Source organism: Cognatishimia sp. 1_MG-2023 (assembly GCF_030548175.1).
Lineage (GTDB): Bacteria > Pseudomonadota > Alphaproteobacteria > Rhodobacterales > Rhodobacteraceae > Cognatishimia.
Window position 1 is genome coordinate 111,502 of the sequence record NZ_JAUORX010000003.1, and the last position, 54,677, is coordinate 166,178.

A 54,677-nucleotide genomic window follows, 5' to 3' on the forward strand; every position below is an offset into this window, starting at 1 on the left:
AATGGAATCAATCAACTCTACTTTATAAGGCTCGCCGCGGTCCTCGTAATATTTGATCGCAACATCGCGGTCCCAGACCTCTGTGCGGACAGGATCGCGTTTGTTGATGATCTCTTTCATCTTCTTTTCGATCAGGCCCAAATCTTCGGGTGTGAACGGCTCTGCGCGGTCAAAGTCATAATACCAACCGTGATCAATCACAGGGCCGATGGTGACTTTGACGTCTGGCCAAATCTCTTGCACGGCACGCGCCATGATGTGTGCGCAGTCATGACGGATCAGCTCAAGCGCTTCGGCGTCATTGTCTTTTAGAGTGTTGATCGCGATTTGTGCGTCAGCCTCGATTGGCCACGCCAAATCCCAATGCTGACCGTCCACGGTTGCAGAGATGGCTTTTTTTGCGAGTGAAGATGCGATGGAGGCTGCGACCTCGGCAGGGGTGACGCCTGCGTCATAGGAACGTGCATTGCCATCGGGGAAAGTTAGGGAAATCTGGGTCATTGCCAGAAGCTCCTCGTCAATTTGGCGCCCACGGAACGCCCGGTTGCGGGTATATGGTTCGTCGCTTTAGTGGCTTTTGTTTAAGAGTGTGTCAACCATGGAAGAGGGGTTTCACCCCTCCGGCTGAAACGAAGTTTCATCCTCCTCCCCAGAGTATTTTAGGAAAGATGAAGCGGAGCGTGGCTTATGGCTTTGACGGTGTCGGGTTTCTCGGGTTTAAGATGAGAAAAAAGAGGGGGCTGATGTGACAGAGTTTCTTGAGACACCACAGGGGCGGCGGATTGCATATCATAAGACAGAAGGCACAGGGCCTTGTGTCGTGTTCTTGGGCGGTTTGAAGTCTGATATGGAAGGCACGAAGGCTGTGCATCTTGAGGCCTGGTGCAAAGCGCAGGGGCGCGCGTTTCTGCGGTTTGATTACTCTGGTCATGGGGAAAGCTCGGGCACCTTTGAGGAAGGTTGCATTGGCGATTGGCACGAAGATTCTGTGTTTTCGGTCAATAGCTTGGTTGAGGGTCCCTATGTTTTGGTCGGCTCGTCCATGGGGGGCTGGCAGGCGCTGTTGTTGGCGCGATTGCAGCCCGAGCGTTTGGCGGGGCTCGTGACCATTGCGGCGGCACCGGATTTTACCGAAGACGGCTATTGGGCGAATTTCTCAGACGGTCAGAAAGAGACACTAGAGAAGGTCGGTCAGGTGGAGCTGCCCAGCGATTATATGGAGCCATACATCATCACAAAGCGGATGATTGAAGATGGTCGTCAGCAGTTGGTGCTGCGCGATGCTTTGGATTTGCCGTGCCCAGTGCGGTTCTTGCAAGGAACCGAAGATACCGCCGTAACAACGGCGACAGCCGTGCGATTGCTGGAACATGCAACTGGCGATGATATGCGACTGACGCTTGTGAAGGGGGCGGATCATCGGTTTTCAGACGAGCAGTGTTTGGCTTTGATCGAGGCCGCCGTGCAAGAGGTCAGCGCCTAGGATCGGCGTGAATTGATTAACGAGGAGCGTGCAAACCGCATGGCTGAACCAATTGTATTTTTACCGGATGTTCTTTGCGATGCGCGGCTGTTTGGGCCGCAGCTGGCCGAGCTGTCGTCCGACTATGGCGTGATGACCATGCCCTTGGGAGAGGGCGAGCGGATTTCTGATTTGGCTGAGAAGGTACTAGCCTTGGGGCCAAAGCGGATGGCTCTGGTTGGTACGGGGCTTGGTGGATTGGTGGCGATGGAGATCATGCGCCGTGCGCCAGCTAGCTTGTCGCGTTTGGCTTTGATCGCGACCTCGCCTTTGCAGGAAAGCCCGTTTGCGTCCATCGACTACGAGCCCATGTTGATTGCGGCGCGGACTGGGCGGTTGGCCGAAATTGTCCCGACGTTGACGGGTGTATCGGCTGAGGATGGAGAACTGTTGGCACTATTGCAAGACATGGCGCAGGCGGTTGGGGTTGAACGGTTCGTCGCCCAAGTGCGCGCCTTGCAGCGGCGGCGCGATATGCAGGCGGTTTTGCGTAAATGCGCGTGCCCGGCCGTTGTGATTTGCGGGGCTGATGACACGCTGACACCGCCAAAGCGGCATCAGATCATGGCCGAGTTTATTCCGGATGCAGAATTTTGCGTGATAGAAGGCGCGGCACATGTGCCAACATTACAAGCGCCTGCTCAGGTCACGGCGGCGCTGCGCCAATGGATGGCGCAGCCGCTTGTTTTGCGCAGCTGACGCGGGGCTTTAGGCCGCCGCGTTTTTGTTAGCTGGTTTTTTCGACGTCTTGCTGTTGGATTTGATGAAATCCAGCACAAGCGGGCGGATGTTATTGCGCCAGCTTTTGCCCGCGAAGATTCCGTAGTGACCAGCGTCTGGTTCAAGGTGGCTGGCTTTTTTGCTATCCGGTAGCCCGGTTAACAGATCAAGCGCTGCAACACATTGACCAGGTGCAGAAATATCGTCTTTTGCGCCCTCAACTGTTTTTACAGCAACATCGGTGATCTTACCAATATCCACTTTGCGGCCATTGACCGTAAATTCGTTTTTCGCGATCTCACCGTTTTTAAAGATACGTTCGACCGTCGATAGATAGAATTCGGCAGGCATATCCATGACAGCCAGATATTCGTCATAGAACCGGTTGTGTGCATCATGATCAGATGCTTCGCCTTTGGCGACGCGGGTGATTTGATCGACAAAGGCCTTTGAGTGGCGTTCTGCGTTCATCGACATAAAGGACGACAATTGCAGCAAGCCTGGGTAAACCATGCGGCCTACACCGTCATATTTAAAGCCGACCTGTTGGATCATCGTTTCTTCGAGCTGACCCATTGTCACGCTATGACCAAAATCGGTGACGTCGGTTGGTGACGCACTTGGGTCAATTGGACCACCGATCAAAGTCAATGTGCACGGCTGTGCGTCTGGATCTTCTTCGGCAAGGTACGCTGTGGCAGCCAATGTTAGCGGCGCTGGCTGGCAAACTGCAATAACATGAGTGTCAGGCCCAAGATGACGCATAAAGTCGACCAGATAGAGCGTGTAATCTTCGACGTCGAATTTTCCAGAGCTTACCGGGATGTCGCGCGCGTTATGCCAATCGGTCACATAGACTTCACAATCAGGCAATAACGAGATTACAGTAGATCGTAGCAGAGTCGCGTAGTGCCCAGACATTGGCGCGACAAGCATCACTTGCTTGCGGCGGCGTTTGCGTCCAAGCACCGAGAAATGAATGAGGTCACCAAAATCACGTTCTACAACGGTTTCAATCTGAACAACGTGATCTTTGCCATCTTCGCAGGTGAAAGAGTGAATTCCCCAATCTGGCTTGGTGACCATACGCGCAAACGTGCGTTCAGTTACTTCGCCCCAGGCGCTCATCCATTGGAGAGCGGGATTGGGTATCATCGAGAACATAGGATAGGACGCCATCGCGAGCGTAGAGGCCCCCAACCATTGGTTGGTGTTGCGAATTGTTTCCATCAGGTCGTACGTGGCCATGTAGCGCATTGGCGTCTCCCTAGTATTCCCGCTATCGTGCGGGATAAGATTGCCGGTTTTGAGACCAACAGTATGCAATTGCTGCACAGCAGCGACGATAAGGTGTGAAGATTGATATGACAACTGACGAGGATGCCGCAGTCGCGGAAAACGACGAACTCAGTGAAAATCTTACAAAAGTAGAGGAACTTTCTCAGCGTTTGGTTGAGTTGTTGGCGAAACATAAGCCCGTTCGACGAGAGTTGGCCGCACCGAATCAGGATGTCTTTACCGGGGCCGCATCTGCATATTGGTCAGAAATGATACAAAACCCGGGCAAAATCCTCGAACAACAAATGGAATTTTGGGGAAAGTCCGTTAAGCATTTTGTCGAGGCCCAGCATGTGCTCGCGCAGGGCAAGCTAGAAGCCCCCGAAGATCCAACCCCCTTTGATCGTCGCTTTGCGCATCCGATGTGGAAGTCCAATCCATACTTTAATTTTGTGAAGCAACAATATCTTATGAATGCCGAAGCCATTCATAAGGGTGTTGAGTCCATTGATGGATTACAAGGCAAAGAACGTGCGCGTCTAAAGTACTTTGCTGAACAGATCGTTGAAATGATGGCGCCGACGAACTTTCTGGCGACCAATCCAGATGCGTTGGAAAAAGCGATAGAAACCGAGGGGCGCTCTTTGGTCTCTGGTTTGGAAAACCTCATTCGTGACCTCGAAGCCAACAATGGCGAGCTAATCGTGCGTCTGGCTGATGAAACGGCGTTTGAATTGGGCGCGAATATCGCGACCACACCCGGAAAAGTTGTTTACCGAAATCGGATGATGGAATTGATCCAATACAGCCCATCTACCGATGAGGTTCATGAAATCCCTCTGGTCATCTTTCCGCCGTGGATTAACAAGTTTTATATCCTCGACCTCAAGGAAAAGAATAGCTTGATCAAATGGCTCGTCGATCAGGGCTATACCGTCTTTATCGTCAGCTGGATGAACCCAGACCGATCCCATTCAGATATCGGGATGGAACAGTACATAGAAGAGGGCTACCTGACCGCGATCGAAGAGGTCAAAAAACTAACCAAACAAAAGCAAGTGAATGCGGTAGGCTATTGTATTGCCGGTACGACATTAAATTTGACGCTGTCGTTGATGAAGAAACGCGGTGACAAATCTGTTAAATCCGCGACCTTCTTTACGACATTGACCGATTTTGTGGATCAGGGTGAATTTACTCCGTTTCTACAGGACGATTTCGTTGATGGAATCGAAGCTGAAGCAAATGAAGAGGGCATGCTGCGCTCTTTTATTATGCAGCGCACGTTTAGCTTTCTACGGTCCAACGACTTGGTCTACGGACCTGCCATTCGCAGCTATATGATGGGCGAGGCGCCACCGGCCTTTGATCTGTTGTATTGGAATGGCGACGGATCGGGCCTGCCGGGCAAGATGGTTGTGCAGTATTTGCGCAAGCTGTGTCAGGCCAATACCTTTGTGAATGAAGGGTACGAGCTGTTGGGCGAGACGTTGCACATCAAAGATGTGACTGTGCCGATTTGTTCTGTCACCTGCGAAACCGATCATATCGCACGTTGGAAAGACTGCTATCGCGGGTTCCAACAGGCGGGAAGTAAGAACAAGACGTTTATCGTATCGCAGTCAGGGCACATCGCTGGCATCGTGAATCCACCGTCCAAAAAGAAGTATGGCCATTACACCAACAAAGACCTCAAGCAGGATGCAGAGGGCTGGATGGAAAGCGCGACATTCACAGATGGCTCATGGTGGCCGCGTTGGGATAAGTGGCTGACACCCATGTCTGGCAAGATGGTTCCGGCGCGTGAACCGGGTGATTCGGAGCATCCTGTGTTGGAAGATGCCCCCGGAACCTATGTGAAGGTGCCTGCAACTCGTTGATATTTCTGTAAAAGGTAAGGATTTGCTGCATTGCAGCATATTTTTCTTGAAATGCCGCACCGCAGCATGCATATTGTTTTCAGATACAGACGCGGGACTGGCCCGCTTCATCGATAAGGAATTTGGAAATGGCTAAGGCACAAGACATCAACGCCGTCCTGAAAGACATGATGGGCGCATTCCCTGTGGACACTTCTGCGTTGGACGACGCATTCAAAAACACTGCTGCTTTGAACGAAAAGCTGGCAACTGTTGCGTTGGACGCAGCTGAGAAATCTTCTGAGATTTCCAGCAAATGGACAAAAGACACTCTGGCGAAAATGGCAGACATGTCTAAAGCAAAAGCAGATCCTGCTGACTACGCAAAAGCGATGACAGATTTCGCGTCTGCTCAAGCTGAAGTTGCTGCAGAAAACATGGCGGCATTCGCTGAAGTCGCGAAAAAAGTTCAAACTTCTACAGTTGAACTGATGATGTCTGCTTCTAAAGAAGCAACCGAAGGTGCAACTGCCGCGGTTAAAAAAGCGACTGACGAAGTGACTGCTGCTGCTAAGAAAGCAACATCTAAATAAGTCGAAAGACATTGGGCCTAGGCCCTAAATGATAAGGGCGAGCCTCGTGCTCGCCCTTTCTTTTTGTTCTGCACTCGCATAAGCTTTGCTGCAACGCTGCATTTAGAGGAGAAATGCCCAGTGGCAGATACTGATAAGCCTCTCTTAATTAAACGTTATGCGAGCCGTCGGCTCTATAACACTGAGACCAGTGACTATGTGACGTTAGACGACATCGCGACGTTTATCCGAGATGGTCGAGAGGTGCAGATTGTTGATCTGAAAACCGGCGACGATCTAACGCGTCAGTACCTACTTCAAATCATCGCAGAGCACGAAAGCCGCGGTGAGAATATGCTTCCGGTGAATGTTTTGAACGATCTCGTGCGTTCGTACACATCTCAGGCGACCAGCATCGTGCCGCAGTTCTTAGCGCAAAGCTTTGAGATGTTGCGTGAAGGTCAGACCAAGATGATGGAAAACATGTCCACCATGAATCCGATCAATCCGATGGGAACCATGCAAGCGCAGCAAGAAGCCTTTCTAAAGGCGATGACCGGCGGCATGGCGAATTGGAAAAGCAACGCGACCACCGAAGCAGAGACCAAACCCGCCGAGGAAGAAGGCGAAGGGTTGGACGACATAAAGCAGCAATTGGCTGAATTGCAGGCGAAGTTATCAAAGCTGTCCTAAGCAAATGCTTCATCTAGAATAAAAAACGCGGCCCCATTTCGGAGGCCGCGTTTTTCTTTTCATTTCTAGCGTTTATGCGACTGACGAGGGCGCCATCACATCGTTAACCGCAGCCAAAAGCGTTTCAGAAATTGCATCCAAATCAGGTGTTTTTAGACGCGCGGGCAGGCGCACATCGCATGCCTTCATCAGCATCGCACGTGTTTGCGGCAGCTCTGGAAGGTTAGGGATGAATTGCCAGTTCCAAAAGGCGCGGGCATTGTCCTGAGACGCGCCAAAGACTTGCACCTTGATGCCGCGTGCCTGCGCAGCCCTTTGAAAGGCCTCGATTTTATCGTCATCCATATCAACCAGATTGAACTGGATGCTATCCGGTGCGCGTTCTTCAGGGGCCAGCTTGTCTGGCACTTGCACCCATTGGCTTTGGTTCAATTGACCAGCAACATAATCGTGGTTGGCACGTCCATCGCGCACGCGGCGCGCGACTTCGCCAAGCTGCGGGCGAATGATTGCGGCCGACAAGTTACCTAAGCGTAAGTTATATAAGGGTAATTTGTTCTGCCAGCGGGAAAACGCATCGGCCAGTTCGGTGGTGTTATCACCGGTTGGGCCTTTGTGTTTCTGCCAGTTGTGCTCATAGGCACCAGACATGATGACCATGCGGGCGATTAGGTCGGCGTCGTCGGTGACTAGGATGCCGCCTTCGCCTGCGTTAACTAGTTTGTAAGATTGGAAGGAAAAACAGCCAATTTTACCAATAGTACCGATGTTACGGCCATGCCAGGTTGTGCCTAGGCTGTGGGCGGCATCTTCGACGACTGGGATGTTGCGCGCATCACATAGCGCCATGATTGCATCCATGTCGGACGTATGGCCGCGCATGTGGCTGATGATAACGGCCTGAACCTCGTCCAGCTTGGCCTCAAAGTCTGCGATGTCGATGCGGTAATTGTCCGAAACTTCGCACAAAACCGGCAGTAAATCCGCGTGGATGACAGAGGAGGGAACGGCGGCAAACGTAAAGCCGGGGATCAGTACTTTGGAGTCTCGTGGCAGACCTAAGGCTTTGAGAGATAAGAATAAAGCAGCAGAACATGAACTCACTGCCAGTGCATATTTGCTACCCAATAAGGCGGCGTATTCCGCTTCGAGCAGGGCAACCGGCGCGTCCTCTGGAGCTGTGTAGCGAAAGAGATCACCGGTTTGTAAAAGGCGATCAATCTCTGGACGGGCAGATTCTGGGATGGGCTCGGCGGAATAGACGTCTGGTAGAGTCATAGATTTGGCTTTGCTTAAGTTATTCTTCCAGAAACTTAAAACTACAGCGCAAATAACACGAGTCAAAACTTGAACGGCGGTTCAATTTTCATGGGCTATTGCAGGGATGTCACGCGCTGCGAGACATGCGTAGGAAATCCGCGATTTGGTCAGTGATAACCTCGTTTGCGGTTGGCTCTGCGAGGTTCTCAAACACCTCGTCCAACTGCTCTTGGGGCACCTTTCCGGGGCCCGCAAACCGCATCAAGCCCTCGATCGCATCAGGGCCGAATTCTGGGTGGAATTGAAAGGTCAACGCGCGGTCGCCATAGGCGATGGCTGCATTGGTGCAGGTGGCGTTTGAAGCAATCACACGGGCACCTTCTGGCACCTCGATTACTTGGTCCTGATGCCATGCATTTAGCGGCAATTCTAGGCCACCAAAATCATATTCTTGCCGCCCGACGTTCCAACCACCTTTGAACTTTTCTACTTTTCCACCAAGGGCTTGCGCGATCAGTTGGTGGCCAAAACAGATACCAACGATAGGGCGACCAACGGTCACGGCTTCGCGCACGAAATTCTCTAGCGGAGGGATCCATTCGTGGTCTTCATAGACGCCGTGCTTTGATCCTGTCAGCACCCAGCCGTCGCAGTCTGTGGCGCTGGCTGGAATGTTATTTTCGAACACGCGATAGACTTCAAAAGTGAAGTCTTGGCCGGACAGCATTGCCTTAAAAACATTGTCTACGTCTCCGGTCACGTCGAGCATTTCTGGTGCAAAGGAACCAGCCTGTAGAATGCCAATTTTCATCTGTGTTCTGCGTCCATCTTTTGGTGTCAAAATTCCGAGTCGGCAGAGTTTGCCATAAGCGTTGATCCGCCGCCAGATTGGAAATGTTGCGCAATAGTGCGCCGTTGCACAAGCAACCCTGCCGTTCGGCGCAATAACGATCGGCTAATGTGAAATTCGTGCGTTTCACGGGTTGAAACGTACGATTCCTTTTTGAATGTGGGAGGGAAAGCAAAAGTCACGCTGCTGACATAAAGCGGCAGCAAGGATAGCTGACAGAAACTGGCACCAGTCCAAGGTACATCAACGCAGCAAATCACTGCTTAGCGAATGGACAGCTACATTATGAAAATGAATTACTTTGTCGTCGGAACAAACGACATGGATGCCGCGACCAAATTCTACGATTCACTGTTTGAGGACACGGGGCTTATGAAGGTGCCGGCGTCGGATCGGATGACCTACTGGCTGTGCGATGATTTCGCCTTTGCGGTTGCATTGCCGTTTGATGGGCAACCGGCGACCAATGGCAATGGCACGATGGTTGGGTTTGCGTTTGATACCCAGGAGGATGTGATCAGGATGCATAAAAAGGCGATTGCCTTGGGCGGCACCTGCGAAGGGGAGCCAAGCCAAAAGGGACCGAAGTTTTCGGGCTACGTGCGCGACTTGGATCAGAACAAAATCTGTATCTCTGATTAGCGGATCAGGTTTGGTCGGATGCGCAGGCGTTTGCGTTGGGTCTGGGGCAGGTGGCGGTTCAGGTATTTGTTGGCGATGCCAAAGACGCCGATCACAGCCAAGGTGAGCAGGATGAAAAAGCCTGCCAAGATTGGATAGGGGATGAATGGGTTGAACGTTTTGTCTGCAAAGTAGCTGGCATAATACAGCGCGTCGCCCCGTTGGCTAAGCGCTGGAAATCCAGAGAAGAACACCAACGTCGTTGCGTGGAACAGAAAGATCGCCTCGTTCGTGTAGGCGGGCCATGCGAGGCGCATCATTGTTGGAAAGGTGATGCGCCGGAATCGTGACCAGCCAGACATGCCGTAGGCATCAGCGGCTTCGATGTCGCCCTTGGGGATCGACAGCAGCGCGCCATAGAAAATCTCTGCCGAGTAAGCCGCCGTGTTGCAGAACAGGACAACCAACGCCCCAGCATAGGCCGAGCTAAAGGGGGCAAAGATGGGGGACACGCTTTTGAGGCTGACAAAGGCGAAATAGGCAAAGAAGATTTGGATAAACAGCGGGCTGCCGCGAAAGATAAAGATGAACCATCGTGCCAGTTGGTTCGGCAATGTGCGGTTGCTGTATTTGCCAACCGCCAAGGCGACGGCAAAGAAGAAACCGGTGATCAGGGCAATCACACCGAAATAGATATTCCAGATCATGCCAGAGCCGATCAGGGTGAACTGCTCGCACAGGGTAAAGTCACTGCGGGGCAATAGGCGTTCGCCGTAGCCGATGGAGCGAAGGCCGTAGGCTTGAAGTGTTTCAAAACAGCTCATGCGGCGGCCTTTCGTTGGGCTTCGCCACCGGATGTGGCTTGGCCTTTGGTCAGGCGCGCCATGATCCGATCCAGCGTCATTTCAGAGACTTTGGTAAAGGCGAGGTAGAAAATCAGCAGCGCAAAGAAATACCACATGCGCCAATCGCCGTGCGGGTAGTCAGTGAAGCGGGCGTTTTTGGTGCCACCCAGTTCGCGGGCCCAATATACGATGTCTTCGACGCCCAGAAGGAACAGCAAAGGCGTGGCTTTGATCAGCACCATCCACAGGTTGGACAGGCCGGGCAGGGCATAGACCCACATTTGCGGCACAAGGATGCGCCAGAACGCTTGGCGGCGGGTCATGCCATACGCCTCTGCGGTTTCGATCTGGCCCTTGGGGACGGCGCGCATCGCTCCGAATAGGATGTTGGCCGCAAAGGCACCAAAGACGATGGAAAACGTCAGGACGGCTAGGAAGAACCCATAGGTTTCGTGGACCCATTGCGGTGCGTTGCTAAGGGGCAGTTTGGCGGCGTCACAGACGACAAAGTCGATGCCTTGGCGAATGGGTTGGTCCCAATCGGGGCATTTGATTTTGTGGCGGAGCCATTCAAAGCCTTGGTCTAAGGCAATGACAAAGAACAGGAAAAACGCAATGTCCGGCACGCCGCGCACGATGTTGGTGTAGCCTTTGCCAAACCAGCGTAGGGGCGCGATGCGGGATCGTGACGCCGTGGCGGCACCAAAGCCGAATGTCAGAGCAACTGGGGCGGTGATTGCCAATAGCGCCAGGACCACGAACACGGAGGTATAGAGGTTCATGTGTTTTCCTGTTGTTAAATAACAGGAAAGCCATTGAAATCCGTCAAGGGTGCTGGGGTCGGTGCAATAGGAAAACATCGCGGGCCTTAAATTGGGAATGACCCGCGCCGAAGCGCGGGCCATAGATCAGATTACCACTGAGAGGACACTTGCCATTTGGCAATCAGCTCGTTCAACGAGCCGTCGTCTTTCATGGTTTGGATCGCTGCGTCGAACTTGCCGCGTAGCTCTGCATCGGATTCACGCAGGCCCATGCCAACGCCGCCGCCGAGGGCTTCGATGCGCTCTAGTTTCACCAGGCCGTCAGTGCCAGCGACTGTGTCGATGAACGAGCTATCCGCCAGAACGGCATCCGCTTCGCCATTGCGAACGGCTGCGACTGTTTCTTCTGGTGTTGCGAATTCGATCAAGGTCCAACCCTGTTCCGCCACAAAGCCCGCCTGAATGGTGGAAGCCTGCGCCGCAACGATCGCGCTGCTTAGGTCAACGTCGGCGTTTAGCGCAACGTATGCAGAGGGATCTGGTGGTGTGTACGCTTGGGTGAAGTCGATGACCGCTTCGCGCTCGTCTGTGATGGACATGCCCGCGATGATCACATCGTAGTTGCCCGACACTAGGTTAGGAATGATGGAGTCCCAGTCATTCTTGACCCATTCGCAGGTCAGTTCTGCGCGTTTGCAAAGTTCATCGCCAAGATCGCGCTCAAAGCCATCGATCTCGCCTTTGTCGTTTACAAAGTTCCATGGCTCATAGGCGCCTTCGGTACCCAGACGAACAACAGAGTGTCCATCAGCCATTGCAAAGCTGGCGGTGAGTGCAAGCAGCGCCGTGCTAAGTGTAAGTTTTTTCATGGTTTTCGCTCCCATAAAGTTTGAAATTAGGCGGATACAGTCGAAGATAAGAACTGTTTCAACCTGTCGGATTTGGGCGCTTTGAACAGGTGTTCGGGCGCGCCTTCTTCTTCAATCAGCCCCTGGTGCAAGAACACCACGTGGCTAGATATGTCTGCGGCCATTTTCATGTCGTGTGTCACGATCAGCATGGTCCGGCCCTCTGCGGCGAGGGATTTGATAACTTTGATAACTTCTTGTTCCAGCTCTGGATCAAGCGCGGATGTGGGTTCGTCAAACAACAGCGCCTCTGGTTCCATACACAGACCGCGCGCGATGGCGGCGCGTTGTTGTTGGCCCCCAGAAAGCTGTGCTGGGTACACATCGCATTTGTCGCCAATACCAACCTTGTCGAGGTACTCGCGGGCTTTCATTTCGACTTCGTGTTTGTCGCGACCCAGAACCGTGACGGGTGCTTCCATGACGTTTTGTAGGATTGTCATGTGCGACCACAGGTTAAATTGCTGAAAGACCATCGACAGGTTGGTGCGAATGCGCAGCACTTGCTTGGGATCGGCTGGCACACGGTTTAGACCTGTGCCTTTCCATTTCACGGGCTCGCCTTTGAAAAGGATTTCGCCCTGCTGGCTGTCCTCTAGCAGGTTGCAGCACCGTAGGATGGTGGACTTGCCAGAACCAGAACTGCCAATCAGCGAAACGACGTCGCCTTTATGCGCTTTGATGTCGACGCCTTTGATAACTTCAAGGTCGCCATACGCTTTGTGCAGGCCATTGATTTCCAGCACCGGCAGTGTGTCGGTCAAAGCAGCATTTCCCCAGTTGATGTCTTAGTCTATTTTTTTATTGCTGACCAATTGGGACGAAAAGCCGGAGGATTGCAACTCGCAAAACGGAAGAAAGCGGTGTGAATCGTCCGAATTGCGCTAGGCTACTGGAATTTTGTTCAAAGTTTAGCAACGAAACAAGATACTGCAGGATTCTTACGACTGGCCAGTCACACGCTGCCGCGCGAGGGCGCTGTCACGGTCATTGATGCCTAATAGATTGGCCGCAAGACGCACAATGGCGTCCTCTTCGGCATCCCGTTCCCCATCGGCCAAGACGACCTGCCACAGGGATTCTATCACACCAATGCGCTCTTCATGGGCCACCGCATCCTTGATCGCGCGTGTGAACCGCACGGTGTCTGGTGCTTCGGTTTCCAAGGTCTCTGCCTCTTTGCGCAGGGCTGTCGCCTCGAATGGGGACAGGCCATAGCGGCTGGCAACAATGCGATCAATTCGTTCGATTTCCGCCGGGGCATAGTCCCCATCCGCACGGGCAATGCGCACCAAAAGGGCGGTCAACGCAAGACGCGCATCTGTGTCAGACAAAGGGGCCGGGGCGGGTGCGGTCAGGCGCTTTAGGAAATCAGCAAACATAAGCGATAGATCGGGCTTCTGACGCGAAAGGTCAAGCGGTGGAGGGAAATGGTGTGGCCAAGTGAAACAAGCGATCCTATGGTCATAGCATTATCTGAATGTGAATTGATCCATATGCCTTTGAAAACTGTGCTCTTTAGCCTTGCGATTTTGTTGATTGTTTTGAGCCAAGTGGCGTTTTCTGCCGAGGTTGCCATTACCTTGGACGACCTGCCGTACGTCAACCCGTCCCAAAATTCGCCAGATGAGGGGCTGGCCATTGTGAAAGCTGTGAATGGGGCGCTTTCCCTGCACGGCATTACCGCGATAGGTTTTGTTGTTGGTGGGCAGATTTCCCGGAAAACCAAACCAGCTTTGCAGGCCTTTATTGATGACGGCCATCAGGTTGGGAACCACAGTTGGACCCATCCTGACTATGGAACATTGACTGTCAAAGAATTCCGCAAAGAGGTTCACAAGACGGATCGCGCCTTGCGAGGATGGATGGGGGACACCAAGTTCTTTCGGTTCCCTTATTTGCGTGAAGGGGAGACGCCAGAGGCAAAAGCCGCTGCCGAGAGCGTGTTGGCCGCATTGGGGTATGTGAATGCACCTGTTTCAATCGACAATGATGAGTGGCGATACAATTCAGAATACGTAATGGCCTTGGCCGCAGGAGATGCCGCGCGCGCAAAGGCGATAGGGGCGGAGTATGTGGAACATATTCAGGAACGCACGGTTCATTTTCAAACCCTCGCGCAGGACGCTTTGGGCCACGATGTAAAACACATCCTTTTGCTGCATATGAACAAGATCAATGCGGATTATCTTGGCGATCTGCTGGATTGGTATGCGGGCGAGGGGTGGTCCTTTATCTCTCTCAAAGAGGCGATGTCGGATCCCCTATATTCCGCACCAGACCTATATGCGGGCCCGCGCGGGCTGTCGCAAATTGAGCGCGTTGTCGGATTGAAAAGCAACTAAGCGCCTTCTAAGGCGCCGGGCTGTCCTTTGGGTCGATTCCCATGACGCGTTCGATTTCGTGAAGTGCGGCGTCTTCTTCGGGGGTGTCGCGGCCATCGGCTAGGATGACTTTCCACATGGCGTTTACCATTTCCAAACGGTGGGCGTAGTCGACGTGTTCGCGGATGATCAGGCCGAAATCGGGGGTGCCGGGGGCTTGGGCCTCTAGCTTTTCGCAGGTGGCGCGCATTTTGGCGGCCTCTACGGCGTTGATTTCGAATGATTTTGAAAGGATGGAGTCAATCTCGCTGATCTCTGTCACGTGGTATTCACGGTCAGATTTGGCAACGCGCACCAACAAGGCGCCAAGTGCCAGTTGTTCGTCTGGCTCTGGCAATGGTTGCTGCGTTTTTGGTGTGCCTTTTAGGCGTGCGATCAATCCGTCCCACATGTGCTGTCTCCCCCGTTCGCTGGGGGACAATGTGAAAGAGTGGGCTGCGGAACACAATGGGGGGCTACGGGGAATTTGCATAAATTCGCCCCATTGTTGTACCTGTGTTTACATAGTTTTTTAGGAAACAGAGACCAAAGTTATCTGGGTGAGTCTGAATGCCGTTTTTGTACGTTTATAGTCCAAGCGATTTTGTGGGTGGATTGCCAGATGAGCAGGGCGCACAGGCGCAGGGGTCTGGTCCATTCACGCTGACATTGGTCCCGGGCGCGACGCCGACGTTGATCGAAGTGAATGACAACGACGCGGTTTTCGACGAAGTTGATGGGAACCAAACGCTTGCGGGTGGTGTGAACATCGATGGCGCCTCTTATGGCGCAGGAACCAGCATTCATTCGGCTTACGACCTTATTAATTCTGGTTCAGGCCATAAGGTCACCTCGCTTCATTTTGGCGGCGATGGCTATGAACAAGGTGCCGTTCACGGGTTGGTTTCAACCGAGCCATTGGTGGCCGGGCAAAGCTATACCTTTGATGTAGAACGCACGTCGCATCGCCAAGACAATGACTATGACGATTTTGTTGCCTGCTTTGCGGCTGGCAGCCGGATACGGACCAAACGGGGTGATATTGCGGTGCAGGATTTGCTGCCGGGGGATATGATCGCGACAGCGGATGAGACCTATCAACCGCTTCGTTTGCGGCTTAGCCGCCATGTTTCAGCGCAAGAGCTAGAGAGTTCACCAAAGCTGTGTCCTGTACGCATCACGGCAGGTTCGTTGGGGCAGGGATTGCCGACCCGTGATTTGGTGGTGTCCCCCCAGCATCGGATGTTGGCAAATGGTCCTTTGTGCGAGCGGATGTTTGGGCAATCTGATGTGCTGCTATCCGCGCGCAAGTTGACCGAGCTGCCGGGGATTTATGTTGATCCGGATGTAGAGAACGTGACCTATTTCCATTTGGTCTTTGATGATCACCAAGTGGTCTATGCCGAGGGCGCGCCATCCGAAAGTTTTTATTGTGGGGCGCAGGCCATTGATGGTTTGCATTCAGAGGCGCGTGACGAATTGTTGACGCTGTTCCCTGAGCTGGCCCAAGCTGAAGCGTCGCCATCTATGGCACGCCTATCGCCGCGGTCCCGTGGGCAGCGCGTGCTGGTCCAACGGTTGCGCAAAAACGACCGTACGGTACTAGAGGCCGGGATTTAAGCGCCGATCAAGCGCTTAGAGACCTCTGTTTTATGCAGTGGTAATGACAAGGTCGCATCCATTCGCAATCCTCGCGAGGTCACGTGATAGCCGCGATATTTGGTTAGGCCCAAAGTGCGGGTGTTGGATGTTAGGACTTCCAGCTTAACGTCCTCGTGGCCACGTTTGACCAACTCATTTTCCATCTCTTCAAGCAGGCGGCGGCCGATGCCTTGTCCTTCGTCTGCTTTGTTGACCCAAAGGTCCGTCACGATGTTTTCGCCGTTTGCAGCAGCGGCAAAACCAAGGACGTGATCGTCCTTTTCGGCAATCAAAATATTGTCCGGCTGAGTAACGGCAAAGTTTTCAAATACATCTGCGGTTACCCGGTTTTGCACCTCTTCGGGTAGGTTATTGGCATTCCCACGTTTCCAAGCCGCATGGCCGATGGCCGCAAGTGTTTTGGCGTCGGACGCGCGCGCCCAGCGAATTGTTACCTCTGTCATATGTCCTCCCATACGGTGGGCAGCCACCGTGCACAGCGCTATAGCACATTTTTGAGACTCGCGCGACGTGTGGGGCCAGCATACGAAAAACGCCGCTGAAAAGCGGCGTTTTTGTAGGAGGAATTTAGCGTAAACTTTAAACGAGGCGCGAATTGTCTTTTGCGGCGCGGATAAAGTCTTTGAACAGCGGATGCGGATCAAATGGTTTGGATTTCAGTTCTGGATGGAACTGAACGCCGATGAACCATGGGTGATCTTCCCATTCTACGATTTCTGGCAATTTGCCATCTGGGCTCATGCCAGAAAACTTAAGACCGGCTTTTTCAAGCTGTTCACGGTATTTCGTGTCAACTTCGTAACGGTGACGGTGACGTTCGTCGATGGCGGTTGTGCCATAGACTTTCGCAACGTTGGAGCCTTCGGCCAAAGTGGCGTTATAGGCGCCAAGGCGCATGGTGCCGCCTTTGTCGTCATCTGCTTTGCGCTTGACCTTAGCGTTGCCCTGCACCCATTCCTTGAGGTGGTAAACAACTGGTTCGAAACGCTTTTTACCTGCTTCGTGATCGAATTCTTCGGAGCCCGCATCCGCAACGCCAGCAACGTTACGCGCCGCTTCGATCACGGCCATTTGCATGCCAAGGCAGATGCCAAGATAAGGCACTTTGTGTTCGCGCGCGAATTGCGCGGCTTTGATTTTACCTTCGGTGCCGCGCTCGCCAAAGCCGCCAGGCACGAGGATGGCGTCATAGCCTTCCAAATGCGGAGCAGCTTCGCCTTTGTCAAAGACCTCGGCGTCGACCCAATTGACGTTCACTTTGACACGGTTGTGCATGCCGCCGTGGATCAGGGCCTCTTTGATGGATTTATACGCATCTTCGAGCTGGGTGTATTTGCCAACGATTGCAACGTTCACTTCACCATCGGTGTTGTGAATGCGGTCTTGGACGTCGTTCCAGCGCGCCAGGTTTGGTTTTGGGGCAGGGGCGATGCCAAAGGCATCCAGCACAGCCTGATCCAGACCTTCGTGGTGATAGGCCAGCGGCGCTTCGTAGATCGATTTCAGATCGTAAGCGGCCACAACGGCCTCTTTGCGCACGTTACAGAACAGAGCGATCTTTTCGCGCTCTTTGGCTGGGATAGGCTGCTCGGAGCGGCACACAAGGATGTCAGGCGCGATACCGATGGATTGCAGCTCTTTCACCGAGTGCTGGGTTGGCTTTGTCTTTAGCTCGCCAGAGGCCGCTAGGTAAGGCAGCAGTGTCAGATGCATGAACAAGCACTGGCCGCGTGGTTTGTCGTGGCTGAACTGGCGGATGGCTTCGAAGAATGGCAGGCCTTCGATGTCACCAACCGTACCGCCAATTTCACAAAGCATGAAATCAACTTCGTCTTCGCCGATGGAAATGAATTCTTTGATTTCGTTTGTGACGTGGGGAACCACCTGAATGGTTTTGCCCAGATAATCACCGCGGCGCTCGCGTTCTAGAACGTTGGAATAGACGCGACCGGATGACACGGAATCGGTCATGCGGGCAGGGACGCCGGTGAAGCGTTCGTAGTGACCAAGATCCAGATCGGTTTCCGCGCCATCATCGGTGACAAACACCTCGCCGTGCTCAAACGGGCTCATGGTGCCCGGATCAACGTTGAGATAGGGGTCAAGTTTGCGCAGACGCACCGTGTAACCACGCGCCTGAAGCAGTGAGCCCAAAGCCGCAGATGCAAGGCCTTTGCCCAGCGACGAAACAACACCACCTGTGATGAAAATGAACCTTGCCATAGGTTTGGCGACCCCCGTGATTGCCATGACGTCGCAGCGAAATGCGCGACGAAAAATTCAAAAAATGCGAGTACCGCCGGCATGATTTTTGCCGATGCATCACGGGACTCAAGATATAAAGGATTCGCTCGCGTTTGGCAATACGACCGCAAGATGCTGTTGCGGTCGCGCTCTAAAACTCAAGCTATAGTGGTTGGCCTCTTGGATGAGGCTACCGAATGTGCGGTTTAGTTTGCTTTTGGAACAAGCGGTGCATCATCACCTTCTGCCGGTGGCAGAAGTGAATCAGCTGCAGGCACTGTAGTGTCGGCTGGTGTCAGCTCGGTGCCCAATGTGTCGATCACAGAGGTGCCCGCGGCGTTTGACGCAGCAATGACTGTCAGTGCGATGGATGTGCAGATAAAGCCCGCAGCAAGGATCCAGGTCACTTTGCCCAGTGCTGTTGCTGCTGAACGGCCGGCAACTGCGCCGCCGCCACCGCCGCCACCCATGCCAAGGCCTCCGCCTTCGGATCGTTGCATAAGCACGATGCCAATGAGGGCCAGCGCCAAAAGGAGGTGGATAATAAGGACGACGTTTTCCATGGTGGCCTGTTCTTTACGAGCGTTCGGATACTTCAGCCGGGTATCTATGCATTTTCGCAGCCTAGGGCAAGGCGCTTTCTTGTGAAGATGGATTAGGGGCCTTGCCCCTCGGGCCGAAACTTTGTTTCGACCCTCACCCCAGAGTATTTTGGGAAAGATGAAGTTTGTATGGACTCGAATTGTCTTTCGGTGTTGGCTCTGCCTATGCCACATGATCATCCACATACAGTGCTGCCTGCGGACCCGGTTCTACGGGTGAAGGCGCTTGAGACGCTATTGGTGAAAAAGGGGCTGGTTGATCCAGCTGCTTTGCAAGCCATCATAGACACGTATGAGCATAAGATTGGCCCGCAAAACGGCGCGCGGGTTGTGGCCAAGATGTGGAGCGATCCGGCGTTTCGGGCTGCGATGGTCGACGATCCCATGCCGCTGCTGAGCGAGCTTGGCTATTACGGTCGACAGGGCGAGCACATGGTAGTCGTAGAGAACACGCCAGATGTGCACAATATCGTCGTTTGCACGCTATGTTCTTGTTATCCTTGGCCTTTGCTGGGAATTCCGCCGGGTTGGTATAAATCCGATGCCTATCGTTCGCGCGTTGTGCGAGAGCCGCGCAAGGTCTTGGCAGAGTTTGGTGTGACCTTGCCAGAGAGCACTTCGGTGCGCGTTTGGGATTCCACTGCTGAGGTGCGCTATTTGGTGGTGCCAGAGCGGCCAGAGGGGACGGATGGGTTTTCAGAAAACGCATTGGCGGCACTTGTGACGCGGGATTCGATGGTGGGTGTTGGCCTTGCCAAGGAGCCAAACACATGAGCCGCGTGCACGATATGGGTGGTCGATTTGGCGATGGGCCGGTGCGGGCGGAAGATGATTCCGTCTTTGCTCAAGAGTGGCACAAAACCGCGCTGGCGTTGAATTTGGCCGTGGGGGCCTTGGGGCAATGGAATATCGACAAGTCCCGCCATGCGCGGGAATGTTTGGTGCCCAAAGATTACGCGCGGTTTTCCTACTATGAAAAATGGATGGCGGGCCTTGCGGATTTAATGGTGGCCGAAGGGGTTGTCACGGCTGACGAACTGGCGGGCGGTGCGATTGAGCCATCGGAATTGGCGGAGCGTTGCTTAAAGGCGGATAAGGTTGCGGCGGCCTTGGCCTCGGGTGGCCCGGCGGATCGGGTATCCGAGATTGATCAGGTTTTTGCTATTGGTGATTTGGTGCAGGCCCGCAAGCCTGCGCGCAATCAGATGGTCGAGGGGGGGCATACACGCCTTCCCAGTTATGCGGCCGGGGCCGTAGGGCGCGTGGTGCTTTATCACGGCACACATGTGTTTCCTGACGCCAATGCGCACGGATTGGGCGAACGGCCCGAGCCGCTTTATGCCGTGGCCTTTTCTGCGGCCGCACTTTGGGGCACGGCAGAATCAGCCGGGGACGAAGTGATTATGGATCTGTGGCAAAGCTATCTGGTGCCAGTATGAAGAGGCCAGTATGAGCAAACCCGATCCCACATTCGAGGCCCCGTGGCACGCCGAAGTGTTCGCCATGACCGTACATTTGCAGGAAAGCGGATTGTTTTCGTGGGCCGATTGGACCCAATGCTTTGGCGCGACGCTTGCGGTGCATGGCTTGGACAAAGAATTGGACGGTGGCGATGATTATTTCATCGCTTGGGTTGAGGCATTGGAAAAGATGCTGGCCAACATCGGTCTGGCGGATGCGTCGATCTTGGGATCGCTCAAGGATGCTTGGGCTGATGCCTATTTGAAAACACCGCATGGGCAGCCGGTAAAGATTGAAGACGATTGATTATTCATCCACGTCGTCAATATCAGCCTGACCTGTCAACATACGGCGCACAAGGCTCCAGCTAAGACCAATGCCCAACACACATGACAGCGAAAAGATGCCCAGCCATGTGTTCAGGCTGCGGTTGGTCAGCGCCAAGATGCCCCAATCATACAGAACCCACAGCAACGCTGCGACAACCGCAAGAATCAGGAACATGCCAAAGCCACCAATGGATCGCAGGGTGGCGCGTAGGTAGATGATATAACCGATGGTCAGGATCAAACCCATCAGCACGGTGACGGGTAGCTCGGTGGCATAGTTATTCATGCTCCAGCGGACATAGTTGAAATCCGTCGGATTGAATGTGACTGCCAATAGCAGAAAGGCGAATATCCAGCGCAGGAAAAAGCCCATCCGGTCCCCCATCGTTTTTTACTAGCAATTGCGCAATATCAGGGGGCGTGTCTAGAGGGGACGGTGCGTATCTTTGGCTTTGTCACTGGAATTCAACGGCGCAGACACCCTGTGGGTTGTGCCACTTTTAATGCAGCACCGCTAAAGGGATACGGATTTTTCCAAGGCCTTGGCCCAAGAGAATATCCTAAAACTTCGGAATTCGGGGTTATAATAGGGGTCTTGTTGGACGATATCGACCACGTCTTCAAAATCGCAGCCTTTGACAATCCACATACCACCGCTATAGGGCGCGCCGGGCATAGGGCGCAGACCACCGGCGATTTTGATGCGGTTCTCGTTCTTCTTAAGGAACTCAAGATGCGCAGAGCCAAATTCGCGGCGATGGGCCATCATTTCTGGGGCATCTTCGAACAATACAACCCAATAGGCGTTTGGCATTGGTTAACTCCCCTTCACTGAGTCTGCAGCCTATGCGGTCGTGACGCGATGCAAAGGGCCAGTTTGACGGGCGCGATCAGCCCAGTTCGCACAGAATAGCATGTATTAGATGACGCAGAAGTGCGATTTGCGGTTTCCCATACGAGAGTCTGTCGCTACAAGGGCGCGGGTTTGACATCTGAATTTAAGGACCGAACATGGCCAATGTTGTCGTCGTAGGCGCCCAGTGGGGCGATGAGGGTAAAGGTAAGATTGTGGACTGGCTCAGCGAACGCGCTGATGTCATCGCGCGATTCCAAGGTGGGCACAACGCTGGCCACACGCTCGTCATCGACGGCAAAGTGTACAAGCTGCACGCGCTGCCATCTGGTGTTGTGCGCGGCGGCAAGCTGTCTGTCATTGGTAACGGCGTTGTTCTAGACCCGTGGCACCTGATGAAAGAAATCGCGACCGTGCGTGAGCAGGGCGTTGATATCTCACCAGAGACTTTGATGATCGCGGAAAACACACCGCTGATCCTGCCGATCCACGGCGAGTTGGATCGCGCCCGTGAAGAAGCTGCAAGCAAGGGCACCAAGATCGGCACAACCGGTCGCGGCATTGGCCCAGCATATGAAGATAAAGTTGGCCGTCGCGCTGTACGTGTCGCTGACCTCGCAGACGAAGCAACTTTGGAAGCGCGTGTTGATCGCGCGTTGCAGCACCACGATCCACTGCGCAAAGGTCTGGGCATCGAAGCCGTTGACCGTGATGCCTTGGTTGCGAAGCTTAAAGAAATTGCTGCCGAAATCCTGCCGTTCGCAGCACCTGTCTGGAAAGTTCTGGCCGAAAAGCGCAAGTCCGGTAAGCGGATCTTGTTCGAAGGCGCGCAGGGCGCATTGCTGGACATCGACTTTGGCACATACCCATTTGTGACATCCTCTAACGTGATTGCCGGCCAAGCGGCGACAGGTGTCGGCGTTGGTCCGGGCTCTATCGATTACGTTCTGGGCATCGTCAAAGCCTACACAACACGTGTGGGCGAAGGCCCATTCCCAACAGAACTCGACGATGCCGATGGCAACCGTCTGGGTGAGCGCGGCCATGAATTCGGCACAACAACCGGCCGGAAACGCCGCTGTGGTTGGTTTGATGCCTGCCTTGTGCGTCAAACATGCGCCACATCAGGTATCACCGGTATCTCTCTGACAAAGCTGGATGTTTTGGACGGCTTTGAAACGCTGAAAATCTGCACCGGCTACGAGCTGGACGGCGAGCGTTTGGATTACCTGCCAACAGCCGCCGATCAACAGGCGCGTTGCACACCGATCTACGAAGAGATGCCAGGCTGGAGCGAATCCACCGAAGGCGCGCGCAGCTGGAACGACCTGCCAGCGAATGCGATCAAATACGTCAAACGCGTCGAAGAACTGATTGAATGCCCAGTGGCCTTGCTGTCCACCTCGCCAGAGCGGGACGATACCATTCTGGTCACCGACCCGTTCGCGGATTGATCTGATGGCTTTGTCCTACAAAGCCCGTCGCAGATGGGCCGCCTTTATCCTACTGGTGGGGCTGCCGATCTACATCATCCTAGCAACCGTGCTGGCCACCGCCGTGGTCGCATGGTTCGAACGCCCGGTGTTCCTGCTGCAACTGGCGATTTACATCGGATTGGGTGTGCTTTGGATTGTCCCATTCAAAGGTATTTTCCTAGGGGTCGGCCAAGCCGACCCGGATGCGCCGCCGGAAGATGATAATTACAAATAAATAAAAACCGCGACCGAAGGGTGGCGGTTTTTTTGTTTTTGGGTGGGAGGTCCGCTATGTGGACGAACCCGCCGTTACCCTTAAGCAACTCAATGGCTGCCGCTTAGGGTAGCCAGCCCATTTCTCAGTGTCGCAAGCCTTTCGAGGACAGCACTGCGCTTTTCGTCAAGTTCCGCTCTGAGTCGTTCTATATGTTCAAGCTTTTCGGTCAACTTCTCTATGCCGCCCTCACATGGGCCGGCTCCTTCGTCTGACAGACAAGCACTCATGGCGCGGATTTCTCGGGTCGAGAAACCCGTCGCGATAAAGTCGCGGATACGGCCTGCGCGTCGCAGGTCTGCCTCCTTGTAGCTGCGGTAGCCGTTCAGCGTTCGGCCAACCTCCAGCAAGCCTTCGTTTTCATAGTGGCGCAACATACGCTGCGTGATCCCCAGCCGTTCGGCCGCTTCTTTCGCCTGCATTTTCGTCATCCTCTACAAAGCCTGACCAACATGTAAATCGGGCAGATGTTTATCAAGAGGAACCGGGTGGTCAGAATTTACCACCCGGTTCACATGAGATTAGGATCGCAAAGACCAGCCGCCATCAACGGTCAAAACCTGCCCAGTTAGCCATTCGTTTTCCGAACTGCCAAGGCGCAGAATCCATGGGGCGATGTCTGCGGTCACACCGCGACGGCCCAGCGGCACCTGTGCGGCCTCTTGCGCTTCAATCTGTTCGGCCATCTCTGCGGGCAGGCCCATCATGCCTGTCAACGCGTTGGTTTTCACAGGTCCGGGCGCAACAGCATTAACCCGAATGCCGTCACCCGCCAATTCGACAGCCCAAGATTTTGTCAGATGCTCCAAAGCGGCTTTGGTGGCGGCGTAATGCGCCAACATCGGTGCTGCGTTTTGGGACACAGCGGTTCCAATATTCACGATTGCGCCTTTGCTTTCACGCAAAGCAGCACGTGCGGTCTTTACCAATAGCGAAGGCGCGACAATGTTCACCGCAGACATATTTGCAATAACCTCAGCATCATAGGCATCTACGGGCGAGGGCTGACCAGCACCGGCATTGTTGATGATCAAATCAATGCGCCCCCATTCAGACATAGCAGTGTCAACGATCTGCGCTGCGCCAGTCATGTCGGAACTGTCCATTTGCAGCGCTTTGATATTGTCATTTGTGGCAGCGACTTCCGCCAGTTTGTCTGCATTGCGCCCTGTGATCAGAACGTTTGCACCGCGTTCTGCAAGCTCGGTCGCGGTCGCTTGACCAATGCCAGAGCTGCCACCAGTAACAATTGCGACTTTGCCGTGCCATGCATCATCATTTTTCATTTCGCTTAGTCTCCTATCTGCGAATCTTTCGAGGTTGATAGGGGGCAGGCTTAGAGCTTTGACACTAACGTCAGGGTCAAAGACTTTTTGTCGTTTGTGGGGAGTTCTGTTGCGCACCAGATTGCGGCTTCGCGATGTGGCCAAGATTGTTTGCGTAGAAGCCTAGACCGTAAACAAAAAAGCCGCCGCAAGATGCGACGGCTTTTCTATTACTTTTCCAACCCTTAGCCCGCTGCGCGGTCGCCGGGTTTGAAGTTGATGCTTTCGGAAACGGTGAAGCGTCCGCCAGCGATCTTTTCGATTTTCTTGTCACGCAGTAGCTGACCAAAGCTGCGCAGGCCTGCTTCGCGTTCAAAGCGTTCGTCGCCCACTTGATACGCCAAGCGCATCAACATCGGACGAGAGAAACGATTGCGGCCTTCGACGAAGGTCAGATAAGACGCCGCTGCTTCTAGAACGTCTGGAAGCTGTGTCGCGCCCATGTTTTCTGCGAATTCAACGAAATCTGATGCGCCTTCGTTGGCTTCCACAGCAGTGACGTCTTCAACAGACACACGACGCGGACGTACCGCTGATTGATCATGCTCAGCAGGGCCATCAATACGCTGTGCGGCCACCAATTTCAGCGGTGTCGCGCCACGGTCTTTCCTGTCGCCATCTGTGTGACCCGGACGAACGGCATCGGCAAGATCATCACGGTATGCGCCGGACTGATCCGGTTTTTCCATTGATGCGCCTGCGTCTTTTTCCGCTTTCGTTGCTGCAACGGCTGCACGCAAATGTGCGATGGCGCTGCGACGGCGGTTGCCTTCAGGCTCGTCTAGTTTGGTGTTGGCTTCGTCGATCAAACGATCCATCGCTGCTTCTTCTGGCACTTGCTCTTCCAATGCGGCACGACGGGCGCGGCGCGGGCGAACAGGTTTCACAGGCTTGGCATCTTCTGGGATCGGTGATGCGGCTGGTTCCATTTCTGGCTCAACATCCGCCAAAGCCGCCATCAGGTCAGCCTCGACATCATCTGTAGGCGTATTAACAGGCGCAGCTTTCGTGACAGGCGCGTCTTCTACAGCTTCTGGCGCGTCATCTTCTTCAAGCAGGCCATCGGCAATTGCATCTTCAAACTCTGTGCGCTTCATACGAATGACGCGGGCACGTGGTTTTGGTGCGACAGCAACAGGCTCGTCGATTTCAACATCAGCGTCGTCAAAATCATCTTCGTCAATTTCAACGGCCAGGCTGTCTTCGAAAGAGCCGGTGTCAAACGTGTCGTCGATGGCCTCTGCGGTGACTTCAGTGATCTCTTCTTCGACCTCTTGAGTGGCCTCCATCATCATGTCATCGGCATGCTGATCTTCGATAAAATCGTCTTCGTCGTTGTCTTGTGTTTCAACACGAGACACAACAGCACGGATGCGGCGCAGCTTGGCGGCGATGCTGTCTTCGACATCATTCTGAACAGGTTCAGCAATTTCTAGCGTGTCATCTGCTGCGGAAAGTGAATCATATGCGTCACCAAAGAGGTTATCAGTATCCTCTTCTTCGTCGTCATAATCGTCTTCGATCGCGGCTTCTACAACAGGCGCTTCTTCAACGACTGGTTCAGCCATTGGGGCAACCACCTCTTCGGCGATGACTTCAGACTCAGCAACAGGAGCCTCAGCTTCGATTGGTGCTTCGATCTCTGCAACGTCTTCTTGAACAGGGGCTTCTGCGGGGGCAGCTACCTCTGCGGCGGCTGGGGCCGCGCTTAAGACAATGGAACCCGATTCAAGACGGGTCTCAACGCGGCGCTCAATCTCGCGTTCAGCGATACGGCTCAGCATTTCTGCGTCTGGGGTTGGTGGCTCTGCACCAAAGTACCGGTCGTCTGCGGCCAGATCACGGAAATATTCCGCAATTGCTTTCATGGTGTCGAAAGACTCGTCGAAACCCTCTAGGGTACACGAGAATGTCCCATACGATACCGTCAGAACTTTGTTATTGGTAACCATTGGATTCGGTTCCTTTGCACTACTCAAGCCCTGTTTACCATGTGGAGGGTGGCCAAACGTGACCGATTCTGTGCCATTGAGCGTATCATTTTGGGGCTAAAATGAGGCAGACTTCCTTAAGAGTTGCTTCAAAATAGGGGAAAGCAGTGATTGTTCGCAATACTGAAATCGTAACGCTAGTAGGTGCCGGCATGGCCACCAAGGCGGAAATCACGCGCTGTTTGGCGATCGGTCCACGGCTGGTTGCGGCAGATGGCGGTGCGGCGCATTGCCTGAACGCAGACCTTTTACCCGACGCCGTGATCGGAGACATGGACAGCCTAGAGACCGCCATCGCCCGCGGCATCCCCGAAAACCGGGTGCATACGATAGCGGAACAAGACAGCACCGACTTTGACAAAGCGCTGCGTAACATCGAGGCACCTTTGGTCCTAGGCGTCGGCTTCACCGGCGCGCGGATGGACCACCAACTGGCTTGCTATAACGTGCTGGTACGACGCCCAGAACGGCGGTGCATCCTGCTCAGTGACACAGACATCGCCTTTCTTGCGCCCCCGCGATTGGCAATGCCCCTTGCCGAAGGCACGCGCGTGTCGCTCTTTCCCATGGGCTTGGTCGAAGGCGCATCTGATGGCCTGCGTTGGCCCATCAGCGGTTTAACCTTCACTCCAGATGGCCGCATTGGCACATCAAACGAGGCGACAGGCCCATTAGACCTGACCATGACTGCGCCCAAAATGCTGGTGATCTTGCCTAAGGCTGAGCTGGAGAATGCGGCGTCGGCACTGCGCGCAACGACCGGTGCGTGGCCCGCTCTCTAAAGATAATGTACAGCCCAGCGGCCATGGTGATGCATATTCCTAGCGCCGCCAATCCGTTGGGCAAATCGCCAAACACGATAAATCCCACCAAGGTGGTGATCGGGATCTCTATATAGGTCAGCGGTGCCAAAGTCGCTGATGGCGCAAACCGCAAGGACCATGTCATCAATAGATGCGCGACGGTTCCCAAGGCACCCGCCGCCAGCATTAACCAAAATGCCTGACCCTGCGGGATGGCAAAGGCGACACCGTCCCACCCCAAAGTGCCACCGATCAACAGGATCGGCAGCAGAACCGCGCTGGCCATGCCGCCGCTGATCATCTGAATGGCAATCGGGTCCATCTCTTGGGCGATCTGCCGACCCACCAGCATAAACAAAGCAAAGGCCATCGCGGCCCCAAGCGGCCAAAGGGCGGCCATACCAACAACTGCGAAACTGGGTTGAATCACCAGCAGTGTTCCCGAAAACCCGACGGCGCAGGCGATGATGCGATGTTTGCCAACAACCTCGTTCAGGAACAGCTTTCCAAGCATCAATTGGATAAAGGGCATCACAAAGGCAATGGCGATAGCATCAGCCAACGGCAAATACCGCAGCGCCATAAAGACCGATCCAAGCCCCACAAAATGAAACAGCGACCGCAACAGGATCAATCCCAATTGCCGTGGCGTGGGACGCAAGGGCTGCTTAGATCCCAACACAATCGGCGCCAAAAACGCGGCCTGCAGGAAAAAGCGATAAAACGAAAACAGCATCACCGGGATCAGCGGACCCAACAGCTTTACAATCGCATCCCCGATGGGGGCGATCATGCTAAAGCCAAGCATCAATAGAATGCCAAGATAGGTGCGGTCCTGTGTCATAAGCGGACGCTAGGCGCGTGCTGCTATATTGGCAAGGCCACTAACTCGTGAAACTGGCGCGATACTCGGTTGGCGACATCTGCATTTGCTGCCGAAACGCCGCGTTAAAGCCGGATAGGGATCCGTAGCCTACGGACATCGCAATCTCGGTGACCTGCGCGTCAGTGGTCGCCAGCGCCTCGACTGCATTCATAATTCGAATTTGCCGCAAGACTTCGCGCCAAGTCATGCCCATCTCATCCGCAAACCTACGCGCCAGGGCGCGGGGGGATTGGTTCGTCTGTTTGGCAATCACTTCAAACGTAGGGGCGGCGGGAGCCAGCTCTTCTGTTAGGGCCACTGCCTTGCGCAATGCCTCTGATTTGGGCGAGGGCAAGACGCATTTGCTTGGCGTCATGGCCAAACGCTGCACAACATCGGCCAATGTCCTGAATATACGCTCAGAAAAGGGCGAAAGCGGCCCGCTTTCAGCCCCCCAATCCCGACACTCTCGCACCAGCTCGCGGGCAAGGGGCGACATGTCAAACACCGTCAGCACGTTTTCCGGCTCTTCCATAAACTGTGTTGAAAACAGAACCGAGGCAGAGGTCAGCCGCGACAAGACTGTAATGTTGATCGGATGATCCGCCTTGATCAAGGCAGCCCGCGCCGGTGGCAATGTCCACCTTTGGCCCCCAGCTTCTAACCGCAACGTGCCTTCAAGCGCATATAGCAGATAATGACGATCCACTTGAAACTGCGATGCGGGTGCAGGTTCAAAGCTGCGATGAAAACAATAAGCGTCTGGCTGCATGGTTTTAGTTTAGGGCCTCGATCAAACTTGCGTCAAACCGTTTACTCACAGGCGGGGCCGTCATGACGGGGCGCAGGGTCTGACCAACTTTGGCAAATGCATCCGACTCTGTGTAGGCAGCAAAAGCCTCGGCGCTGTCCCATTCATGCAAAACACCCAATCTGGTGTGGTTTGTAGGATCAACAAACGGGATAAAGGCAATGCACCCTTGCATCCTGCGCACGGCGTCGCATTCGTCTAACAAGGTTTGCAAGGCTGCGGCGCGATCTGTGGCGGCGACTTGGAACATAACGTGAGCAATAAGCATATGAGTGCTTTCTAATGTTGAGGTTTCTGAAAGATGTAGCCAAGGCTGGTACGCTTTGGTGGGCCAGAGCGAAACGCATGGGTTCGGATCACCTGCAACCCCGCACGTTCGGCAAAATGACAGACAGTTTCGGCGCTGTACCAGCGATGACGGAACCGCAGCCAAATTGGCCAATTGCACCAATGTGGTTTCGAGACGACCATGAACAATTGCCCACCCGGTTTCAGCCGTAGGGCAAGGCCGCGCATGGCCTCGAAAGGATCGGCGAAATGTTCGATAACATGCGAGGCCAAGATGGCGTCATACTGCGCGTCGCATGACAAATCATCCAATCCGCACTTTAAAAGCGTAGGGGCATACCCAGCTTCTGCAAATTGCGCGGCAGCATGGTTTAGCATCGCGGCACTGGGATCAAGCAACGTCAAATCCGTGCTCCCCCCGGCCGCAACCCAAGACAGCGCGAAATCCCCGCTACCGGTTCCAACATCTAGGACGGGTCCAGACGTTATCGCAGACCGTTTCAGGAAGCCGATATAAGCATCCGTATATCCAAGACGGCGGGCCTTTTTGCTCCATGTCGGCGCAGCGTGTTCGTATCGGGTCAAAGTGTTCATGAGGCGAGGGTAGAGCGGACCACAGCGGCGGGCTTCCGTCGGTGTGCCAAGTTTGGCCGCCTATCTGCCAAATCGCCCAGAACCGGAAAATGAATCGTACGTTTCAACCCGTGAATCGTACGAATTTCCACATTAACCAGATGTTCGGTATCCGTGCGCAGGACGCGCAACCGTTTCGTCGCGAAACCTCAGGCGGCCAGCCAATCCTCGGCGGCTTTTACGTCATCAAGCGGGAAACTCTTAATCTCGATCCCCGGAAAAATGGCGCCCTCAATCTCGGCGGCGGTGCGTATCCAGCTTGCGTCGCTTAGGACCGCGCATTTGTCGAACTTGCCAAGTAGGCCAAAAAGCTTGGACAATCGCGTGAACTCTACACCAATCGCGCCAATCGTTGGCATGGTGAAGTCTTTGATCTTATAAAGCATTTTTCCATTTTTGATGTCTTCGGATTGCTCAATCAGCTCATCCAATCCAAGACGCATATCGTCCGTATTCAATGTGCCAAACAGTTCTATATCAAGGCGGTCTGGACTTTGTTTCGTGATGTTAAACACGGTGATCCCTCCGTTTTCTGATGAGGTCACTCTAACAGAAAACGCATCAATCGTATTGATACGGATCAATAAAAAAGGGCCAGCATGAAAGCTGGCCCTCAGGATGACACTTGGTCTGGAATGCCCAAGCGTCGGGGAATGCTTAGCGGTTCATACGGTTTTCGATCAGATCATCCACAACAGACGGATCGGCTAAGGTGGATGTATCGCCCAACGCGCCATAATCGTTTTCCGCAATCTTACGCAGAATACGACGCATGATTTTGCCAGAACGAGTCTTTGGCAAACCCGGTGCCCATTGGATCAAATCAGGTGAAGCAATCGGCCCAATTTCGCTGCGAACCCAAGTACGTAGCTCTTTGCGCAACTCTTCGGTTGGTTCTTCGCCCGACATCAAAGTCACGTAGCAATAGATGCCTTGCCCTTTAATATCATGAGGATACCCAACTACCGCCGCCTCAGCGACCTGCGCATGTGCCACCAACGCGCTTTCGACTTCGGCGGTGCCCATACGGTGCCCAGAGACGTTGATCACGTCATCGACACGACCCGTAATCCAGTAATCGCCGTCTTCGTCACGACGACAACCGTCACCGGTAAAGTAGTAGCCTTTGTAGTCAGAGAAGTAGGTCTTCTCAAACCGCTCATGGTCACCCCAAACAGTCCGCATCTGACCGGGCCAACTGTCTTTGATGCACAAAACACCTTCGACGCCATTGCCAGAGATTTCCGCACCAGAAGCAGGTTCCAACACAACAGGCTCAATACCAAAGAACGGCTTCATCGCAGAACCCGGCTTCATCGCATGCGCGCCGGGCAGGGGAGTCATGAGGTGACCACCCGTTTCCGTTTGCCACCAGGTATCAACAATCGGACAACGCCCGCCGCCAACGACGTCGTTGTACCAATTCCACGCTTCGGGGTTGATCGGCTCGCCTACGGTTCCAAGGATACGCAGACTGGATAGATCTGCGTCTTTGACGAAATGATCGCCTTGCCCCATCAACGCACGGATCGCGGTCGGAGCGGTGTAGAATTGGTTGACCTTGTGCTTTTCACAGACCTGCCAGAACCGGCTGGCGTCTGGATAGGTTGGGGTGCCTTCAAACATCACAGTCGTCGCGCCATTGGCCAATGGACCATAGACAATATAGCTGTGGCCCGTGACCCAACCGACATCCGCCGTACACCAAAAGATGTCGCCGTCTTTGTAATCAAAGGTCGTTTCGTGGGTCAGCGAGGCATAAACCAAATAGCCGCCCGTTGTGTGAACCACACCTTTTGGCATTCCGGTGGATCCAGAGGTGTAGAGGATAAACAGCGGATCTTCGGCGTTCATTTCCTCGGGCGCGCAATCGGTGGATGCTTCTGCCGCTTTTGCGTTGTAATCCACATCGCGCGCATCGTTCCAAGCGGTTTCGCCACCGGTGCGTTTGACCACCAGGCACTTCACGCTATCCGCGCAGTTTTCCAACGCGATGTCCGCATTTGTTTTCAATGGCGTCGGTTTGCCGCCGCGTGGGGCGAAGTCGGCTGTGACAACGACTTTGGCTTCAGACCCATTGACCCGAGCGGCTAGTGCGTCTGGTGAAAACCCTGCGAAAACAATCGAATGGATCGCGCCAATACGCGTGCAGGCCAACATGGCATAGGCCGCTTCGGGGATCATCGGCATGTACAGAACAACACGGTCGCCTTTGCCTACACCCAAGTCTTTTAATACATTGGCCATGCGGCAGGTGTTGGCGTGCAGCTCCTTGTAGCTGATGTGTTTTGCGCCCTCTTCAGGGGAGTCTGGCTCCCAGATGATGGCGGTTTGGTCGCCGCGCGTCGCAAGGTGGCGATCAATACAGTTAGCAGAGACGTTCAAGGTGCCGTCGGCATACCAATTGATGTTCACATTGCCAAAATCATAGCTGACGTCTTTGACCTGTGTGAACGGTTTGATCCAATCCACGCGCTTGCCTTGCTCGCGCCAGAACCCTTCGGGGTCGGCCAGCGAAGCGGCATACATCTCTTGGTATTTGGCTGCATCAACATGCGCCGCGGCTGCAAGTTCAGCCGAAGGGGGGTAAGTTGGAGATGTCATTGTTTGGTCCTATGTCTTATTTTGCGGCGCACTCAATAGGCCTGCGCCGCTCCTCCCAATTAGATAGCCAGATACTCTGCGCGGAGTTCCGCGTTTTCAAGCACTTCTTGGGCTGTTCCATCGAATACAATGCCACCAGTATCCAAGATCACCGCACGATCCGCCAGTTCCAATGCGCGAATGGCGTTCTGTTCAACGATGATCGTGGTGATACCTTGCTCTTTGATGATGCGCAGTGTCTTTTCGATTTCGTCAACGATCACCGGTGCAAGACCTTCGTAAGGTTCATCCAGCAGCAACACTTTGATGTCGCGCGCCAGTGCTCGGGCGATGGCTAGCATTTGCTGCTCACCGCCCGAGAGTGTGACCCCCTCCTGTTTCCGGCGTTCCCCTAGCCGGGGGAAAAGGTCATATAGCCGCTCGATGGACCACCCAATCGGCGGCGCGATTTGCGCCAGTTGCAAGTTCTCTTCGACAGTTAAACCGGGAATGATAGACCGATCTTCGGGGACGAGGGCGATGCCCTCTGCTGACGCTTCGTGACTGCGCATTTTGTGCAGCGGTTTGTGATCTAGCCAGATTTCACCATGGGTGACTTGAGGTGCATCCATGCGGGCGATAGAGCGCAGGGTCGATGTTTTGCCCGCACCGTTACGGCCCAAAAGGGCAAGGATTTCGCCCTCGTGGACATTAAAGCTGATGTTTTGAACGATATAGCTTTCGCCGTAATAGCTTTCCATATTCCAGACGGACAGAAAGGCGGGGCTGGATTTCGTGTTGCCTTGGGATTGCAACAGATCGCTTTGGATATTCATTTTATTGTCCTCCACCTTACGCTGCCTCGCCTAAGTACGCTTCGCGCACTTTCGGATGGCCTTTGATGTTCTCTGGTGTGTCTTCGACAAGCGGGGTCCCCTGCGCCAACACGGTGATGCGCTCTGCCAGGGAAAAGACCACATGCATGTCGTGTTCGATGATGGCGATGGTGATGTCCCGCTCGTCTTTGATCTGTTTGAGCAGATCAATGGTGTTGTTGGTATCCGCCCGCGCCATGCCGGCTGTGGGTTCATCCAATAGCAACAGCCGCGGTTCCTGCGCCAAACACATGCCAATTTCGAGCCGCCGTTTATCACCGCGCGACATAGAGGCCGCGTGCATATGGCGTTTCTCTGCCATGTTCATATCAACCAGCATTTTTTCTGCTGTTTCAACGATGTCCCGCTCTGCCATCATGTTTTCGATAGCATGCATACGGAAAGCACCGTCGCGTTTGGCAAAGACCGGGATCATCATGTTTTCCATGACAGTCAGATCGCCAAAGATCTCAGGTGTTTGGAAAACACGTGAAATGCCCATTTGGTTGATTTCATGCGGGCTGCGGCCCAGCACGGATTGCCCATCAAACATGACGGACCCGGTGTCTGGTACCAGCTTGCCCACTAAACAGTTGAGCAGGGTGGATTTACCGGCCCCATTCGGGCCGATAATGGCGTGTACCGAGTTTTCGGCGACGCTTAGGTTTACGTTGCCAAGCGCTTGAAGCCCGCCGAACCGTTTGCCTACGTCTTTGACGTCTAGAATACCCATCTGTCTGTCTCCTTATTCTGCAGGTTCGGTTTTAGGGGCTTTGTCGTCGGCTTTGTTCTTGCCGCCGGACACCCATTTTTTGATGCGTTGGCCACCTTCGACCAGACCGCCAGGTAGGAAGATCACAACCAACATGAACAGAATGCCCAAGGTCAGGTGCCAGCCTTTGCCGATGAACGGGTGGATCAGGAAAACAACCGCGTCTTCGATGCCATCCGGCAGAAAGCTGAACCAGCTGTGCAGGATGCTGTCGTTGATCTTGGAAAAGATGTTTTCAAAGTACTTGATAAAGCCCGCGCCCAAGACTGGACCAATCAAAGTGCCCGCACCGCCAAGGATGGTCATTAGAACAACTTCGCCAGAGGCCGTCCATTGCATCCGTTCCGCACCGGCGAGAGGGTCCATTGAGGCCATCAAGCCACCAGCCAAACCTGCGTACATGCCAGAGATGACAAAGGCGGCGAGTGTGTATGGCTTTGGGTTCAAGCCCGTGTAGTTCAAACGCGTTTGGTTTGATTTCACCGCACGCAACATCATGCCAAACGGGCTGCGGAAGATGCGTAGGGATAGGTAGAAGGCAGCCAATAGGATGATGCCACACAGGTAGTAGCCTGCGTTGAACTGAAAGGTCCAAGGGCCAACAATCATCTCATAAGTCGACCGCATTTCCAGACCGAACAGGCTGGTGACCGGGATGCCGCCATCTGCTGTGGCTGACACGCCCAAGATACGCGGATCATCCAGCGTTAGCTGCAAACCGGTTTCGCCATTGGTGATCGGCGTTAGAACCGAATAGGCGAGGTTAAAGCTCATCTGTGCGAAAGCGAGCGTCAGGATCGAAAAGTAGATACCCGAACGACGCAGACTGACGAAACCAATCAATAGAGCAAAGAGACCCGAGATGACGACCGACAGTAGGATGGCTGGGATCACGTTCATGCTCAGCAGTTTGAACATCCAGACCGCGGAGTATGATCCGACACCCAGAAAGGCCGCGTGGCCAAAGCTGAGGTAGCCGGTCAAGCCAAACAGAATGTTAAATCCAACCGCAAAGATGCCAAAGATTACAAAGCGCTGCATCAGGTCAGGATAACCCGCGTTGAACTGCGCCATGGCGCTGCCGGTTGGGAAAGGGTTGAGGATAAATGGCGCGAATAGAACAAGCACCGCCACGATGATCATGAGTGTTTTGTCGTGTTTTTGTAGGTTCAACATGGCTTAGTCCTCCATCACGCCTTTGCGGCCCATGAGGCCTCGGGGGCGTGTGAGTAGAATGATGATGGCCACCAGATAGATGATGATTTGGTCGATGCCGGGGATCAGGGATTTGACCTCGTTCATAGAGGCAAAGCTTTCCAAGATACCCAGCAAGAAGCCCGCCAAGACAGCGCCGGGCAGGGAGCCCATGCCGCCCACAACCACAACCACAAAGCTAAGAACCAAGAAGTCCATGCCCATATGGTAATTCGGCGAGTTGATAGGCGCGTACATGACACCGGCGAGGCCAGCCACCGCGGCGGCGATGCCGAACATGATGGTAAAGCGTTTGTCGATGTTGATGCCCAATAGGCCCACGGTTTCACGGTCTGCCATGCCAGCACGGACAACCATCCCAAAGGTGGTGAATTGCAAGAAGGCAAAGACGCCGCCAATGATCAGGGCCGAGAAGCCAAAGTACACAAGACGCCAGTAGGGGTAGATGATCGCGTTTGGATCAAAGCCCAGTAGGACGCCAAAGTCATAGCTGCCCTTAAAGACTTCTGGTGCGCCTGTTGGAATAGGGTTCGCGCCGTAGAAGTATTTGATGATCTCTTGCAGAACGATCGCAAGACCGAAGGTCACAAGGATCTGGTCCGCATGGGGGCGTTTGTAGAAATGTTTGATCAACCCGCGTTCCATGATGAAGCCGATGGCAATCATGATTGGGATTGAGAAAAGGATCGCCAAGGGAACGGCCCAGTCGATGATCGTGGCACCGACTTCGGGGCCGAACCAGCTTTCGACATAAGGGGTTTTGATCTTGGCAGGATTGCCAAGGAAATCCAGCTTGGTCTCATCCACCGTCTCAAAGCTGAGGTTCAGGATTTTGCTGAGTGTGACTGCGCAGAAGGCACCGATCATAAACAGCGCGCCGTGGGCAAAGTTAACCACTCCGAGCGTGCCGAAAATCAGCGTTAGCCCCAGCGCGATCAGCGCGTAGGCAGAGCCTTTGTCGAGGCCGTTTAGAATTTGAAGAATAATTGCGTCCATGATCCCCACCGTGGGTTGGGTTGCGGCGTCCTCTGGCTATAGGGACCAGAAGACGCCATTAGGAGCGGGCTGATGCTTGTCGGAATATCAACCCGCGCCTGACTTATGCGCCTGGGTTACAAGACCCGAGCTGACCACCTGCAAACATTGGGTGATCTGGCGCGTATGTCACTTGTTCTGCTGGTGTGACTTCGACGATTTCCAGCAAGTCGAACTCGGATGTTGGGTTCTCTTTACCCTTCACAACAAGCACGTCTTTGAAGCACTGGTGATCTTCGGCACGGTAAAGTGTTTTACCATTGCCCAAGCCATCGAACTCAAAGCCTTCAAGCGCTTCGGCAACCGCACATGGGTTATGAGAGCCTGCGCGCTCACATGCATCTGCATACAGAAGTGTCTGACAATAAACGGTATGTGCCGCCTGAGATGGTGGGAAGCCGTATTTGGTACCGAATGACTTAACGAATGCTTTTGAGCCTTCGTCGGTCAGGGACCAGTGCCAGTTTGTGGAACCAAAGATACCCTTAACGTTCGCACCCGCACCGCGCGCCATTAGGCGAGAGTACAGAGGCACAACGATTTCAAAGTTCTTACCGTTCACAACCTTTTCACGCAGGCCAAACTGAACCGCGTTGGTCAGTGAGTTCACCATGTTCCCGCCGTAGTGGTTCAGAACCAGAACGTCGGCACCAGAGTTAAGAACCGGCGCGATATAGGACGAGAAGTCAGTCGCAGCCAATGGCGTACGGACTTTGTTCACAGTGTTCCAACCCAGCGCTTCTGTCGATGCTGCGATGGATTCTTCTTGTGTCCAACCCCATGTGTAGTCAGCGGTCAGGTGATAGGCAGTACGGTCTTTACCGTACATCTTTTCAAGCACTGGGGCCAAAGCGGCACCAGACATGTAACCGTTAAAGAAGTGACGGAAACCGTTCGCTTTTTTGTCTTTACCAGTTGTATCGTTAGAGTGGGTAAGACCCGCCATAAAGATAACGCCGGCCTCTTGGCAAAGGCCCTGAACCGCAATCGCCACACCGGAAGACGAGCCGCCAGTGATCATCACTGCGCCGTCTTTTTCGATCATGGATTTCGCAGAGGCCCGTGCGGCGTCTGATTTTGTTTGAGTGTCACCGGTGACGAATTCAACCTTGCGACCCAAGATGCCGTTACCTTGCAACGACTTAGAGCTAAAGGTGTTCATCATGCCGCCGTCGCCGCCGCCATTCAGGTGCTCTACCGCTAGCTCGTAGGCGCGCAGTTCGTCAGCGCCTTCGTCAGCGTAGGGGCCAGTTTGTGGCACGTTAAAGCCCAGCGTTACTGTCGAGCCGGATGGCGCGTTGGTGTAAGCTGCGGCAGAACTTGCCGTAAAGATCGTCGGCAACGCAAGGCCGGCACCAGCAACGGCACCAGATTTCAGCACGCCACGACGGGTCAGTGTCGATTTAGACATTCTTATTATCCTCCCATTTGAATGGTACGCTGGACGGCTCCTCTTCCGACCGGCGCAAGCATTTACATGCAAGACCATTATCCAGTGGAGTCAGAAAATTTCTCAACAACTGCTTTTAATTAAACAATTTTTTTGTAAAGAAACTCACGGAATTACGTGCTATGTTGTAAAGGAATTTTGTTGCGGCGCAGAATGCCGTTGAAAACACTGCGAAATACCGGAGACAGGATATGATCAGGGATAGCCTTGTTGGCAGCCGTATTCGCGAGCGTCGAGTGATGGCTGGGCTAAAGCAGGCAGAGCTTGCGGCAACTGTTAATATATCGGCCTCTTACTTAAATCTGATTGAGCACAATAAGCGCAGAATCGGCGGTAAGCTTTTGGTCGATTTGGCGGGCGCGCTGGGCGTGGAACCGTCATTGCTAAGTGAAGGGGCCGAAGCCGCGTTAATCGCGACCTTGCGCGAAGCGGCCGCAGATGCGCCCAAGGCTGAACCAGAGCTGGACCGTACGGATGAATTTGCAGGCCGGTTTCCCGGTTGGGCGCGGTTGGTGGCGGAGCGACATCAGCAGGTACAATCGTTGGAGCGGACCGTGGAGGCTTTGAGTGATCGGTTCGCGCATGATCCGCATTTGGCAACATCCATGCACGAGCTGCTTTCGATGGTCACGGCGATCCGGTCGACTGCGGGCATCTTGCATGAAAGCAAAGACATTGAGCCAGAGTGGCAAGGGCGGTTTCATCGGAATCTAAACGAAGACAGTCAGCGGCTTGCCGATAGTGCGCAATCCTTGGTGGATTTTCTGGACACCACACAGCAAGACACGACACGAGGCACGTCGCCCCAAGATGAAATGGACGCTTTTCTGAAAGAACAGTCCTATCACTTTCCAGCACTTGAACAGTCCGGTGGTTGGCCAGACCAAATTATTGACGCAACAACTACTTTGAAAAGCACTGCGGCGCGCAGCATGGCGCGACACCTTCTTGCCACCTATCAACGTGATGCGCAGGCCATGCCAAAACATGTGTTTCTGGAGGCCATAAAAGACATCGGCGTGCGGCCAGATGCTTTGGCACAGCGTTTTGGCGTCTCATTGCCCGCAGCGATGCGTCGGTGTGCGGCGATGCCCGCAGAGGACATGCCCATGGCTGTTGGTTTGGTCGTCAGCGATGGCGCGGGTGCTTTGCTGGTGCGTCACGAGGTCGAAGGATTTCCAGTTCCACGTTTCAGCGCGGCTTGCGCCAAATGGCCGCTATTTCATGCGCTGACCCGGCCCATGCAACCGGTTCGGGCCACCGTCGAAATGGCCGGGCGGGATGGGCTACAGTTTGATTGCCTTGCTGTTGCAGAGCCTGTCGGCCCAGTTAGCTTTGAAAAAGATCCGCTTTATCAAGCCTCTATGTTGATCTTGCCAAACGACGAAAAGTCTAATGAACCAAGGCTGATTGGATCAACCTGCCGCATCTGTCCGCGCCGTAAATGCCAAGGTCGCAGTGTGCATTCGATCCTAACAGACGGAATTTAGCTTGGTTTTTTTACATGCCTTGTTAAGAATATGATAACGCGAACTATGCCGACGGGGAGGGAAGCATGAGTAAGCGAGTTCTTCTGATAGAAGATGAACCGAACATAATTGAAGCCATCAGCTTCATCCTATCGCGTGACGGGTGGGATGTTTGCACGCATTCTAATGGGCATGATGCCGTGGATGCGGTGCTGCGCCGTGCGCCGGATGTCTTGATACTGGACGTCATGCTACCGGGGCGCAGTGGGTATGACATTTTGACCGAGCTGCGCGCCAATTCAGAAACACAGGCATTGCCGGTTCTGATGCTAACAGCCCGTGGTCAGACCAAAGATCGCGAAATGGCAGAGCGGGCAGGGGCGAGCCGCTTTATGACCAAGCCGTTTTCAAACTGCGAAGTCTTGCAGGCCGTCAAAGAATTGGTGGCGTCTTGAACACCCGCCGCTCCCTCGTCTTTCTAGAGCGGCAAACCTATCGCCGCCGTCGCTTGATTGACTGGATTCGATTTCTGCCGATTATTGGGCTGATGCTGTGGATGGTGCCATTGCTTTGGCCGATTGAGGGCGACAAGCAAGTCTCATCAGCGAATGCGATTATTTACATCTTCGCCATTTGGTTTGCGTTGGTCTTTCTAAAAGCACTATCAGCGCAGGCGCTGCGTCATACGGCCGATCAGACAGATCATGCCGCAGGGGGTGATCCCAAGCAGGAGACATCCTGATGGGCAGTTTGAACGCGCTTATCGCCGTTAGTCTGATTTATGTGACGTTCCTTTTTGCTGTCGCGTTTGCCGCTGAACGCGCCGCGATACGGGGGCGCGGGGGCTGGCTACAATTGCCGCTGGTCTACACGCTATCCCTGTCAATCTATTGTACCGCTTGGACTTTTTACGGAGCAGTCGGGTATGCCGCCCGTTCAGGGTTAGAATATCTGACGATCTATATCGGCCCATCATTGGTGTTGTTTAGCTGGTGGTGGGGCCTGCGGAAGCTGGTCAGAATTGGACGCAGTCAGCGGATCACGTCTATCGCGGATATGATTTCGTCGCGGTATGGTAAGTCAAACCTGCTGGCGATTGGCGTGACAATCTTGGCTGTCATTGGCACCACGCCCTATATCGCACTGCAACTGCAATCGGTCACCACAAGCTTTGCCGTTTTTGCGGGCACAGGCACCAATTCGATTGACCTGTCCGCCACAGCACTTTGGGTCGCAGCGGGTCTTGCGATTTTCACGATCCTGTTCGGTACACGGAACCTTGACGCAAACGAGCGTCACTATGGTGTGGTTATGGCCATCGCGGTTGAAGCGGTTGTGAAGCTGTTTGCGTTGTTGGCTGTTGGGGTCTTTGTCGTTTGGGGGATTGCGGATGGTCCGGCTGACATTCTTGCCCGGATCGAGACTTCTGATATGGCAAAATGGCAGATCAATGGGGGGCGCTGGGCTGGGTTGATATTCCTCTCTGCTGCGGCTGTTTTATGCCTGCCACGTATGTTTCAAGTGATGGTTGTCGAAAATGACAACGAAGATCACCTGCGCACCGCCAGCTGGGCCTTTCCGGCCTATCTGATGGTGATGAGCCTGTTTGTTGTGCCCATCGCCGTTGTCGGCCTTGATCTGCTGCCCGAGGGATCAAATCCGGACCTCTTTGTTCTGACGCTACCGCTTGCCACAGGCAACGAAGGCTTGGCGATGTTGTCGTTTCTAGGCGGCTTTAGTTCGGCGACCTCTATGGTGATTGTCGCGGCGATTGCGCTGTCGACGATGGTGTCAAACCATGTGGTCATGCCAATTTGGTTGTCAGCAACGGGGGGTGGGCGTGCCTCTGTGTCTGGCGATGTTCGGAATGTTGTGATCCTATCGCGCCGGTTGTCGATCATTGCGGTTTTGGTGTTGGGCTACCTTTATTATCGCCTATCGGGGGGCGGCACGGCGCTTGCGTCGATTGGTTTGATTTCCTTCACAGGTGTCGCGCAGTTCTTGCCGGTCTTGTTGGGCGGTATCTTTTGGCGGGGTGCGACGCGGAACGGGGCCTTTGTGGGTCTGACCGTTGGCTTTGTGTTGTGGGCGTATTGTCTGTTGCTGCCCAGCTTTGGGCCAGGTGTTTTACTGCCAGCCTCTGTTATTGAAAACGGTCCGCTCGGTATTACCTGGCTCATGCCCCAAGCGCTGTTTGGCATCCAAGGGTTAGATCCGCTGATCCACGCTGTGCTTTGGTCGATCTCTTTGAATGCACTTAGCTTTTTCGCGGTGTCACTGGTTGGATTTCCGTCGCCCTTGGAACGCCTTCAAGGCGCGCAATTTGTTAATATCTTTGAACACTCCTCAAGCGCCCCAAGCTGGGCTGGGGGTGTCGCCAAATCCGAAGATTTGATGATTATGGCGCAGCGTATCCTTGGCGCCCGCGAGGCGCAGCGGTTGTTTGAGGCTGAAGCAGAACGGCAGGGAATAACTGGTCTGTTGCCCGAACCGAGTGCTGACTTCCTGCAAGTTTTAGAGCGCGAGTTGTCCGGCTCTGTCGGGGCAGCAACGGCTCATGCGATGATTGGTCAGATCGTGGGCGGGGCCTCTGTTTCCGTTCAGGATTTAATGGCCGTGGCCAATGAGACGGCGCAGATGATGGAGTACTCCAGCAAGCTGGAGGCGCAATCAGAAGAGCTTTCGCGCACTGCACGTCAATTGCGGCGTGCCAATGATAAGCTGCTGCAGGTCTCTGAGCAAAAGGATGAATTTCTAAGCCAAATTAGCCATGAGTTGCGCACGCCCATGACCTCGATCCGAGCGTTTTCCGAAATTTTGCGAGATAGCGAACGGCTGAGCAATCGCGAAAAGCGCAAATATAGTGGCATCATTCATGACGAGGCTGTGCGGCTTACACGTCTGCTAGATGACTTGCTGGATCTTAGCGTATTGGAAAATGGGCAGGTCAGTTTGAATACACAATCTGCGCCGCTCAGCGCCGTATTGGATAGCGCGTTGGATGCTGCGTTAAGCGGCGAGGACACACCGCTGGATGTGCGTAGATCGCGGCGCGAGGAAGAGATAGAAATTAACACGGATATTGACCGGCTTAGTCAGGTTTTCATCAATTTAATTCGAAATGCGCAGAAATACTGTGATGCGGATCAGCCTGAACTGACCATCACCAGCCATATGATTGACGAGGCGATTATCATCGACTTTATCGACAATGGCACAGCAATTCCTGAAGACGCCCAAGAGATGGTTTTTGATAAGTTTTCACGGGTTAGCCCACAAAAAGCAGGTGGGGCAGGGCTTGGTTTGGCCATTTGCCGTGAGGTGATGCACCGTTTAGGTGGCGAGATTACTTACTTGCCCGGACAAGGCGGCAGCGCGTTTCGCATCACGGTGCCGCGTCGTGCAAGACTTGCTGCACAATAGCAGAATGTCGCGCGCATAAAGATATTCGTAACCGTCTGAGTCTTATGGTCGTCTTGCGCCAGGAAAAATTCGGCGGGGACCATGGGCGAAATACAAAGACAAACATTGTTGCGCAAATCTAATGATGCAACACGCGGAACAGGATCGGCGATTGAACGTGGCTTGCCGCTGGTTTTCTCACGCGCTGCCGAGGATCAGTTCGCCTTGCCACTTTTGGTGAGTTCCGTTCGCATGTCCGCGTATCGCATGGATGATCTGCAATCCAACCTGGATGAGGTTGGGCTGTTTCTATTGCTCGAAGGACCAGAAGGCGCGACGGGCGCTGCTATTGTTAGTTTTGAATGCATGCGTGCATTGCTAGAGCATCTGACAATGGGTCGTGTTCTGGGAAAGGCTGTTGATGCAACACGCACGCCAACGGCGGTGGACGCGGCGCTGATGTCTTCAGTCTTGGATGGGATGTTGGGTGCTTGTGATCGGGCGTTTGGCGCGCTTGAGTCGTCTGATTGGGGCGCGGGCCATCATTTCGGAAGCATGGTTGAGGATCGGCGCACGCTGGTTCTGTCTTTGGCGGGTAACGGTTTTAGCATCTATGACATTGAATTATCGCTTGGCGAGATTGGCCAAAAAGGCCGGATGCAATTGGTATTACCCAACGACAAAGTTGCTGCAGTTGATGAGTTTAGCGATGAGGCCCGCGAGGCGAAAGCACAGCTGTTTCGTGAAAACGTCATGCTGGCTCCAGCTGAGATGCGCGCGGTTTTACACCGGATTACAATGCCTTATGACAAATTCAAATCTCTTGCCCCGGGGGATTTGTTAGAGGTTCCGAAGATGGCCTTGCAGGAAACGTCGCTGGAAATTCACTGTGGGGATGTCATGGCGAGCGGCGCGCTTGGGCAAATGAATGGTCAACGTGCTGTGAGATTGGTTTTGCCAGATATCACCGCAGAGCCAGAGGCATTACCAGCTAAGAAGCCCAAACCAAAAGAGGAAAAGCTACCCGCTGTTCACGCTGAACCAGCACCTCTGCAAGTGACGCAAGCAACCGAAAGTCAGGTGGATGAGTTTGACCTAGGCCTCGACGACCTAGATCAATTGACGCAATTGCCTTAGCTCTGGCCGCCCGATTTCTGAGCGAGATATTCGACCTGTGGGCGCAGCGCATCCAGCTGATACCCACCCTGTGCGGCCGCTAGAAACAGATCATCCGTCGGCACGCTGCCGGCATGCCCCAATATCCACGCGACAGTGGACCGCGTGCCAGACGCACAATAGGCCAATACTTTGCCCGGTGACTCTTCAAGCACCTGACGTTGTAGGCCAAGCCGTTCTTCGGTCATAGAATCATGGGTCAGCGGATTGATCACAAACTTTAACCCAGCCGCCTCAGCCGCCGCTTGCATCGTTGCCGCCTGATGAGACGGTGGAATTTCAACGTCGGGGCGGTTGCAGATAAGGCATGTGAAACCAAACTCAACGAGCGACGGTATGTCCTCCACAGAAATCTGCGGGGAGACACAATAGCGGGGGGTGATCTCGCGAATATCCATAGGTGCTGCTTACTCGGCTGGAATGCGTCTGTCCAGTTCGCCGCGCACCATTGGTGCGGCCCACATGCCTAGGATCATTGCTGCAAAGAACACCAGATGCGGCCAACCCCCGTAACTTAACGATGCCACGGCAGGCCCAGGGCATAGCCCGGCCAATCCCCAACCCATGCCAAAGAGGACGGAACCAACCACCAAATTTCGGCCTAATTTCTGATCCGGCTTAGCTGGGAATTCACCCCCAACAATCGGTTTGCGCCCCTCTGTCAGACGCCAAGCAATGGCCATGGGGATAATCGCGCCGCCCATCACAAAGGCCAGCGTTGGGTCCCAATTTCCAAAAATATCCAGCCATCCTTGCACCTTGGCTGTGTCGGTCATGCCTGACACACGCAATCCCATGCCAAACAATCCGCCCGCCAAAAGTGCGAAAATCAAACGCTGCATTAGATCACTCCTAGAATGTGACGGAATAGGATGACGGTCAGACCGCCCGCTAAGATGTAGAAAACAGTTGCCACAATTCCACGTAGGTTCATCCGCGAAATGCCGCAAACGCCGTGCCCCGAAGTGCAGCCATTTGCGATCCGTGTGCCAACGCCAACCAGCAATCCACCCGCAACAAGCACGGCAATATTAGTCGGCGCATGTGTATCAATTGGCCCAAAGAGCGGTGTCATCAAAAGCGGCAACAGAAAAACACCTGCCAGAAACACCAACCGTTCACGGGCTGTGTTTCGACCCGACCCATCTACCAAACCACCCAGAATGCCGCTGGCACCCATAATACGGCCATTGGCTAGCAGAAACACTGCGCCACCCATGCCAATCATCAACCCGCCAAGCAGGCCATATATCCAATCTGTCTGCATTCTTTGCCTCAGTTAGAGTTTATTCAGTGGAACCTTTAGATAGACATCCCCATCTGCATCTGGTTCCGGCATGTTGCCTGCGCGCATGTTTACTTGCAGGGATGGGATGATCAGCTTGGGCTTTGACAATGTCGCATCCCGCGCATCGCGCATCGCAATAAAGCGCTCTTTTGAAGCATCGCCACCAATATGAACATTGCTGGCTTTCTCTTCGGCCACCGTGGTTTCCCATGCAAATTGATCGCGCCCCGGAGCTTTGTAGTCGTGGCCAACGAAAACCCGTGTTTCGTCGGGCAGGGACAGAATACGTTGGATCGACTGGAACAGCAGCTCGGATGACCCACCCGGAAAATCACAGCGGGCCGTGCCGAAATCGGGCATAAACAACGTGTCACCAACAAAGGCGCAATCACCGATCACAAATGTCATACAGGCAGGGGTGTGGCCCGGCGTATGCATGATGTCACAGCGCATTTGCCCGATCATCAAGCTGTCGCCATCCACAAACAGCCGGTCGAATTGGCTGCCATCCCGTTGAAACTCTGTGCCTTCGTTGAACACTTTGCCGAATGTGTCTTGAACCACTGTGATCCGGTCGCCAATGCCGATTTGACCACCCAGCTTTTCCTGCAAATAGGGCGCCGCAGATAGGTGATCTGCATGCACATGCGTTTCCAGGAGCCATTCAACCGTAAGCCCCGAGTCACGCACAAAGGCAATCACCGCATCAGCGGATTTGGTATCCGTGTTGCCCGACGCATAGTCAAAATCCAGCACGCTATCGATCACCGCGCAGGCGCTGCCGTTTGGGTCCGCTACGACGTAGGACACTGTATTGGTCGCTTCATCAAAAAATGCCGTCACATTCGGGGTCATGGGCCTCTCCTTTGTTGAATACATATTTCATTTATTGAATATGTAAAGGGGAACAGAGCAACTTTGCGCCAGATCAAGGCGCTTCGTCAGAAAGTCGTGGAAATGTTACGTCACAAGTGTAAGGTTTGAAGTTAACATAATGATAGCTTTCGGCCGATTAAGAGTCCAAGCTTAAACTTTAAGCGCCTGATCTTAGGGAGGTCAGGTTTTCCAGAAGGGGGGCATATTACACTTGTAATTTAAAAAACCGTTTCACAGCATAAGCGTGCTGGATTCGCGCTTAAGTTGAATTCGCTTAGGGGAGGATAAGCAATTGAACGTATCAGAACTCGTTGAAAAGGCTCAAGGAATAGCAACACTCATTCCAGAGACCGATGGCCCAGATAGATTTGCTCTACATGACCAATTACATCGTACGCTAGAAACGATCCGGCGACAGGGTGGCACAGTTCCAAGACCGCTTTCGCGATTAGATATGGAACTGGTGGACGAGGCCGTAGAGGCGTCATTCGACAATATGCCAGTGTGACCAATCACTTAGATGCTTGCCAGATGGCTCCGGGTCCGTACTAATAGGAACAATTAAGGTTTTTGATTGGTTCGGAGGGGACAGTGGCGACATTGGTCAACTGCAGGCGTCACGGCGCTGTTGAGATTTTGAACATTAGCCACGGGCGCGACAACGCGGTGTCGCGCCTTCTTTGTACGCAACTCACTGCTGCACTTCAGGCCGCGATCGCGGAGCCCGAGGTTGCGGTTATTTTGCTTTCCGCATCTGGCGAACATTTTTCGCGCGGAATTGATTTAAATTGGCTCGACGAAGATCCAAGCCGCCAAGCGCTGCTTGATCTGTGTGACCAAATCGAAAACAGCCCCAAACCTGTCATTGCCGCACTTCAGGGTGACGTGCTGGGCGCTGGGTTCGAACTTGCGCTTGCGGCGCATTATCGTTTGGCAGCCCCTGATCTGCGTATTGGGTTCCCCGGCATCACCATTGGCCTGCCGCCCATCTGTGGCGGCACACAGCGGTTGCCCCGTCTGATTGGGGCAGAGGCGACGTTGCATTTAATGCTAAGCGGTCGCGCTGTGTCTGGTGCAGCGCTTGGGCCTGTCTTTGATGCGGAAATTACGGGTGATTTTGCGTCAGGCGCAGAACGCTTTGCGGTTAGCTTGGCCGAGCAAGACACAACACCCTTGCCCAGTGCGGACCGTCGTGAGGGGTTTGCTGATCCTTTCGCCTATCAAGACGCGGTCGCCAATTTGAAAACCATGGCCCAAAGCAAAGGCCAAGCAGGCTTGGATATTCTTCGATGCGTCGAAGCCGCGCCGCTCTTGCCATTCGAAGCCGGATTAGACCTTGAACACGAGGCGTTCAATGCCTGCCTGCGTCGTGATCGTCCGGCGGCATTGCGTCATGTTTTAATAGCCGAACGACACCTTGCACACGTGGGCGAGCAACTGGCGCAAAACTATGCCAAACTTGGCCATGTCGCGATTCTGGGCGAAACCGCCGTGGGCATTGGCCTTGCTGCGGATTGCCTATTGCACGCAATTACGGTGACCTTTGTGTCGCCAGCGACAACAGATATTGCTGATACTCACGACAAAATCCAAATGGTCTTAGAGCAAGAGTTTCAGCGCCGTCGGATCACTGATGTCGAAATCGAAGACCTGATCGACAATCTAGAAGTCTCGCGCGATGTGGCGGATTGTGCAGGCGCCGATCTGGTGATCGAAACCACCTACGGCAATCGCGATGCCAAGTTAAAGATGTTCAGCGAATTGGGTCATATTCTGCCGGGCCACGCGGTATTAGCCAGCACCAGCACCTTGGTTGATCTCGCCGAATGTGCCGAGGCCGCAGGCCGTGCACAGCAAGTCATCGGCCTGCACATTCCGTCTCCGGCGCAGGTCAAACCCGCCGTCGAGCTTGTCGCAGGGGCAGAGGCCAGTAGCTTTGCCGTAGCCGCAGGTGCACGATTTGCCGGTCAGCTTGGCAAAACCGTGATCCCAGTCCGCAACTGTCCCGGCCTTGCCGCGGGCACCATTCTGGTCGCCTTGTGGCAAATGGCGGACCAGCTGCTGCGCGAGGGCGCCGATTTTGCGGCTATTGATGCCGCCATGCGCGACTACGGTTTCCCGATGGGTCCGTTCCAAGCGCTCGACCTGCGCGGCATTCCCGCCGCATTGGCGCTTGCTCTGCGTGTTACCGATGGCAGCGATCCGCAGTTGCCCGTGCTGACCAGCCTGTCTGAGGCAGGGTTTTTAGGCAAAGACAGCGGGGCAGGGTTCTACAATTACGAACCGGGTCAACGCAGCCGCCCTGCCAATGACATGGCCAACGAGGCCATTGCAGCGTTACGCGACGCAGGTGCGCGGGATATTCCAGATGCAGAAATCCAACTGCGGCTTGCAGCTGCTATGGCCAACGCAGGGGCAAAGCTGGTGCGTGATAAGGTGGTTGAACGCCCCGCAGACATTGATGTGTTGATGATCAAGGGCTACGGCTTTCCACGTCATCGCGGTGGCCCGCTTAAGGCCGCTGATCTGACCGGGCTTTTATCACTGCGCAACGTGTTAAACGGACAAACCGATTTGCTTGCCCCTGATCCACTGCTGCTGGATCTCATCAAAAACGGCAAACAATTCGCCAGTTTGAATGATGTGGTTAGCTAAAGAAAATACCCAGCATCACAACCATCAGGCCGATCACGGATAGAAACAAGGAACCAAGGTTCAGCGGCATGACCTTTTGGATCGCGTCACGCATCTCTTCGTCAGGCAAACCCTGTTTGCGCAGCTTAAAGACTTTGACGACTGACAGCATCAAGCCTGCCAAACCCACAACCGAAATAAATGTGCCAACCCAGATGAGCCATCCCATAGCCACACGCCCTTTTTCCTTTGGTGTGCTGTCGCCTAAAGGATTGCATTGCCGCTCGCAAGTCTTTGATGGCGATTGCCGGCTTGCAGGGAATTAATCGCGTCGTTAGGGTGCCCGCAAAAGAGAGACAGGAGCAAAGAATGTCCGACGACGTCACAGAGGCAAGTTACCGGGTTACAGCCGACGAGCTGCGCCAGTTCATTGAACGCATTGAGCGTCTTGAGCAGGAAAAGAAAGACATCATGGATCACCAAAAAGAGGTGATGGCCGAAGCCAAGGGGCGCGGCTATGACACCAAGGTGATGCGAAAGCTGATCGCGCTGCGCAAACGCGACGAGAATGACATTGCCGAAGAAGAGGCGGTTCTCGAAATGTACAAAGAAGCGCTTGGCATGTCCTAAACCTTGGAGTTCCCAAGGTGTCAGCCAGCGAAAAGCCCCGGACATCCGGGGCTTTTGTCGTTTCTGCAGGGACGCGCTTCGTAAATCTCCATTAAGGGATAGCTGCTTTAAGGGGGCTATCATCTGCGGCAGGGCCTTATATATAGACGTCTTGCATCCATAATCTGCTTCGTATACTACGGCATACAACGCAGTTGAGCTTTGGCCAGACAGAGGTGTCTTAGACCCAAAGCTTGAATTCAATCTGGCAGCTAACCGTTGGAAACATCATGAGCTTGTACACTGACTACCTAAATGAAATTGCTACCCGTAAAGAGCAAGATTTGAAACCAAAGCCCATCGATGACGGCGCGCTGGTAAAAGAACTTATCGCTCAGATCAAAGACACTGGTAACGAGCACCGCGACGACTCTTTGAACTTCTTTATTTACAACACGCTGCCCGGCACCACGAGCGCGGCTGTTGAAAAGGCGCAGTTCCTGAAAGAGATCATCCTAGGCACAGAAACCGTCGCCGAAATCACGCCAACTTTCGCGTTTGAACTGCTGTCCCACATGAAGGGTGGCCCATCCGTTGATGCACTTCTCGAACTGGCACTGGGTGATGACGCATCTGTTGCAAAACAAGCGGCAGAGGTTCTGAAAACGCAGTTCTTCCTATACGAAGCAGACACCGATCGTCTGGCCGCAGCCCATGCTGCTGGCAACGCCATCGCAACAGAGATCCTGGAAAGCTACGCCAAGGCAGAGTTCTTTACTAAGCTGCCTGAGATCGACGAAGAGATCAAAGTCGTTACTTATATCGCTGCCGAAGGCGACATCTCGACTGACCTTTTGTCACCGGGCAACCAAGCGCACTCGCGTTCTGACCGTGAATTGCACGGCAAATGCATGATTTCCCCAGAAGCGCAGGCCGAAATCCAAGAACTGCAAAAAGCAAACCCAGACGCACGCGTCATGCTGATCGCGGAAAAAGGCACCATGGGTGTTGGCTCTTCCCGTATGTCCGGCGTGAACAACGTGGCTCTGTGGACCGGTAAGCAAGCCAGCCCATATGTTCCATTTGTGAACTTCGCCCCAATCGTTGCGGGCACAAACGGCATTTCCCCGATCTTTTTGACCACCGTTGGCGTGACCGGCGGCATCGGTCTTGACCTGAAAAACTGGGTTAAGAAAAAAGATGCAGACGGCAACACCGTTCTGGATGCAAATGGCGACGCGGTTCTCGAACAGACCTATTCTGTTGAAACCGGCAAAGTGCTGACCATCAACACCAAAACCAAAAAACTGTACGAAGGCGACAAAGAGCTGGTGGACATCTCCTCTGCTCTGACACCGCAAAAGGTTGAATTCATCAAAGCAGGCGGCTCTTACGCCATCGTCTTTGGTAAAAAGCTTCAGACATTCGCAGCCGAAACTCTGGGCCAAGAGCTGAAATCAGCCTTTGCACCATCCAAAGAGATTTCGCACGAGGGCCAAGGCCTGACAGCAGTTGAAAAGATCTTCAACAAAAACGCACGTGGCGTCTTTGCTAAAACTGCGCTGCACGCGGGCTCCGACGTTCGTGTCAAAGTGAACATCGTTGGCTCCCAAGACACCACTGGCCTGATGACCTCGCAAGAGCTCGAGGCGATGGCGGCAACCGTGATCTCCCCATCCGTGGATGGCGCGTATCAGTCTGGCTGTCACACAGCCTCTGTTTGGGACAAAAAGGCACAAGCCAACATCCCTAAGCTGATGAGCTTCATGAACAAATTCGGTCTGATCACCGCGCGTGATCCAAAAGGCGAATACCACGCCATGACCGACGTTATTCACAAGGTTCTGAACGACATCACCGTGGATGACTGGGACATCACCATTGGCGGCGACAGCCACACACGTATGTCCAAAGGCGTCGCATTCGGTGCGGACTCTGGCACCGTGGCTCTGGCCTTGGCGACTGGCGAAGCAACCATGCCAATCCCTGAATCTGTCAAAGTCACCTTCAAAGGTGAAATGAAAGATTACATGGACTTCCGCGACGTGGTGCACGCCACACAATCGCAGATGCTTAAGCAATTCGGCGATAACGTCTTCCAAGGCCGCATCATCGAAGTCCACATCGGCACATTGCTCGCGGACCAAGCGTTCACCTTCACTGACTGGACTGCAGAGATGAAGGCCAAAGCGTCTATCTGTATATCAGAAGATGAAACGCTGATCGGCTCTCTGGAACTGGCCAAAGGCCGCATCCAGATCATGATCGACAAAGGCATGGATAACCAAGCGCAAACACTGCAGGGTCTGATCAACAAAGCAGACAAGCGTATCGCTGAAATCCAATCCGGTGATAAGCCTGCGCTGACACCTGATGACAACGCGAAATACTTTGCCGAAGTTGTAGTTGATCTGGATGAGATCAACGAACCAATGATTGCTGACCCAGACGTAAACAACGCTGATGTGTCCAAACGCTATACCCACGACACCATCCGCCCTGTGTCCTACTACGGTGGCGACAAAAAGGTTGATCTGGGCTTTGTTGGCTCTTGCATGGTCCACAAAGGCGACATGAAAATCGTTGCTCAGATGCTGAAGAACCTCGAAGAAGCCTCTGGCAAAGTCGAGTTCAACGCACCTTTGGTTGTTGCGGCTCCGACCTACAACATCATCGACGAGCTTAAGGCCGAAGGCGATTGGGACATCCTGCAGAAATACTCTGGCTTTGAATTCGATGACCTTTTCCCAAAAGGCGAAGCGCGCACCGAATACGAGAACATCATGTATCTCGAACGTCCGGGCTGTAACCTTTGCATGGGTAACCAGGAAAAAGCCGCCAAAGGCGACACAGTGCTGGCAACATCTACACGCCTGTTCCAAGGTCGCGTTGTAGAAGATACATCAGAGAAAAAAGGTGAATCGCTGCTGGCGTCAACACCGGTTGTTGTTCTGTCTGCCATCCTTGGCCGCACCCCAACAGTCGAAGAATACAAAGCTGCGGTTAAAGGCATCGACCTGACAAAGTTCGCGCCACCAATCGAAAAACCAGCAGGCGCGCGCTCAGCGCACTTCTAAGCTAAACCTAAATGACGATCTGGACCGTAGAGCCCCTACGGTCCAGATCACGACTACAGATACCCGCCACCACGGCGCGCGTTCTGTCTTGCTGCTTAAGCACCCCCACACAAATTCAAGCCAAACCACAAATGACGGCCAAAGCAGCCCTCATTTCTGCACAGCAATGTGAAATCCCTCTGGGCAAATCACTTGCGCTGTTCTAACAAAAGCGCAGCGGTCCCTTAGCTCAACTGGATAGAGCAGCTGACTTCTAATCAGCAGGTTGAGGGTTCGAGTCCTTCAGGGATCGCCACTACCGAAAACAACATTGAAAACACTTGGGTTTTCCGCGCTTTTGTCTAACGTCCTCTGACCTTAGACGAGGCTGGGAACTGCTACATCAGATCGCTTATGCTTTATTGCCCGCGGCCTCTGCGCAGAAGCCAAATGAAGAATACGCCACCAATCAGGCCAGTTAGGATGCCGATAGGCATGTCTTCAGGCGCCATGATCGTGCGGGCTGCAATGTCGGCCCAGATCAAAAACAGTGCCCCACAAAGTGCCGAGGCAGGCAAGACGCGTGTGTAGTCGCCGCCAACGACCAGACGCACGATATGGGGAACCATCAGGCCCACAAATCCGATGACGCCGGAAAAGGCAACGAGGGTTCCAGTGATCAACGCGCCAAGCACGAAAATCTGAAGCCTGAACCGTTTGACCGGAATGCCAAGTGTCGTCGCCGTTTCATCGCCAATTGTCATCGCGTTCAGATCCGCGCTGCGAAGCCAAATCCAAAGCGTGCAGGGCAGTAGCACAATCAGCGGATAAATCAGATGCGCCCATTGTGCGAGGCCAAGCCCGCCCAGCATCCAAAAGATCACCGTATGCGCCGCTTTTGGATCGCCAAGGAAAATCAACAGATTTGCACCCGCCATCACAATAAAGGACACCGCAACCCCAACAAGGACCAGACGATCAGCCCCCGAAGCCCCGGTGAAGCCCACCAAGGCAAGCACGATCAGGGTGGCCAACAACGCGCCCGCAAAGGCCATCAGCGGCACTGTTAAAAGCCCAAGGAACAGGCCCGTGTGCAGCAATGCTAGAATGGCGCCAAAGGCCGCGCCGGATGAAATACCCAGTAGGTGAGGGTCCGCCAATGGGTTGCGCGTGACCGCCTGTAACGCGGCCCCCACAATCGCCAATCCGGCCCCAACCAAGGCGGCAAGCAATGTGCGTGGAAACCGGATGTCCCAAACGATGGCCGCGCGCCCCTTAGACCACGTAGGTTCAATCAGGTCAGGGCTAAGCTGGTTCAGCAACACGCCCCAAACGGTACTCAACGGAATAGGAACCGCCCCAACAGAAACCGCAAAACTAACCGACGCAAGAAACGCCACAAGCCCACCTACGATCCATGCAAACCGCAAAGACCGCAGGCGCATCGGGCGTGTTTCTTGTATTCCTGCGTCAGTCATTTTCATCAATCTCTGCTGATCAATTCACAGCTTGCGGCCAGAACGCGGCCGCCAATGATTTGATCGCCTTGATGTTACGCGGACCAGGGGTGGCCTCGACATATTCCAAGGTGACAAAGCGGTCATTCTTTACGGCATCAATATCTGCAAAGGCTGGGTTGTTGATCATAAACGCGCGCTTTTGCTCGGCGGTGACATTGCCGTAGTTCACGATCACAATGACCTCTGGGTTACGTTCCACAACTTCTTCCCAAGTCACCGTCGCCCAGCTTTTCTCGAAATCTTCCATGATGTTTTGGCCACCCGCGGCTTCGATCATCGCCGTTGGCATCGCGTAACGACCTGCCGTAAATGGGCTTTCTTCGCCGCTGTCGTAAACAAACACACGCAGTGGTTCGTCACCTTTGTTCAGCGAAGAAGTGAACTCTGCCAATTCCGCCTTATAGCCGTCGATCAATGCCGTTGCCTTGTCTTCGACATCAAAGATGCGACCAAGATTTGCGATGTCATTGTACATGTCATCAATCGACACTTTTGGTTTTTCGCCAACGAAAATGCAGCTTTCAGTCAGCTCATAAACTTTGATACCAAACGGCTCCAGCGTTTCAGGCGTCACTTCGCCGCCAACCTTCATGCCGTAATTCCAACCCGCAAAGAAAAAATCAGCATCTGCACCCAGCAGAACTTCTTTGGTTGGGTATTTTGCACTTAGCTCTGGCAGCTCTTCAACGCCAGCACGCATCTCTTCGTCCAAGGTTTTCCAACCCGAAATGCCGGTGTAACCCACCATGCGATCCGCAAGGCCAAGCACCAACATCATCTCAGTCAGATTGACGTCGTTAGAAATCGCAGCCTTTGGCGGCGCGTCAAATGTGACTTGGCGATTGC

Annotated in this window: 59 protein-coding genes and 1 tRNA gene (2 of these 60 only partly in view); 24 read left to right on the forward strand and 36 right to left on the reverse strand. The window is 53.9% G+C overall.

Annotated features, from left to right (window positions below; all coding sequences use genetic code 11):
• A protein-coding gene (gene thrS, locus Q4544_RS05820; RefSeq protein WP_303504556.1) for a threonine--tRNA ligase crosses the window boundary here: on the reverse strand, window positions 1-501 show its 5' end (the start). Its footprint begins 1,449 nt before the window's first position; 501 of the gene's 1,950 nt are visible here — the first part of the coding sequence; its start codon is at window positions 499-501; its stop codon lies off the left edge, out of view.
• Window positions 502-745: 244 nt separating this feature from the next.
• On the opposite strand from thrS, the gene Q4544_RS05825 reads away from it, so the two are divergent.
• Window positions 746-1,483: an alpha/beta hydrolase gene (locus Q4544_RS05825; RefSeq protein WP_303504557.1), complete on the forward strand. Its 738-nt coding sequence runs from the start codon at window positions 746-748 to the stop codon at window positions 1,481-1,483.
• Window positions 1,484-1,522: 39 nt separating this feature from the next.
• Complete coding sequence (locus Q4544_RS05830) at window positions 1,523-2,221, forward strand: alpha/beta fold hydrolase (protein ID WP_303504558.1); 699 nt, start codon at window positions 1,523-1,525, stop codon at window positions 2,219-2,221.
• A 9-nt stretch (window positions 2,222-2,230) separates the two neighbouring features.
• On the opposite strand, the gene phaZ is transcribed toward Q4544_RS05830, so the two are convergent.
• Window positions 2,231-3,499 (reverse strand): polyhydroxyalkanoate depolymerase, encoded by a 1,269-nt coding sequence (phaZ, locus tag Q4544_RS05835; protein WP_303504559.1) that lies wholly within the window; start codon window positions 3,497-3,499, stop codon window positions 2,231-2,233.
• Window positions 3,500-3,606: 107 nt separating this feature from the next.
• On the opposite strand from phaZ, the gene Q4544_RS05840 reads away from it, so the two are divergent.
• The 3 genes from Q4544_RS05840 (at window position 3,607) to phaR (ending at window position 6,644) form a co-directional block, all read left to right on the forward strand.
• Window positions 3,607-5,400 (forward strand): alpha/beta hydrolase, encoded by a 1,794-nt coding sequence (locus tag Q4544_RS05840; RefSeq protein WP_303504560.1) that lies wholly within the window; start codon window positions 3,607-3,609, stop codon window positions 5,398-5,400.
• A gap of 128 nt (window positions 5,401-5,528) precedes the next feature.
• A complete protein-coding gene (locus tag Q4544_RS05845; RefSeq protein ID WP_303504561.1) occupies window positions 5,529-5,972 on the forward strand; it encodes a phasin family protein in 444 nt (147 codons plus the stop codon).
• Between the two features lie 120 nt (window positions 5,973-6,092).
• Window positions 6,093-6,644 (forward strand): polyhydroxyalkanoate synthesis repressor PhaR, encoded by a 552-nt coding sequence (gene phaR, locus Q4544_RS05850; RefSeq protein ID WP_303504562.1) that lies wholly within the window; start codon window positions 6,093-6,095, stop codon window positions 6,642-6,644.
• A 72-nt stretch (window positions 6,645-6,716) separates the two neighbouring features.
• Here phaR and Q4544_RS05855 read toward each other — a convergent pair whose 3' ends face one another.
• Both Q4544_RS05855 and Q4544_RS05860 read right to left on the reverse strand, forming a co-directional pair.
• On the reverse strand, window positions 6,717-7,922 hold the full coding sequence (locus Q4544_RS05855; RefSeq protein ID WP_303504563.1) for a DegT/DnrJ/EryC1/StrS aminotransferase family protein: 1,206 nt from the start codon (window positions 7,920-7,922) through the stop codon (window positions 6,717-6,719).
• A gap of 109 nt (window positions 7,923-8,031) precedes the next feature.
• Window positions 8,032-8,715, reverse strand: a complete 684-nt coding sequence (locus tag Q4544_RS05860; protein ID WP_303504564.1) for a type 1 glutamine amidotransferase — start codon at window positions 8,713-8,715, stop codon at window positions 8,032-8,034.
• A gap of 324 nt (window positions 8,716-9,039) precedes the next feature.
• Here Q4544_RS05860 and Q4544_RS05865 point away from each other — a divergent pair, with 324 nt between their 5' ends.
• On the forward strand, window positions 9,040-9,396 hold the full coding sequence (locus tag Q4544_RS05865) for a VOC family protein (RefSeq protein ID WP_303504565.1): 357 nt from the start codon (window positions 9,040-9,042) through the stop codon (window positions 9,394-9,396).
• Here Q4544_RS05865 and Q4544_RS05870 read toward each other — a convergent pair.
• From Q4544_RS05870 to Q4544_RS05890, 5 genes are all read right to left on the reverse strand, one after another.
• The gene (locus Q4544_RS05870; RefSeq protein WP_303504566.1) at window positions 9,393-10,199 is read right to left on the reverse strand and encodes an ABC transporter permease; all 807 of its coding nucleotides are present in this window, start codon (window positions 10,197-10,199) and stop codon (window positions 9,393-9,395) included. The two genes, Q4544_RS05865 and Q4544_RS05870, sit on opposite strands and share 4 nt — an antisense overlap.
• Window positions 10,196-11,080 (reverse strand): ABC transporter permease, encoded by an 885-nt coding sequence (locus Q4544_RS05875; RefSeq protein WP_303504972.1) that lies wholly within the window; start codon window positions 11,078-11,080, stop codon window positions 10,196-10,198. The genes Q4544_RS05870 and Q4544_RS05875 overlap by 4 nt, the downstream gene beginning before the upstream one ends.
• Window positions 11,081-11,133: 53 nt before the next feature.
• The gene (locus tag Q4544_RS05880; protein ID WP_303504567.1) at window positions 11,134-11,853 is read right to left on the reverse strand and encodes a transporter substrate-binding domain-containing protein; all 720 of its coding nucleotides are present in this window, start codon (window positions 11,851-11,853) and stop codon (window positions 11,134-11,136) included.
• A gap of 26 nt (window positions 11,854-11,879) precedes the next feature.
• Window positions 11,880-12,656 (reverse strand): ABC transporter ATP-binding protein, encoded by a 777-nt coding sequence (locus Q4544_RS05885; protein ID WP_303504568.1) that lies wholly within the window; start codon window positions 12,654-12,656, stop codon window positions 11,880-11,882.
• Window positions 12,657-12,833: 177 nt separating this feature from the next.
• A complete protein-coding gene (locus tag Q4544_RS05890; RefSeq protein ID WP_303504569.1) occupies window positions 12,834-13,274 on the reverse strand; it encodes a TerB family tellurite resistance protein in 441 nt (146 codons plus the stop codon).
• A 78-nt stretch (window positions 13,275-13,352) separates the two neighbouring features.
• On the opposite strand from Q4544_RS05890, the gene Q4544_RS05895 reads away from it, so the two are divergent.
• Window positions 13,353-14,237, forward strand: coding sequence for a polysaccharide deacetylase family protein (locus tag Q4544_RS05895; protein ID WP_303504570.1), 885 nt, complete (start codon window positions 13,353-13,355; stop codon window positions 14,235-14,237).
• Window positions 14,238-14,244: 7 nt separating this feature from the next.
• Here the strand turns inward: Q4544_RS05895 and Q4544_RS05900 are convergent, their stop codons facing one another.
• Window positions 14,245-14,667: a TerB family tellurite resistance protein gene (locus Q4544_RS05900; protein ID WP_303504571.1), complete on the reverse strand. Its 423-nt coding sequence runs from the start codon at window positions 14,665-14,667 to the stop codon at window positions 14,245-14,247.
• 158 nt (window positions 14,668-14,825) lie between these two features.
• Between Q4544_RS05900 and Q4544_RS05905 the strand changes: the two genes are divergently transcribed.
• Entirely contained in the window at window positions 14,826-15,875 is a 1,050-nt protein-coding gene (locus tag Q4544_RS05905; RefSeq protein WP_303504573.1) for a Hint domain-containing protein, read from the forward strand.
• On the opposite strand, the gene Q4544_RS05910 is transcribed toward Q4544_RS05905, so the two are convergent.
• The 3 genes from Q4544_RS05910 to secG all read right to left on the reverse strand — a co-directional run bounded on the left by Q4544_RS05910 (window position 15,872) and on the right by secG (window position 18,724).
• Window positions 15,872-16,360: a GNAT family N-acetyltransferase gene (locus Q4544_RS05910; RefSeq protein ID WP_303504574.1), complete on the reverse strand. Its 489-nt coding sequence runs from the start codon at window positions 16,358-16,360 to the stop codon at window positions 15,872-15,874. The genes Q4544_RS05905 and Q4544_RS05910 overlap by 4 nt on opposite strands.
• Before the next feature lie 136 nt (window positions 16,361-16,496).
• Window positions 16,497-18,140, reverse strand: coding sequence for a CTP synthase (locus Q4544_RS05915; protein WP_303504575.1), 1,644 nt, complete (start codon window positions 18,138-18,140; stop codon window positions 16,497-16,499).
• Between the two features lie 227 nt (window positions 18,141-18,367).
• Complete coding sequence (gene secG, locus Q4544_RS05920; protein ID WP_303504576.1) at window positions 18,368-18,724, reverse strand: preprotein translocase subunit SecG; 357 nt, start codon at window positions 18,722-18,724, stop codon at window positions 18,368-18,370.
• A 204-nt stretch (window positions 18,725-18,928) separates the two neighbouring features.
• Between secG and nthA the strand changes: the two genes are divergently transcribed.
• From nthA to Q4544_RS05935, 3 genes are read left to right on the forward strand one after another with little or no spacing between them, the layout of a single operon-like run.
• Window positions 18,929-19,537 (forward strand): nitrile hydratase subunit alpha, encoded by a 609-nt coding sequence (gene nthA, locus Q4544_RS05925; protein ID WP_303504974.1) that lies wholly within the window; start codon window positions 18,929-18,931, stop codon window positions 19,535-19,537.
• Window positions 19,534-20,202, forward strand: a complete 669-nt coding sequence (gene nthB / locus Q4544_RS05930; protein WP_303504577.1) for a nitrile hydratase subunit beta — start codon at window positions 19,534-19,536, stop codon at window positions 20,200-20,202. The genes nthA and nthB overlap by 4 nt, the downstream gene beginning before the upstream one ends.
• A 10-nt stretch (window positions 20,203-20,212) precedes the next feature.
• A complete protein-coding gene (locus Q4544_RS05935; protein WP_303504578.1) occupies window positions 20,213-20,530 on the forward strand; it encodes a nitrile hydratase accessory protein in 318 nt (105 codons plus the stop codon).
• Here Q4544_RS05935 and Q4544_RS05940 read toward each other — a convergent pair whose 3' ends face one another.
• Together Q4544_RS05940 and Q4544_RS05945 are read right to left on the reverse strand one after the other, a co-directional pair.
• Window positions 20,531-20,926, reverse strand: coding sequence for a DUF6524 family protein (locus tag Q4544_RS05940; RefSeq protein ID WP_303504579.1), 396 nt, complete (start codon window positions 20,924-20,926; stop codon window positions 20,531-20,533).
• Window positions 20,927-21,067: 141 nt separating this feature from the next.
• The gene (locus Q4544_RS05945; RefSeq protein WP_303504580.1) at window positions 21,068-21,367 is read right to left on the reverse strand and encodes a YciI family protein; all 300 of its coding nucleotides are present in this window, start codon (window positions 21,365-21,367) and stop codon (window positions 21,068-21,070) included.
• Window positions 21,368-21,564: 197 nt separating this feature from the next.
• Between Q4544_RS05945 and Q4544_RS05950 the strand changes: the two genes are divergently transcribed.
• The gene (locus Q4544_RS05950) at window positions 21,565-22,860 is read left to right on the forward strand and encodes an adenylosuccinate synthase (protein ID WP_303504581.1); all 1,296 of its coding nucleotides are present in this window, start codon (window positions 21,565-21,567) and stop codon (window positions 22,858-22,860) included.
• A 4-nt stretch (window positions 22,861-22,864) separates the two neighbouring features.
• A complete protein-coding gene (locus tag Q4544_RS05955; RefSeq protein WP_303504582.1) occupies window positions 22,865-23,116 on the forward strand; it encodes a DUF2842 domain-containing protein in 252 nt (83 codons plus the stop codon).
• 89 nt (window positions 23,117-23,205) lie between these two features.
• On the opposite strand, the gene Q4544_RS05960 is transcribed toward Q4544_RS05955, so the two are convergent.
• The 3 genes from Q4544_RS05960 to Q4544_RS05970 all read right to left on the reverse strand — a co-directional run bounded on the left by Q4544_RS05960 (window position 23,206) and on the right by Q4544_RS05970 (window position 26,432).
• Window positions 23,206-23,577 (reverse strand): MerR family transcriptional regulator, encoded by a 372-nt coding sequence (locus Q4544_RS05960; protein ID WP_303504583.1) that lies wholly within the window; start codon window positions 23,575-23,577, stop codon window positions 23,206-23,208.
• Window positions 23,578-23,676: 99 nt separating this feature from the next.
• Complete coding sequence (locus Q4544_RS05965; protein ID WP_303504584.1) at window positions 23,677-24,441, reverse strand: SDR family NAD(P)-dependent oxidoreductase; 765 nt, start codon at window positions 24,439-24,441, stop codon at window positions 23,677-23,679.
• 224 nt (window positions 24,442-24,665) lie between these two features.
• Window positions 24,666-26,432 carry a hypothetical protein gene (locus tag Q4544_RS05970; RefSeq protein ID WP_303504585.1) on the reverse strand — a complete coding sequence of 589 codons (1,767 nt, stop codon included), beginning with the start codon at window positions 26,430-26,432 and terminating at the stop codon, window positions 24,666-24,668.
• A 146-nt stretch (window positions 26,433-26,578) separates the two neighbouring features.
• Here Q4544_RS05970 and Q4544_RS05975 point away from each other — a divergent pair, with 146 nt between their 5' ends.
• Complete coding sequence (locus tag Q4544_RS05975; protein WP_303504586.1) at window positions 26,579-27,253, forward strand: thiamine diphosphokinase; 675 nt, start codon at window positions 26,579-26,581, stop codon at window positions 27,251-27,253.
• Here the strand turns inward: Q4544_RS05975 and Q4544_RS05980 are convergent.
• From Q4544_RS05980 to Q4544_RS06030, 11 genes are all read right to left on the reverse strand, one after another.
• Complete coding sequence (locus Q4544_RS05980) at window positions 27,186-28,118, reverse strand: DMT family transporter (protein WP_303504587.1); 933 nt, start codon at window positions 28,116-28,118, stop codon at window positions 27,186-27,188. The genes Q4544_RS05975 and Q4544_RS05980 overlap by 68 nt on opposite strands.
• 40 nt (window positions 28,119-28,158) lie before the next feature.
• Window positions 28,159-28,911 carry an AraC family transcriptional regulator gene (locus Q4544_RS05985; protein ID WP_303504588.1) on the reverse strand — a complete coding sequence of 251 codons (753 nt, stop codon included), beginning with the start codon at window positions 28,909-28,911 and terminating at the stop codon, window positions 28,159-28,161.
• A 4-nt stretch (window positions 28,912-28,915) separates the two neighbouring features.
• Entirely contained in the window at window positions 28,916-29,218 is a 303-nt protein-coding gene (locus Q4544_RS05990) for a putative quinol monooxygenase (protein ID WP_303504589.1), read from the reverse strand.
• Window positions 29,219-29,229: 11 nt separating this feature from the next.
• Window positions 29,230-29,823: a bifunctional 2-polyprenyl-6-hydroxyphenol methylase/3-demethylubiquinol 3-O-methyltransferase UbiG gene (locus Q4544_RS05995; RefSeq protein WP_303504590.1), complete on the reverse strand. Its 594-nt coding sequence runs from the start codon at window positions 29,821-29,823 to the stop codon at window positions 29,230-29,232.
• A 197-nt stretch (window positions 29,824-30,020) separates the two neighbouring features.
• The gene (locus Q4544_RS06000; protein WP_303504591.1) at window positions 30,021-30,386 is read right to left on the reverse strand and encodes an STAS/SEC14 domain-containing protein; all 366 of its coding nucleotides are present in this window, start codon (window positions 30,384-30,386) and stop codon (window positions 30,021-30,023) included.
• 142 nt (window positions 30,387-30,528) lie between these two features.
• The gene (gene acs / locus Q4544_RS06005; protein WP_303504592.1) at window positions 30,529-32,475 is read right to left on the reverse strand and encodes an acetate--CoA ligase; all 1,947 of its coding nucleotides are present in this window, start codon (window positions 32,473-32,475) and stop codon (window positions 30,529-30,531) included.
• A gap of 59 nt (window positions 32,476-32,534) precedes the next feature.
• Window positions 32,535-33,290 (reverse strand): ABC transporter ATP-binding protein, encoded by a 756-nt coding sequence (locus tag Q4544_RS06010; RefSeq protein ID WP_303504593.1) that lies wholly within the window; start codon window positions 33,288-33,290, stop codon window positions 32,535-32,537.
• A 16-nt stretch (window positions 33,291-33,306) separates the two neighbouring features.
• Window positions 33,307-34,062: an ABC transporter ATP-binding protein gene (locus Q4544_RS06015; RefSeq protein WP_303504594.1), complete on the reverse strand. Its 756-nt coding sequence runs from the start codon at window positions 34,060-34,062 to the stop codon at window positions 33,307-33,309.
• Between the two features lie 12 nt (window positions 34,063-34,074).
• Window positions 34,075-35,277, reverse strand: a complete 1,203-nt coding sequence (locus Q4544_RS06020; RefSeq protein WP_303504595.1) for a branched-chain amino acid ABC transporter permease — start codon at window positions 35,275-35,277, stop codon at window positions 34,075-34,077.
• A 3-nt stretch (window positions 35,278-35,280) separates the two neighbouring features.
• Entirely contained in the window at window positions 35,281-36,312 is a 1,032-nt protein-coding gene (locus tag Q4544_RS06025) for a branched-chain amino acid ABC transporter permease (protein WP_303504596.1), read from the reverse strand.
• Window positions 36,313-36,415: 103 nt separating this feature from the next.
• Window positions 36,416-37,762, reverse strand: coding sequence for a substrate-binding protein (locus Q4544_RS06030; RefSeq protein WP_303504597.1), 1,347 nt, complete (start codon window positions 37,760-37,762; stop codon window positions 36,416-36,418).
• Between the two features lie 230 nt (window positions 37,763-37,992).
• Here Q4544_RS06030 and Q4544_RS06035 point away from each other — a divergent pair, with 230 nt between their 5' ends.
• The 5 genes from Q4544_RS06035 to Q4544_RS06055 all read left to right on the forward strand — a co-directional run bounded on the left by Q4544_RS06035 (window position 37,993) and on the right by Q4544_RS06055 (window position 43,809).
• Window positions 37,993-39,291 carry a helix-turn-helix domain-containing protein gene (locus tag Q4544_RS06035; RefSeq protein ID WP_303504598.1) on the forward strand — a complete coding sequence of 433 codons (1,299 nt, stop codon included), beginning with the start codon at window positions 37,993-37,995 and terminating at the stop codon, window positions 39,289-39,291.
• A 65-nt stretch (window positions 39,292-39,356) separates the two neighbouring features.
• A complete protein-coding gene (locus tag Q4544_RS06040) occupies window positions 39,357-39,725 on the forward strand; it encodes a response regulator transcription factor (RefSeq protein WP_303504599.1) in 369 nt (122 codons plus the stop codon).
• Window positions 39,722-40,012, forward strand: a complete 291-nt coding sequence (locus Q4544_RS06045; RefSeq protein ID WP_303504600.1) for a hypothetical protein — start codon at window positions 39,722-39,724, stop codon at window positions 40,010-40,012. Before Q4544_RS06040 ends, Q4544_RS06045 begins: the two co-directional genes overlap by 4 nt.
• Entirely contained in the window at window positions 40,012-42,693 is a 2,682-nt protein-coding gene (locus Q4544_RS06050; RefSeq protein WP_303504601.1) for an ATP-binding protein, read from the forward strand. Before Q4544_RS06045 ends, Q4544_RS06050 begins: the two co-directional genes overlap by 1 nt.
• An 81-nt stretch (window positions 42,694-42,774) precedes the next feature.
• Entirely contained in the window at window positions 42,775-43,809 is a 1,035-nt protein-coding gene (locus tag Q4544_RS06055; protein ID WP_303504602.1) for a FliM/FliN family flagellar motor C-terminal domain-containing protein, read from the forward strand.
• Here Q4544_RS06055 and Q4544_RS06060 read toward each other — a convergent pair.
• Genes Q4544_RS06060 through Q4544_RS06075 form a run of 4 tightly spaced genes read right to left on the reverse strand, consistent with a single transcriptional unit; the run spans window position 43,806 to window position 45,991 of the window.
• Window positions 43,806-44,246, reverse strand: coding sequence for a TIGR01244 family sulfur transferase (locus Q4544_RS06060; RefSeq protein WP_303504603.1), 441 nt, complete (start codon window positions 44,244-44,246; stop codon window positions 43,806-43,808). The two genes, Q4544_RS06055 and Q4544_RS06060, sit on opposite strands and share 4 nt — an antisense overlap.
• A 9-nt stretch (window positions 44,247-44,255) precedes the next feature.
• Complete coding sequence (locus Q4544_RS06065; RefSeq protein ID WP_303504604.1) at window positions 44,256-44,690, reverse strand: YeeE/YedE family protein; 435 nt, start codon at window positions 44,688-44,690, stop codon at window positions 44,256-44,258.
• Window positions 44,690-45,115, reverse strand: coding sequence for a YeeE/YedE family protein (locus Q4544_RS06070; protein ID WP_303504605.1), 426 nt, complete (start codon window positions 45,113-45,115; stop codon window positions 44,690-44,692). Before Q4544_RS06070 ends, Q4544_RS06065 begins: the two co-directional genes overlap by 1 nt.
• 12 nt (window positions 45,116-45,127) lie before the next feature.
• Window positions 45,128-45,991 carry an MBL fold metallo-hydrolase gene (locus Q4544_RS06075; RefSeq protein ID WP_303504606.1) on the reverse strand — a complete coding sequence of 288 codons (864 nt, stop codon included), beginning with the start codon at window positions 45,989-45,991 and terminating at the stop codon, window positions 45,128-45,130.
• 313 nt (window positions 45,992-46,304) lie between these two features.
• Between Q4544_RS06075 and Q4544_RS06080 the strand changes: the two genes are divergently transcribed.
• Both Q4544_RS06080 and Q4544_RS06085 read left to right on the forward strand, forming a co-directional pair.
• Window positions 46,305-46,520, forward strand: coding sequence for a hypothetical protein (locus Q4544_RS06080; RefSeq protein WP_303504607.1), 216 nt, complete (start codon window positions 46,305-46,307; stop codon window positions 46,518-46,520).
• A gap of 83 nt (window positions 46,521-46,603) precedes the next feature.
• Window positions 46,604-48,667, forward strand: coding sequence for a 3-hydroxyacyl-CoA dehydrogenase NAD-binding domain-containing protein (locus tag Q4544_RS06085; RefSeq protein ID WP_303504608.1), 2,064 nt, complete (start codon window positions 46,604-46,606; stop codon window positions 48,665-48,667).
• Here Q4544_RS06085 and Q4544_RS06090 read toward each other — a convergent pair.
• Window positions 48,660-48,875, reverse strand: coding sequence for a hypothetical protein (locus tag Q4544_RS06090; RefSeq protein ID WP_303504609.1), 216 nt, complete (start codon window positions 48,873-48,875; stop codon window positions 48,660-48,662). The genes Q4544_RS06085 and Q4544_RS06090 overlap by 8 nt on opposite strands.
• 140 nt (window positions 48,876-49,015) lie before the next feature.
• Here Q4544_RS06090 and Q4544_RS06095 point away from each other — a divergent pair, with 140 nt between their 5' ends.
• The 3 genes from Q4544_RS06095 to Q4544_RS06105 all read left to right on the forward strand — a co-directional run bounded on the left by Q4544_RS06095 (window position 49,016) and on the right by Q4544_RS06105 (window position 52,627).
• Window positions 49,016-49,276, forward strand: a complete 261-nt coding sequence (locus tag Q4544_RS06095; protein ID WP_303504610.1) for a DUF2312 domain-containing protein — start codon at window positions 49,016-49,018, stop codon at window positions 49,274-49,276.
• Between the two features lie 269 nt (window positions 49,277-49,545).
• A complete protein-coding gene (locus tag Q4544_RS06100; RefSeq protein ID WP_303504611.1) occupies window positions 49,546-52,332 on the forward strand; it encodes a bifunctional aconitate hydratase 2/2-methylisocitrate dehydratase in 2,787 nt (928 codons plus the stop codon).
• 218 nt (window positions 52,333-52,550) lie between these two features.
• Window positions 52,551-52,627 (forward strand) — tRNA-Arg (locus Q4544_RS06105).
• 103 nt (window positions 52,628-52,730) lie between these two features.
• On the opposite strand, the gene Q4544_RS06110 is transcribed toward Q4544_RS06105, so the two are convergent.
• Window positions 52,731-53,756, reverse strand: coding sequence for an iron ABC transporter permease (locus Q4544_RS06110; protein WP_303504976.1), 1,026 nt, complete (start codon window positions 53,754-53,756; stop codon window positions 52,731-52,733).
• 52 nt (window positions 53,757-53,808) lie between these two features.
• A protein-coding gene (locus tag Q4544_RS06115; protein WP_303504613.1) for an ABC transporter substrate-binding protein crosses the window boundary here: on the reverse strand, window positions 53,809-54,677 show its 3' portion. Its footprint extends 76 nt past the window's final position; only the last 869 of its 945 coding nucleotides appear in the window; its start codon lies off the right edge, out of view — the gene reads right to left on this strand; its stop codon occupies window positions 53,809-53,811.

What these genes read in the sequence shown, in the direction of transcription:
- Q4544_RS05970 (WP_303504585.1), bottom strand. Translation starts at nt 26,432, where the DNA reads ATGGTTACCAATAACAAAGTTCTGACGGTATCGTATGGGACATTCTCG.
- Q4544_RS06095 (WP_303504610.1), top strand. Translation starts at nt 49,016, where the DNA reads ATGTCCGACGACGTCACAGAGGCAAGTTACCGGGTTACAGCCGACGAG.
- Q4544_RS05865 (WP_303504565.1), top strand. Translation starts at nt 9,040, where the DNA reads ATGAAAATGAATTACTTTGTCGTCGGAACAAACGACATGGATGCCGCG.
- Q4544_RS05960 (WP_303504583.1), bottom strand. Translation starts at nt 23,577, where the DNA reads ATGCAGGCGAAAGAAGCGGCCGAACGGCTGGGGATCACGCAGCGTATG.
- Q4544_RS05955 (WP_303504582.1), top strand. Translation starts at nt 22,865, where the DNA reads ATGGCTTTGTCCTACAAAGCCCGTCGCAGATGGGCCGCCTTTATCCTA.
- nthB (WP_303504577.1), top strand. Translation starts at nt 19,534, where the DNA reads ATGAGCCGCGTGCACGATATGGGTGGTCGATTTGGCGATGGGCCGGTG.
- Q4544_RS05870 (WP_303504566.1), bottom strand. Translation starts at nt 10,199, where the DNA reads ATGAGCTGTTTTGAAACACTTCAAGCCTACGGCCTTCGCTCCATCGGC.
- Q4544_RS05860 (WP_303504564.1), bottom strand. Translation starts at nt 8,715, where the DNA reads ATGAAAATTGGCATTCTACAGGCTGGTTCCTTTGCACCAGAAATGCTC.
- Q4544_RS05830 (WP_303504558.1), top strand. Translation starts at nt 1,523, where the DNA reads ATGGCTGAACCAATTGTATTTTTACCGGATGTTCTTTGCGATGCGCGG.
- Q4544_RS05945 (WP_303504580.1), bottom strand. Translation starts at nt 21,367, where the DNA reads ATGCCAAACGCCTATTGGGTTGTATTGTTCGAAGATGCCCCAGAAATG.
- Q4544_RS06065 (WP_303504604.1), bottom strand. Translation starts at nt 44,690, where the DNA reads ATGCAGCGTTTGATTTTCGCACTTTTGGCGGGCGGATTGTTTGGCATG.
- Q4544_RS06110 (WP_303504976.1), bottom strand. Translation starts at nt 53,756, where the DNA reads ATGCGCCTGCGGTCTTTGCGGTTTGCATGGATCGTAGGTGGGCTTGTG.
- Q4544_RS05990 (WP_303504589.1), bottom strand. Translation starts at nt 29,218, where the DNA reads ATGCTTATTGCTCACGTTATGTTCCAAGTCGCCGCCACAGATCGCGCC.
- Q4544_RS06010 (WP_303504593.1), bottom strand. Translation starts at nt 33,290, where the DNA reads ATGAATATCCAAAGCGATCTGTTGCAATCCCAAGGCAACACGAAATCC.
- Q4544_RS06040 (WP_303504599.1), top strand. Translation starts at nt 39,357, where the DNA reads ATGAGTAAGCGAGTTCTTCTGATAGAAGATGAACCGAACATAATTGAA.
- Q4544_RS05940 (WP_303504579.1), bottom strand. Translation starts at nt 20,926, where the DNA reads ATGGGCTTTTTCCTGCGCTGGATATTCGCCTTTCTGCTATTGGCAGTC.
- Q4544_RS06015 (WP_303504594.1), bottom strand. Translation starts at nt 34,062, where the DNA reads ATGGGTATTCTAGACGTCAAAGACGTAGGCAAACGGTTCGGCGGGCTT.
- Q4544_RS06025 (WP_303504596.1), bottom strand. Translation starts at nt 36,312, where the DNA reads ATGGACGCAATTATTCTTCAAATTCTAAACGGCCTCGACAAAGGCTCT.
- phaZ (WP_303504559.1), bottom strand. Translation starts at nt 3,499, where the DNA reads ATGCGCTACATGGCCACGTACGACCTGATGGAAACAATTCGCAACACC.
- Q4544_RS06035 (WP_303504598.1), top strand. Translation starts at nt 37,993, where the DNA reads ATGATCAGGGATAGCCTTGTTGGCAGCCGTATTCGCGAGCGTCGAGTG.
- Q4544_RS06055 (WP_303504602.1), top strand. Translation starts at nt 42,775, where the DNA reads ATGGGCGAAATACAAAGACAAACATTGTTGCGCAAATCTAATGATGCA.
- Q4544_RS05980 (WP_303504587.1), bottom strand. Translation starts at nt 28,118, where the DNA reads ATGACACAGGACCGCACCTATCTTGGCATTCTATTGATGCTTGGCTTT.
- Q4544_RS05910 (WP_303504574.1), bottom strand. Translation starts at nt 16,360, where the DNA reads ATGACAGAGGTAACAATTCGCTGGGCGCGCGCGTCCGACGCCAAAACA.
- Q4544_RS05935 (WP_303504578.1), top strand. Translation starts at nt 20,213, where the DNA reads ATGAGCAAACCCGATCCCACATTCGAGGCCCCGTGGCACGCCGAAGTG.
- Q4544_RS05900 (WP_303504571.1), bottom strand. Translation starts at nt 14,667, where the DNA reads ATGTGGGACGGATTGATCGCACGCCTAAAAGGCACACCAAAAACGCAG.
- Q4544_RS05880 (WP_303504567.1), bottom strand. Translation starts at nt 11,853, where the DNA reads ATGAAAAAACTTACACTTAGCACGGCGCTGCTTGCACTCACCGCCAGC.
- Q4544_RS05855 (WP_303504563.1), bottom strand. Translation starts at nt 7,922, where the DNA reads ATGACTCTACCAGACGTCTATTCCGCCGAGCCCATCCCAGAATCTGCC.
- Q4544_RS05905 (WP_303504573.1), top strand. Translation starts at nt 14,826, where the DNA reads ATGCCGTTTTTGTACGTTTATAGTCCAAGCGATTTTGTGGGTGGATTG.
- Q4544_RS05845 (WP_303504561.1), top strand. Translation starts at nt 5,529, where the DNA reads ATGGCTAAGGCACAAGACATCAACGCCGTCCTGAAAGACATGATGGGC.
- Q4544_RS05950 (WP_303504581.1), top strand. Translation starts at nt 21,565, where the DNA reads ATGGCCAATGTTGTCGTCGTAGGCGCCCAGTGGGGCGATGAGGGTAAA.
- Q4544_RS05895 (WP_303504570.1), top strand. Translation starts at nt 13,353, where the DNA reads ATGGTCATAGCATTATCTGAATGTGAATTGATCCATATGCCTTTGAAA.
- secG (WP_303504576.1), bottom strand. Translation starts at nt 18,724, where the DNA reads ATGGAAAACGTCGTCCTTATTATCCACCTCCTTTTGGCGCTGGCCCTC.
- Q4544_RS05985 (WP_303504588.1), bottom strand. Translation starts at nt 28,911, where the DNA reads ATGCAGCCAGACGCTTATTGTTTTCATCGCAGCTTTGAACCTGCACCC.
- nthA (WP_303504974.1), top strand. Translation starts at nt 18,929, where the DNA reads ATGCCACATGATCATCCACATACAGTGCTGCCTGCGGACCCGGTTCTA.
- Q4544_RS06100 (WP_303504611.1), top strand. Translation starts at nt 49,546, where the DNA reads ATGAGCTTGTACACTGACTACCTAAATGAAATTGCTACCCGTAAAGAG.
- Q4544_RS05840 (WP_303504560.1), top strand. Translation starts at nt 3,607, where the DNA reads ATGACAACTGACGAGGATGCCGCAGTCGCGGAAAACGACGAACTCAGT.
- Q4544_RS06020 (WP_303504595.1), bottom strand. Translation starts at nt 35,277, where the DNA reads ATGTTGAACCTACAAAAACACGACAAAACACTCATGATCATCGTGGCG.
- Q4544_RS06030 (WP_303504597.1), bottom strand. Translation starts at nt 37,762, where the DNA reads ATGTCTAAATCGACACTGACCCGTCGTGGCGTGCTGAAATCTGGTGCC.
- Q4544_RS06075 (WP_303504606.1), bottom strand. Translation starts at nt 45,991, where the DNA reads ATGACCCCGAATGTGACGGCATTTTTTGATGAAGCGACCAATACAGTG.
- Q4544_RS05915 (WP_303504575.1), bottom strand. Translation starts at nt 18,140, where the DNA reads ATGGCAAGGTTCATTTTCATCACAGGTGGTGTTGTTTCGTCGCTGGGC.
- Q4544_RS05890 (WP_303504569.1), bottom strand. Translation starts at nt 13,274, where the DNA reads ATGTTTGCTGATTTCCTAAAGCGCCTGACCGCACCCGCCCCGGCCCCT.
- Q4544_RS06070 (WP_303504605.1), bottom strand. Translation starts at nt 45,115, where the DNA reads ATGCAGACAGATTGGATATATGGCCTGCTTGGCGGGTTGATGATTGGC.
- acs (WP_303504592.1), bottom strand. Translation starts at nt 32,475, where the DNA reads ATGACATCTCCAACTTACCCCCCTTCGGCTGAACTTGCAGCCGCGGCG.
- Q4544_RS05875 (WP_303504972.1), bottom strand. Translation starts at nt 11,080, where the DNA reads ATGTTTTCCTATTGCACCGACCCCAGCACCCTTGACGGATTTCAATGG.
- Q4544_RS06060 (WP_303504603.1), bottom strand. Translation starts at nt 44,246, where the DNA reads ATGGATATTCGCGAGATCACCCCCCGCTATTGTGTCTCCCCGCAGATT.
- Q4544_RS05965 (WP_303504584.1), bottom strand. Translation starts at nt 24,441, where the DNA reads ATGAAAAATGATGATGCATGGCACGGCAAAGTCGCAATTGTTACTGGT.
- Q4544_RS06090 (WP_303504609.1), bottom strand. Translation starts at nt 48,875, where the DNA reads ATGGGATGGCTCATCTGGGTTGGCACATTTATTTCGGTTGTGGGTTTG.
- Q4544_RS06050 (WP_303504601.1), top strand. Translation starts at nt 40,012, where the DNA reads ATGGGCAGTTTGAACGCGCTTATCGCCGTTAGTCTGATTTATGTGACG.